Origin of the sequence: Arthrobacter sulfonylureivorans (assembly GCF_022637435.1) — a bacterium.
Classification (GTDB): Bacteria; Actinomycetota; Actinomycetes; order Actinomycetales; family Micrococcaceae; genus Crystallibacter; species Crystallibacter sulfonylureivorans.
This window is the reverse complement of record NZ_CP093326.1, coordinates 2,161,566-2,218,167: the sequence shown is the minus strand read 5'-3', so window position 1 is coordinate 2,218,167 and position 56,602 is coordinate 2,161,566. Positions and strand designations below refer to the sequence as shown.

Sequence of the window (56,602 nt, the reverse complement as noted above, 5' to 3'; positions counted from 1 at the left end):
CTGGACGTAGAACCTTGCCGCTTCCTCGGCTTCGCCGTCGAACCAGAGGCACGGTGTGATCTTCTGCATGATGGGTTACTCCCCTGTGTTGGACGTACCAGATGTGTTAGCCGTACCGCATGCGTCAGGCGTACCAGATGTGTTAGCCGTACCGCATGCGTCAGGCGTACCAGAACCAGCCGACGGGCGTCCATGAATCGGGCACTTCGTGACCGCTGAAGGATCCGCATCGGCTGCAGCTGTAACTGGCGTTTGCCGGCACCCGCCGCCCATCCGGAAGCAGGCGCAACGGCGTGAATTCCTCGACGATGAGATATTGGTCGGTGCCACAGTGCTGGCAATCGGGTGCATTCGGCACGTCCGGACTGGGTTGGGCGGAACGCCCACCGGCGGTCAACGTCATGTCGGCCTCCCCCGGCTCAGCCCGCGGAGCCGGCCATGGCCAAGGCGGCGGCACCGGTGCCTGGCGGATCGATAACCCGTAGCCTGCAGCCCTCCCCCTCATGGGCCACATAACCGGGCAGGTGTTCGCTCGCGCTGCAATCGTGCAGCTCCTCGAGTGCTGCAGCTTCAATCCGAGCGTGCTGCAGGTTGATAATGACGCCGAGGCCGGATGCCAGCGCGCTGGTGCGCCGGACCAGCGAATAGAGCGCCACGATGTTTCGGGTTGTCACATGTCCACGCACTTCAATCTGTGCGGATTCCCGGTCAATGTCCACATGAACGACTACACGCAATTTGGGATCCATAGTAAGTCCCCTCAAGAGTTCCCCATGGCCGCTCCTTGACCGGGCACCATCATAAGAGGAGGTGTGTGACACAGGCAACAAAGCACGTCATAATGTTTCCGAACGGACGAAACGCGGGCTGGATGCCCACAGGCGGTGGCCCGCCCTGCTGGGGTGGCTGCCATGAGTGAGGCCGAATTAGAGGCGCAGTTGATCGACACGATGCAGGACGCGCTGCTCAACAGCGACGATCTGCAGGACTTCCTTGACCAGCTTGCCCAGCATGCCGCCGCGGTCATTGACGACCGCGGAGAGGTTGCCTGCAGCGTGCTGGTGATACGCGGCCCCCGGGACCGCACCGTTTCGCCCGGGCACAGCCCGATGTCACCCGGACACAGCCCGACGTCCTGGGCGGAGTACCAACCAAAGTACGACGACGGCCCGGGACTGAGTGCCTTGCGTTCCGGAGCCGCCGTGCTCGTGCACGACGTCGGGAAGGAGAACCGCTGGAACGACTTGATGGCGGAGGCAGCATCGGCCGGGATCGGCTCCATCCTGGCGGTACCACTCCGTGTGGACGACGGCGGCTTGGGGGCGGTCGTGTCCTACTATCAACGCCGCGACCACGGATTCTCCGAAGCGGTTCTCGCGGCAGCCTCCACCTATGCTCGGATCGCGGCCAAACCCCTTCTGCTCGCGGAACGGATAGACCGGATGGCCCAGCGGACGGCGCATTTGGTAGCGGCCTTGGAGTCCCGCACCACGATCAACCTTGCCGCTGGCATCGTCATGGGCCAGAACTCCTGCAGCCAACTGGAGGCCATGGAGATTCTGCGACGTGCTTCAAACGCCCGCAACGTCAAACTTCGTGACGTAGCACAGGGCATCGTCGAACCGCTGGCCGGCGCCGCCACGCGCTTTGACGACTGACCGGCACCGCGCCGGCTCAGCGCACCAGCACCGCAATTCCGGTGGCCGCCGCGGCCCACAACACGCTGGCGAACGTGCCCAGGATGAACCGTTCAGCAGCCCCGGACTGGCCGAGCTCTGAATACCGGCCCAGTCCTTTCACCGCCAGGACAACAGCCAGTCCTTCCGGCCAGCCAGCCAACAAGGTGGAGGCAATGGCTGTCCGCTCGAGCACTCCGATCCAGGCACCGCCGCGCAGAACCGGAGACTCTTCCGGGTCGCTGTGGTTGTCCGGGTGGGAGGCATTAAACGACAACCGCAGAATGGTGACCGTGGCCGGGCCGCCGCCGATCGCGGCCGCCGCCACGCCCAAGGCATAGGCGACCGGCCCCAGCCCGCCGGGACCCCCCGCAGCCAACAGCGCGGCAACCCCCAGGAGAAGCAGCGAGAGGGCGCTGGCGGCATACAGCCAGCGGTTTCCAGCTCCCTGGAACCGCTCAAAGTACATAGGGCCGGCCACGGCGGCGGCCACGCAAAGCACTACCAGTGCCACGGCGCTCATCGATCAGCTCCTTCCAGCAGTGCTTGTGCAGCCGATTGCCCCCGGCGGCACTCGTGCCAGAGTCCACTATGCAGCCTGCTTGAGACAGCTTGCTGGGTTATCCCCAGCCTGTCGGCGATGTGCTGCTGGGTGAGTCCTTGATCACTGAGCTCCCCGGCTTCGCGGGCCTCCTTGCTGCGCTTGCGTGCCACGGATACCAGCAACTGCAGCACCGCCTCGGCATGTCCGGCTTCCGCTCGCGCACCGGCGACGGCGATGTTTCCCGGCGAGGTCTTGGCCGCGGTCACGGCTTCCCGGGCGCGCTCGAACGCCTCGCCGGAGCCCGCCCTCGTGGATTCCGGCAGCGGTTCATCAACCCGTCCGACGCCGATGCCTACGCTCCAGTTGTTGCTGGCAGCTAGGTCCAGCGCAATGTCCACCGCCACGGAAGCGTCCGATGTCACCGCTTGCATCTCATCCCCGGCGGTCCGTTCAAAGCCACGAAGCAGCGGCCGGGCAGAGTCAGTGTTCAGGACATCAAGCGCTTCCTGGACCAGATCTTCGCGGCTTCGGGACCTGCGCTGATCGACCGTCAGGACAAACATACAACCCTGCTTCCTTGTACTGGATCCTACAAGTATGCAGGGTTGTAACTGTCCGGTGCAAACTTTTGCCGCTATTCCGCCGGCTCGTGGCTGGCAAATCCCAACAGATTGCCTTCGGAGTCGCGGACGAAAGCCATCCATTCATCCGTTCCCGCGGGCCCCAACGAATCGTCGGCGTGCCGGAAGATGGCGCGCGGCTCCTCGACAACCGACGTCCCGTGCCCGCGCAGTTCCTCTACTTGTAACCGGACCGAGTCCACCTGCAGGTACAAGAGAGCCGCAGGCGCACCAACCTCCAGCAACAGCCGGACGCCCTCGAGATCGAAGAACACCAGCCCCGGCGGATCGAAGATGCCGGCCGGCGGATAGCCCAACAGCTCCGTGTAGAAAGCAGTCGCGCGCCCGAGGTCCCGCACGCCCAAGGCGACCTGCGCCAGCTTCATGTCCGCCCTCCGTCCGGCCGGCCCCAGGCTCCACGCGCCGGAGGCCCCTCAGCCGAATGGTACGCCCGCCTCCGCCCGATAGTGTGGAGTGGTGATTGAAACTTCTCCCTGGCTTCGCGCTGGCCTCCCGCTGGTTGCAGGGTCACTGGTCCTGGATCTGGCAGCCATCGTCATTTTTGCGGCAGCGGGCCGAAACACGCATGAACACGGACTGGGCGCCGTCGGCATCCTCACCACCGCCGCCCCTTTCCTGATAGGCGCACTCATCGGCTGGGCCGCTTTACGCGCCTGGCGGCGACCGACCGCCCTCTGGCCCACCGGCGTCGCGGTCTGGCTGGCAGCAGTGGTCTTGGGTCTCGCCCTGCGCGGCCTCGCCGGCGGTGGGCTTGCCCTGTCATTCCAGATCGTGACGCTCTTGGTGCTCGGCGTGCTGTTGCTGGGATGGCGTGCGCTGGCCGCGCTGTTCATCAAACTACGCTTCCGCCGACGGGTGGAATAACCTCGGTGGTAGGAAAGATACCGCTCCAGCAGAAAGGCAGTGCAGTGGCTACAGCATTCGTTCTCATCCGGACCGACGCAACCCGTATTCCGGAGTGCGCCCAGGAAATCTCAGAGCTCGAGGGCATCAGCGAGGTCTACTCGGTCACCGGCGAATGGGATTTGATCGCTGTGGCACGGGTTGCCAAACACGACGAGCTGGCCGACGTCATCGCCGACCGCCTCTCAAAGGTCAAGGGCGTGCAGGCCACCACCACGCACATCGCATTCCGCGCCTATTCAAAACATGACTTGGATGCCGCTTTCTCGCTCGGATTCGAGTAGGGCCCTCCCCACGCAGAAATGCCCCGGACGCCAGTCACGTTCAACTGGCGTCCGGGGCTTTTCGGCTTAAGCGGTTGTCGCAGGCCGCTGAGCCTGCAGGTGTCAGCTCGTGACGTCGATCCAGCGCTGCAAGGCTCCGGCGGCGGCCCCGCTGTCGATGGCCTCGTTGGCGCGCTCCAGACCGCCCGCCAGCCGCTCCAGCAGCGGTGCGTCCGCGGATACGTCGTTGGCCACCAGGGCGGCCGCGGCATTGAGAACGACGGCGTCCCGCACCGGCCCTTTATCGCCTGCCAGCACACGGCGCACCACTTCGGCATTTGCCGCGGCGTCGCCGCCGCGCAGGTCGTCCAGGGTGGCCCGGGGGATGCCGAGGTCCAGGGGATCCAGTTCGTGCTCCGTCACGGCACCATTCCGGACCTCCCATACCGACGAAGGACCCGTGGTGGTCAGTTCGTCCAGCCCGTCCCCGCCACGGAACACCAGCGCGCGGATGCCGCGGGCAGCCAGCACGCCGGCAATCAAGGGCGCGAGCCGGGCGTCGGCGACGCCGATCGCGGCCGCCGTGGGGTTCGCCGGATTGGTCATCGGCCCCATGAAGTTGAATGCCGTGGCCACTCCCAGTTCTCCGCGGACAGCTCCCGCGTAGCGCATCGACGGATGGAAGACCTGGGCAAAGCAGAAAGTGATACCCGCGTCCACGGCTGTTTGCGCCACCCGCTCCACCGGGAGGTCGAGACGGACGCCCAGTGCTTCAATCACGTCGGCTGAACCGGAGGACGACGACGCGGCGCGGTTCCCGTGCTTGACGATCCGCGCGCCGGCCCCTGCGCAGACCAAGGCGGCCATGGACGAGATGTTGACGGTGTTCTGCCGGTCCCCGCCCGTGCCGACGATATCCAGTTTCTCGCCCGGAATCTCGATCGGCCGGGCATTGCCGACCATCGCCTCGACCAATCCCGTCAGCTCATCGACCGTTTCGCCCTTCGCGCGCAACGCGACCAGGAAGCCCGCCATCTGCGCATCGGTGGCCCCACCGGACATGATGGCGTTCATCGCCCACTGCGTTTGAGCGGTCGTAAGGTCCTGCCGCGAGATCAGGGCCGAAATCAATTCCGGCCAGGTGGGTGCGTTCTGAGCGTTCGGTTCCGTCGTCACTTCACTAGGTTATCTACGTTTCGTAGAAACTTCCGGATTGTTAACTTCCGCGCCGTTCCGCGGAATCCCGCGGGTTGGGAACCGAAACGCCGCGCCGGGCGTTCGAATGCATTGGTGAACTGGGCGGATTTATAGACATAATGGCCTTGTGACAACTGCAACCCACGCCCCCAGTACCCCGGCGCATCCAACGCTGAACCGCCCCAACCTGGTTTCTGTCGGAACCGTTGTGTGGCTCTCCAGCGAGCTGATGTTCTTTGCCGGTCTTTTCGCCATGTACTTCACCCTCCGCGCCACTTCCGGCGAGATGTGGGCGATTGAAACCGAAAAGTTGAACGTTCCATTCGCGCTTGCCAACACCATTGTTCTGGTGTCCAGCTCCTTCACCTGCCAGTACGGCGTCTTCGCCGCTGAGCGGCTGCAGGCCCGCCGTACCGGCGGTCTCCTCAATGTCGCCAGGTGGGGCATGGTCGAGTGGTTCCTGTTGACGTTCTTCCTCGGCGCCATTTTCGTCTCCGTCCAGGCCTACGAATACGCGATGCTCGTTTCCGAGGGAGTATCGCTGTCCTCCAACGCCTACGGGTCAGCGTTCTACATCACCACCGGCTTCCACGGCCTTCACGTCACGGGCGGGCTCATCGCTTTCCTGCTGATCATCGGCCGGGCCTATGTCGCCAAGAAGTTCGGTCATTTCGAGGCCACGTCTGCCATCGTCACGTCGTACTACTGGCACTTCGTCGACGTCGTGTGGATCGCTCTCTTCATCATCATCTACTTCCTGAAGTAGACGGCCAGAGCCTGCACGCTGCTGCAGGACCGCCCCGGCCGAACATCTACGCACACGCACCGCAGAGTTAGGAACCATCAAGTGAAGGCACTCTCCCAGAGGCGACGACATCCCCTGGCTGCCGTTGCCCTGTTGCTCTTGGGATTGCTGGTCACCGGCGGCTTGTACGCCGTCGCCGGCAATGTCAACGAGGCCAAGGCCCAGACCACCAACTTTTCCGCGCAGGACATCGAAGAGGGCGAAAAGCTCTTCGTGGCCAACTGCGCAACTTGTCACGGAATTGGTGCGGTCGGGGCCCCGCAGGGTGCACACGGCAATCAGGCCGGCCCGGCATTGATCGGCGTCGGCGCCGCCGCTGTTGACTTCCAGGTGGGCACCGGCCGCATGCCGATGCAGATGTCCGGACCGCAGGCACAGGCCAAGCCGAACCAGTTCTCCGAAGAGCAGACCATGCAGTTGGCTGCGTACGTGGCCTCCCTCGGCGCCGGTCCGGCCATCCCCGAGGAAGACCTCCTCGACGTCGCTAAGGGAGATCCCGCCGCTGGTGGCGAAATCTTCCGCGTCAACTGCGCCATGTGCCACAACGCATCCGCCGCCGGCGGCGCATTGACCCGCGGCAAGTTCGCCCCCGCCCTGGCCGGCGTCAGCGAAGCACACATTTACGAAGCCATGGCCACCGGCCCGCAGAACATGCCGGTGTTCAGCGACGCGAACATCTCCCCCGAAGAGAAGCGCGATGTCATCGCCTTCCTGAAGACGATTGAAGAACAGGGCAGCCCGGGTGGCTTCTCGCTCGGCTCGCTCGGTCCGGTATCCGAAGGCCTGCTGATGTGGACTGCCGGATTGGGAATCGTCATCGCATTCACCATCTGGCTGACCCAGCGGTCTTCCTAACCTTCGCTTACCGGCGGCCCGCAAGGGCCGCCGAAGAAGCGTCAACAATCATATATGTTTTTGAACTATTTAGAGAAGGATGAGAGGGATCATGGGCGACCATAGTCACGGCAGTCCGAGCACCTCGGGCACCGTTGCTACGGCTGGTCAGAGCGACGTGGAGAAGTTTCAGGATCCTGGACTTCCCCCCCACCGCCCGCGCCGTGCCGACAAAGATCCCCGGGCGGAAAAGCGCGCCGAACGCCAGGTTGCGATACTCTTCGTAATCTCCATCATCGGCACCGTACTTTTCTTCGTCGGGTACTTTGGCATCCGTTTGGATGACACCATCGCAACGCTGCGTTTTCAGAACTTCACCTTGGGCATGGGTACGGCCTTCGCGATGCTTGGCATCGGCGTCGGCATTGTCCACTGGGCCAAGACCCTCATGCCTGACCACGAAATTGTGGAAGAGCGCCACGAGGTCCGCACCGAAGAGGACCGCCGTGACGCTGAGCAGATCATTGGCCAGGTCCTCGACGAATCGGGCATCTCCCGCCGTCCGCTGATCCGCAACACGCTGATCGGAGCCGGTGTACTGGCCATCCTGCCTGCCATCGGCATCTTCCGCGACCTGTCCAAGGACCTGAACCCGGAAGTGCTGCGGCACACCATGTGGGATGCCGGCGTCCGCCTCACCCGCGACCCGAGCGGCACCCCGATCAAGGCCTCGGATGTGACCATTGGTTCCGCCTTCCACGTCATTCCCGAGGGACTGAACGAAGCCGAGCACAAGCTCGAAGAGAAGGCCAAGGCCGTTGTCCTCTTGATGCGGCTGAATCCGGACGAGCTGAATGTCTCCCCAGGTCGTGAAGACTGGAACTACAATGGCATCGTTGCTTATTCGAAAATCTGCACCCACGTCGGATGCCCGGTGGCACTGTACGAACAGCACACGCACCACCTGCTCTGCCCTTGCCACCAGTCGACCTTCGACCTGACCCAGGAATGCAAGGTGATCTTCGGCCCCGCCGCACACGCCTTGCCCCAGCTTCCGATCAGCGTCGACGACGAGGGCTACTTGGTCGCTACCAGCGACTTCCATGAACCTGTCGGACCGAGCTACTGGGAGCGTGGCTAAACATGAGCGCTTCAACTGATACCTATGTACCCAAGACACGGGTTGGTCGGATCACCAACTTCGTGGACACCCGCGTCGGCGGCTCGTCCATCGTCAAGGAATTCGGACGGAAGATCTTCCCGGACCACTGGTCCTTCATGTTCGGTGAAGTGGCGCTCTACTCTTTCGTCATCCTGCTGCTTTCCGGAACGTTCCTGACGTTCTTCTTCGATCCGTCGATGGCGGAGACGCACTATGACGGAGTGTACGTTCCGCTCAAGGGCGTCGAGATGTCCGTCGCTTACCAGTCCACTCTGGACATCTCCTTTGAAATCCGCGGCGGACTCTTCATGCGCCAGCTGCACCACTGGTCGGCACTGATGTTCGTTGCTTCGGTGTCCTTCCACATGCTGCGCGTCTTCTTCACCGGCGCGTTCCGTCGGCCGCGCGAGCTGAACTGGGTGGTCGGCTGCGTCTTGCTGATCCTGGCCCTGGCCGCTGGCTTCACCGGTTACTCGCTGCCGGACGATCTGCTCTCCGGCAACGGCCTGCGCATCATCGACGGCGTGATCAAGGGAATCCCCCTCGTCGGCACCTACATCTCCCTGCTGCTCTTCGGCGGCGAGTTCCCGGGTACCGACATTGTGGGACGTCTCTACGTACTCCACATCCTGCTGGTTCCGGCGCTGATCCTGCTGATGATCGCCGTCCACCTGTTCATGGTTGTGGTGCACAAGCACACGCAGTACCCCGGCCCGGGCCGCTCCGAGTCCAACGTTGTCGGCTTCCCGATTGGCCCGGTCTACGCGGCCAAGGCCGGCGGCTTCTTCTTCGTGGTCTTCGGCATCCTGGCCGTCATTGCGGCAAACTTCCAGATCCTGGCGATTTGGGACTACGGCCCCTATGACCCCTCCCCCGTTTCGGCCGGCACCCAGCCTGACTGGTACATCGGCTGGGTGGATGGCGCGCTGCGCCTGATGCCAGGTGTGGGCGAGTTCGTCATCTTTGGCCGGACCATTTCGCTGAACGTGCTGCTGCCGGCCCTTGCCCCGGCGGGCCTGCTGTTCACGCTGATGTTCGCTTGGCCGTGGATCGAACGCTGGGTTACCAAGGATCACCGCGAGCACCACATCCTGGACCGCCCGCGCAACGCACCGTTCCGGACCGGCATTGGTGTTGCAGGTATCGTCTTCTACTCGGTGATGTGGGCAGCTGCCAGCTCGGACCTGATCGCCACGCACTTCCACGTGTCGCTGAACGACGTGACGTACTGGCTGCGCGCGCTCTTCTTCCTCGGCCCGATCCTCGGCTTCATCGTCACGCGCCGGATTTGCCTTGCGCTGCAGCGCAAGGACCGTGAGATCGCGCTGCACGGCCGGGAGACCGGACGCATTGTCCGCCTGCCGCATGGCGAGTTCATCGAGGTCCACGAGCCGCTGAACGACTACAAGCTGTACCGCCTGGTCAACTTCGAATCTCCCGAGGTGCTCCCTGCACAGCCGAACAAGGCCGGCCACATCAAGCGCTCCGAGAAGCTGCGCGGCTCCCTGTCGCGGTTCTTCTTCGAGGATCGTGTGGCACCGGTGACCCGGGCCGAGCTGGAGGCTGCACACAGCCACCATGCCGAGGTTGCGGCTCCCGCCGAAAAGGCCGAAGTCAGCGGCCGCTAAGGAACCGTCTGCACGAGAATGGCCCCGGACTGAGTGTGAACTGCTCCCCGGAAGTTGGACTGAAATATTCAGTTCCGATTCCCGGGGAGCAGTTTTATGCATGCCAGAAGTTCTTTATCGGAGGATCAGCGCAAGGCCGCTGTAGCGTGGTTCGAAAAGGGTGTCGCAGATAGGGCGGCAGCGCGTTTCCTGGGCGTATCTCGTTGGCCCGTCAAGCAGCTCTATCGCCGCTGGAAGATTCACGGTCGAGGAGTGCTGGTGGCCAAACCGACAAAGCAGTCGTACTCGTTCGAGTTCAAGATCGCACTGTGCGAACGGTTCCTTGCGGGCGAAACCTTCCAGGATCTCGCGGCTGAGGCTGGCTTGTCCTCGCCTCGTCTGCTGGAAACGTGGGTACGGGCCTACCGCAAGGAAGGCGCGGATGCGTTGCGCCCGAAGCCTATGGGTAGACCCAGGAAACCCGACGACCCGCCGCCCGCGGAGTTGTCCGAATTGGAACGCTTGAGGCGCGAGAACGAACGGTTGCGGGCGGAAGTGGCCTATCTGGGAAAATTGCGGGCCTTGAGGGCGCAGGAACGACGGTGAAGGTTCAGGCCATCATCGCCCTCAAGGCTGACTTTCCCCTCCCTGTCCTGCTGCAGGTCGCCGGCCTTGCCCGATCGACGTTCTTCTACCATCAGGCCCGCCTCCAGGCTCCCGATCCGAAGGAGGCGCTCAAAGCCGCGGTCACGGAGATCTTCAAGAAGAACCATGGCAGATACGGGCATCGCCGCATCCACACCGAACTGGCCAAACAGGGGTGGACGATCGCAAAGAAGACCGTACTGAAGCTGATGCGCTCCCTGCGGCTGGTTTGCAAAGTACGGCGAAGGAAGCGCTACAACTCCTACCAGGGCGGGCAGGGCGCCGTGGCCCCCAACCTGCTCAACCGGGAGTTCAACGCTGATGCCCCGGACCAGAAGTGGGTGACGGATGTGACCGAATTCAGCGTCGGGGATCGGAAGCTCTACCTCTCACCGGTCATGGACCTCTTCGACCGGCAGATCATCTCCTACACGCTGGGCCGGTCCCCGAACCTGGAGCTCACCAACACCTCACTGCGGATGGCTCTGAAGACGCTCTTAGGCGGGCAGAAGCCGCTCGTTCATTCGGACCAGGGCTTCCAGTACCAGCACCTCTCTTGGCGGCATCTTCTGCAGGGTGCCGGCGCCGTCCAGTCGATGTCCCACAAGGGTAACTGCTACGACAACGCGGTGATGGAGAACTTCTTCGGACACCTCAAGGAAGAACTCTTCCACCACGTCCGGTTCCTCAACACCGAGGCACTGGAAGCAGCACTGCACGAGTACATCCACTGGTATAACAACGAAAGAATCTCAACAAAGCTCAAGGGCCTGAGCCCGGTGCAATACCGTGCTCAGGCCCTCGCCGCCTAGGCTCTTACTTAGCCGGTCCAACTTTCGGGACCCAGTTCAGTCCGGGGCCATTCTTGTGTCTGCAGCGGGATTGGTCTTGACGCCCCAGCCGGCAGCTGCCTGAAATCTGTCCGCTACGGCGATTCCACGAGGCTCTGGGGCACCTAATACCTCTTCACGTTGTACGAGCGCGGGGCGCGGCCGCCAGGCCGTTGCAGCGGCACCCAGAGCTTGTAGCGGTCCGCCCTGTAGTACGAGATCGAGAAGTCCACCATGGTCTTGGACACGTAGGCATGCCGCTGGATCTTCAGCAGCGGCGATCCGATGTCCACATTCAGCAACCGGGCGATCGAAGGCTGCGCCGCGGTGGCCTCGATGGTGTCCTCGCCCCACTCCATGATCAGGCCGTAGCGTTCGCTCAGAACGTTGTACAGCGACGACGGCGGCCCCTCGTCCAGGATGCCCGGCACCCGCTGGGCAGGGATGAAGTTTTCGTCCACACTCATGGGCTCGGCATCGGCCAGCAGTTGGCGGCGGAACCGCACGACCGGCTGGCCCTCCTCGATCTGGAGTTCGCGGGCCACCAGAGGGGTGGCGCCGATCTGTTCGAAACTAAGCACTCTGGCGTCCGGGACCATGCCGCGGCGCTGCATCTCTTCGCTGTACGAGGTGAGCTTGACCTGCAGGTCCAGTTTGGGCTGGCGCACGAACGTCCCCAGGCCCACAATGCGCTCAAGCACCTGCTCGGCAACGAGCGAGTCGATTGCCTGCCGCACGGTCATCCGCGCCACTCCGAAGCGTTCGGTAAGATCCCGCTCCGAAGGAAACGCGCCGCCGGGTTCACAGCGTTCCTGGGCATGTCGGCGCAATATGTCCCGCAGTTGAACGTGCTTCGCGGTACTCGAGGACACGTCGATCTCGCCCTCGATCGCAGCTGAACTCACGGACATGCGGCCTCCTGTTCGGGTGGTGGGGTAGATCCCATTCTATCCCGGTCTAGACCAGCGCCGCGGGGTGTGAGGGACCCACGGGCATGCGAAAGGGCCCGGAACCAAGTGGTTCCGGGCCCTTCGATCTTGCTATGGACTTAGTGGGCGTGGTCCCCACGGCTGTATTCGTAGACCCATCCGATGATGGCTACCGTGGTCAGGCCGATGGAGATGTAGACGATCCACCAGCCGACTGCCAGACCCATGAAGCCGGAGGCGGCGCCAAGGCCCAGGACCAGCGGCCACCAGCTCCAGGGGCTGAACATGCCCTGTTCGCCGGCGCCCTCGTGGATTTCTGCGTCCACCCGGTCCTCCGGACGGGGGCCGACCCGCCGTGCCGTGAACCAGAGGTAGCCGCCGATCATGATGGACAGTCCGGCCGTCAAATACAACGCCAGGTAACCTACGGGTTCATGCCAGTCCCCCATGAAGCCGTAGACAGTGGCAACAAGGGCGAAGAACGGCGCAAGCGCGATGAATAGCCAGGCTTCAATCTTCACAGTTATGCGTCCTTCTGGTCAGCGGGACCGGCCAGCTGGGCCGCCGGCACCGGAGTCGTCGGGGTGTGCCGCGGTGCGAGCTCCGGATGGTGCAGGTCCAGCGCAGGGCGCTCCGACCGGATCCGGGGCAGCGAGGTGAAGTTGTGCCGCGGCGGCGGGCAAGAGGTAGCCCACTCAAGCGAGGCACCGAAGCCCCAGGGGTCGTCGACTTCGACCTTCTTGCCGTTGCGCCAGGTGATGTACACGTTCCAGAAGAACGGGATCATCGAGGCGCCCAGCACGAAGGAAGCAACGGTGGAGAACTGGTTCATTGCGGTGAACCCGTCTTCCGGCATGTAGTCCGCGTAGCGGCGGGGCATGCCCTCGACACCCAGCCAGTGCTGGATCAGGAAGGTGCCGTGGAAGCCGAGGAACAGCATCCAGAAGTGGATCTTGCCCAGGCGCTCGTTGAGCATCTTGCCGGTCCACTTGGGCCACCAGAAGTAGAAGCCCGCGAACATGGCGAACACGACGGTTCCGAAGACCACGTAGTGGAAGTGCGCCACCACGAAGTAGGTGTCGGAGACGTGGAAGTCCAGCGGCGGCGAAGCCAGGATGATGCCGGTCAGGCCACCGAACAGGAAGGTGGCCAGGAAGCCCAGGCTCCAGAGCATCGGGGTTTCGAACGTGATCGATCCCCGCCACATGGTGCCGATCCAGTTGAAGAACTTCACGCCGGTGGGCACCGCGATGAGCATGGTCATGAAGGCGAAGAACGGCAGCAGGACCGATCCGGTGACGTACATGTGGTGTGCCCAGACCGTTACGGACAGGGCTGCGATCGCGATGGTCGCGTAGACCAGGCCCTTGTAGCCGAAGATCGGCTTGCGGCTAAACACCGGGAAGATCTCGGACACGATGCCGAAGAACGGCAGCGCGATGATGTAGACCTCGGGGTGGCCGAAGAACCAGAACAGGTGCTGCCACAGGATGGCGCCGCCGTTTTCCGGGTTGAAGATGTGGGCACCGAAGCGCCGGTCAGCGCCGAGTGCGAACAGAGCGGAGGCCAGCGGCGGGAACGCCATCATGACCAGGATGCCGGTGACCAAGGTGTTCCAGGTGAAGATCGGCATCCGCCACATGGTCAGGCCCGGGGCCCGCATGGTGATGATCGTGGTGATGAAGTTGACCGAGCCAAGAATGGTACCGAAGCCGGAGAGCGCCAGGCCGAAGACCCACAGGTCTCCGCCCACGCCGGGCGAGAACGTTGTGTTGGACAACGGTGCATACGCGAACCAGCCGAAGGATGCTGCGCCCTGCGGGGTGATGAAGCCGGCGACGGCGATCACGCTGCCGAACAGGAAGAACCAGAAGGCCAGCGCGTTCAAACGCGGGAACGCGACATCGGGAGCGCCGATCTGCAGCGGCATGATGACGTTGGCGAAGCCGGCGAACAGCGGTGTGGCGAACATCAGCAGCATCACCGTGCCGTGCATGGTGAACAGCTGGTTGTACTGTTCCTTGGTCTGCAGGATCTGCATACCGGGTTCGAACAGTTCGGCGCGGATGACCAGGGCCATCACACCGCCGAGGCAGAAGAAAATGAACGAGGTGATCAGGTACATGTACCCGATCGTCTTGTGGTCCGTGGAGGTGATCCAGTTGACGACGATGCGCCCCTTGGACCTCGGGACGACGCGCGGAGCTACCGTGGTACCCCGGTCGTCAGCTGTGTATTCGTACGTTGACACTTGTGGCCCTCGCTCCTTTACTTCGACGCTTCAGCGTAGGGGTTGCGGTCGTACTCTTCGCCGATCTGGCCGTCCTTGAGCCGCGACATCTGCGCCTCAAACTCAGCCTCGGAGACCACAGCGACGCGGAAGAGCATTTCGGAGTGGAATTCACCGCAAAGCTCTGCACACTTGCCGTCGTAGATGCCCTCACGGGTCGGGGTAAAGCTCAGGTGGTTGGTCTTGCCGGGGATCATGTCCACCTTCTGAAGGAAGGCGGGAACCCAGAACGAGTGGATGACGTCGCGGGAGTTGATCTGCAGCTCCACGCTCTGGTTCACAGGCAGGTACAGCGTCGGCAGGGTCTCCGGAACGCCGGTCTCACCGGTCAAGTGGGCCTGCACGCCGGCAAAGTACTTGTCCTGCTTGACGTAGTTGAAGTCCCAGGCCCACTGCTTACCGCGCACGTCGACGACGACGTCGGGGTTGTCCGTCCGGGCAGTGATGTTGGTCGTGGTCTTGTCCGTGAAGTAGAAGAAGACCAGGACCATGACGATCGGGACGGCCGTGTAAAAGATTTCGAGCGGCAGGTTATAGCTGAGCTGGCGGGGGTAGCCGGTCTCGCCCTTGCGCCGGCGGTAGGCGATGATGCACCAGAGGAGCAAACCCCAGGTCAGGACACCAACAGCCAACGCGGCGATCCAACCATTAACCCACAAATCGATGATTTCGGGAGTGTGGTTGGTAACGTCCCGCTGTGTGGGCAACCAGCCCAGGCGGACTTCTTCTGAACATCCCGTCAACAACAACGCCCCGACTGTGCCCAGACCCGTGGCCTTGGCAATTCTGGCGCGTCGACTGCCGGTTCGAACCTGCGAACTCACAGACGGCCCTTCCTCTTTGTTTCGTGCAAGTGATGGGGCCATGGCAGAGCAAAGCCCTGGCCCCATATCCAGTTTTACTACTCACTGTAGAGCTTACCCGCCCACATGACTTCCATGTGACAGGATCCCCCGTGCGTCGGCCGTTGCTGCGGCCGGGGAACGCCCCGCCAGCTGTTAGTGGAACGAGTCTCCACAGGCGCAGGAGCCACCGGCGTTCGGATTGTCGATGGTGAATCCCTGCTTGGAGATGGTGTCCTCGAAGTCAATCGAGGCGCCGGAGAGATAAGGAACGCTCATCTTGTCCACGACCACCTCAACGCCGTCGAAATCACGGACTGCGTCACCGTCGAGCATCCGCTCGTCGAAGTACAGCTGGTAGATCAGGCCGGAGCATCCGCCCGGCTGGACCGCAACCCGCAGGCGCAGGTCGGTGCGGCCTTCCTGTTCCAAAAGACTGCGCACCTTCCCGGCTGCCACATCGGTCAGAGCCACTTCGTGGGTGGGCAGTTCTGCCGTTTCGGGTGCCGCGGTCGGGGCGGATGAGTTGGTCGTTGCGCTCATTGCACTTCCTTATCTGTGACGGGCCGTCCGGTGACCTGCTGCTATTACTCAGTGGTGCGTCGGGCTACCGTTCCATCGTACGTCGCGTCGCCCAAAAGGGGATAACTTAGCCGGTCTCCAGCCACCTTCGGACGCTGCCTCAGATGCCCTCTTCGTTCACTCGTGCCAGCAGCAGCGCCTGGGCCAGGACTGCATTGCGGAAGTCCCCCAGATGCAGCGACTCATTGGCCGAATGCGCCCGCGAGTCGGGGTCTTCCACACCGGTGATGAGGATCTGCGCCTGCGGATAGATCTCCGTCAGGTCGGCGATGAACGGGATCGACCCGCCCATGCCTGCCTCCACCGGCTGCGTGCCCCAAGCCTGTTCCAGCGCCCACAGCGCGGACCGGGCCGCGGGGGCGGTGGTGTCGGTGGCGAAAGCCTGGCCCCGCTCCCCCGGTACGAACGTGGCCTGGGCCCCGAACGGCGCGTGGGCGGCCACATGGGCAGTCACCGCCTCCATCGCCCGGTCGGGGTCCTGGCCCGGCGCCAGGCGCAGGCTGATCTTGGCCCTGGCCGCCGGAATCAAGGTGTTGGAGGCCAGCTCCACGCTGGGAGCATCAACGCCGATCACTGACAGGGCCGGCTTGTTCCAGAGCCGGTCGGCGATGCTGCCGGTGCCCGCCAGCTGCACCGAGTCCAGCACCGACGAATCGCGCCGGAAGTCCTCCTCCGGATAGTCGACCGACGCGGCGGGAGCCGAGACAAGCCCGTCGATGGCGACAGCACCGTCGTCGTCGTGGAAGGTGGCGATCAGCCGGGCGAGCAGCGTGGGCGCATCCAGCAGCGGACCGCCGAACATGCCGGAGTGGACGGCGTGTTCCAGCACCCGCAGCTCCACGGTGCCGTCCACCAGGCCGCGCAGGCTGGTGGTCAGGGCCGGAACACCGACCTTCCAGTTGCTGGAGTCGGCAACAATGATGGCATCGGCGCGCAGCAGTTCGCGGTGTGTTTCGAGGAAGGAACGGAAGGTCGGTGATCCGGCCTCTTCCTCCCCCTCAAAGAAGAAGGTGACGCCGACGCCGAAGTCGTCGCCGAGGACCTCCAGCAGCGCCCGCAACGAGGCCAGATGGACCATGATCCCGGCCTTGTCATCGGCTGCGCCGCGGCCGAACAGCCGGCCGTCGATCTCTGTGGCCTTGAACGGCTCGGTCTTCCAGAGCGACGGATCCCCCGGGGGCTGCACATCGTGGTGCGCATACAGCAGGACGGTCGGCTTGCCGGCGGCGGCCGGACGGCGGGCCACAACGGCGGGGCCGCCGTCCGACTCGCCGTTCGGAACGCTGAGGATCTGCACGTCCTCCAGCCCCAGCTCGCGGATCAGGCCGGCGACGGCATCGGCGCTGCGGACCAGATCTTGCTGATCGAAGGCCGCCCAAGCGATTCCCGGGATAGAGACCAGCTGCTCCAGCGAGGAGATGGTGCGCCCCATGCCGGAGTCCACCGCGGCCGCAAGTTGTTCAACGTTTACATTGGTCATAGCCGCCACCCTACCGCCCGGAATCCGGCCGGGCCGGTGCCCGCGCGGCGGCCGCCGTGCCGGTGCTTCAACGCTGGCGGATACGCGCGGGCGTTCCGGTATTCTTGACTGGTGTTCGGACGTAAAAAAGAGGCTCCCACGCCCCAAGAATCCATCGACCAGGCCACCGCGGCGCAGCCTCGGGACGGCAAGGGCGCGCCCACGCCGCGGCGCAAGGACCAGGAGGCTGCGCGCAAGCGCCCGCTGGTACCTAATGACCGGAAAGCAGCGCGCGACGCCAACCGCATTGCGCAGGCGGACCAGCGGCTGAAGATGCGCGAGGCGATGAACACCGGCGATGAGCGCTACCTGCCGTTCCGCGACAAGGGCCCGCAGAAGCGCTTTATCCGAGACTTCGTAGATGCCCGCTGGGTGCTGGGCGAATTCCTGATTGTCTTTGCCCTGATCTTCGTGATCCTCAGCTTTGTCCGTGACCTCAACGTCCAGGCCTTTATCCTGGTGGGCTTCTGGGTGCTGCTGGGGCTGGTGGCCGTCGACGCCATCATCCTGGGCCGGCAGCTCAAAAAGCGCCTGGCCGCCAAGTTCGGCGAGGTGGAGCGCGGTGCTGTCTGGTACGGCGTGATGCGCGGCCTGCAGCTGCGCCGGATGCGCCTGCCGAAGCCGCAGGTCAAGCGCGGCCAATACCCCAGCTAATTCTTCGGGGCGGGCACCGCAGCAAAGGGTCGGGAGCAATGTTGCCCCCGACCCTTTTGCATGCCCGTTGTGGTCGCGGCCCGAGTCATCGGCTCGGGCCGCGCACCGCGGCCCGAGCCGCCGGCTTCAGCTTCGCGGTTTCGGCGCCGCCGGTTCCGATCCGAAGTCTCAGCGCCGCCGCTTCGCCAGCCCGCGGTTGATCCGGGCGACCCAGAACGGCCCCTCGTACAGGAACGCCGTGTAGCCCTGCACCAGCGTGGCGCCGGCATCCAGCCGTTGCTGCACGTCGTCGGCCGTTTCCACGCCGCCCACGGACACCAGCGCCAGATCATTCCCGACGGCGGTGCGCAGCCTGCGCAGCACCTGCAGCGACCGCTGCTTCAGGGGCGCGCCGGAGAGGCCTCCGTCGCCGCACGCGGCGACATTGGTCGGGTCCGATACCAGTCCGTCACGGGAAATCGTCGTGTTAGTCGCGATGATGCCGTCCAGGCCCACCTCCCGCGCCAGCCGCGCGACGTCGTCGATGTCCTCGTCGCTGAGGTCAGGGGCGATCTTGACCAGCAGCGGCACATGCCGGCCGGCCGCCGAATCGGCGGTCTCCCGTACTGCCTGCAGAAGCGGCCGCAGAGTGTCCACGCTCTGCAGCAGCCGCAGGCCCGGCGTGTTCGGCGAGGACACGTTGACCACCAGGTAATCCGCCGACGCGGCCAGCAGCCGGGTGCTCTTCAGGTAGTCCTCGGTGGCGTCGTCCAGTTCCACCACCTTGGTCTTGCCGATGTTGACGCCGATGACCGGGCGCTGCGCACCGTAGTGGGCGGCGAGGCCGCGCCGGGCGGCGGCGATCCGCGGTGCGACGGCCGCCGCGCCGTCGTTGTTGAATCCCATCCGGTTAATCACGGCGCGGTCTTCGATCAGCCGGAACAGACGCGGCTGGGCGTTGCCCGGCTGAGCGCTGCCGGTGATGGTCCCGACCTCCACCGCGCCGAAGCCCAGGTCGGCCAGGGCCTCGATGCCGTGGCCTTCCTTATCGAAGCCGGCGGCCAGGCCGAACGGCGACGGGAAGCTCAGGCCCAGGGCCTGGGTGGCCAGCGACGGATGCGGACGGGTCACGCGCCGCAGCACGGCCCCGCCCCCGCAGCGGTGCGCGGCGCGGATGAGCTGGAAACCGATTCGGTGTGCGCGCTCGGCGTCCATCCAGGAGAACGCGGCGCGGAAGAAGGCTGGGTAGAGGCGCATGGTCCTAGTTTTCCGTGTGCAGGCCGCCGCACCAAACCGTGTTGCCCGGGCGATAGCATGGGGTCAGCGACCCTGGCGAGAGGAAGGACCACCCTGGCGATGGCAGCCGACTGGCAGGAAGACATGCTCGGAGCGGAGTTCGAGTCAACGGTCCTGCAGGTGCCGGCCGTCGATGGCGCAGCGCAGCGGGCCACGCTGATCCGCTATCTGCCTCAGTCCCCGCGGCGCTCCCCCGGCGGCCATGCCGTCCTTTATGTGCACGGTTGGAGCGACTATTTCTTCAACACCGAACTGGCCGGATTCTGGCACCGGCAAGGGGTGGCGTTCTACGCGCTGGACCTGCACCACCACGGCCGGAGCCTGCAGGAGGGCGAGCCCGCGGGCTACGTGACCGATCTGCGCCAGTACGACGACGAGATCTCCCTGGCGCTGGATCTGATCCGCGAGGAAAACGGCTGTGCGGAGACGAACATCACGCTGATGGGACACTCGACCGGCGGCCTGGTGGCGTCCTTGTGGGCGGCCGAACATCCCGGCCGGCTACGCGCGCTGGTGTTGAACAGCCCGTGGCTGGAAATGCACGGCAGCGCCTTGGTCCGCCGCGCCGCGGGCGCCGTGCTGGAACCGCTGTCCCGGCTGAAGCCGGAGGCCGAGATCAAACTTCCGGTGCGGGGCTTCTATTACCGCAGCATTAGCCGGACGGCGGAGGGCGAATGGGATCTGGACCCCAAGCTGCGTCCGCCGGAGTCCTTCCCGGTGCGTGCCGGCTGGCTCAGCGCCATCTGGGACGGGCAGGCGAAGGTCGCGAAGGGCCTCAACCTGGAGGTTCCGGTGCTGGTGATGTCTTCGACGCGGAGCATGAACGGGCCGGTCTGGCACGAGGACATGAAGAACACCGACGTGGTGCTGGACATCCGCACGATGACCGAGCGGGCGGTGCGGCTGGGCCGCAGCGTGACCATCGAGCAGGTGCAGGATGCCCTGCACGATGTGTTCCTCTCCCGGGCCGACGTGCGCCAGGACGCCTATGCGCGGCTGCAGCGCTGGGCGCAGGTTTACATGCTCCAGGGCGGGAAGACCGAACACCCCGCCCGTCCGCCGCAGCCGGCCTAAGCGCCGCCCGCGGCCGCGGCGTCCACCGCTCCCCCGTAGCGGCGGTCGCGGCGCGCGTAGATGTCGATGGCCTCCCACAGTGTGCGCCGGTCCACATCGGGCCACAGCGTATCCATGAACACCATCTCGGCATACGCCGACTGCCAGAGCATGAAGTTGGAGAAGCGCTGCTCCCCCGAGGTGCGCAGGAACAAGTCGACGTCCGGCAGGTCCGGCTCGTCAAGGTAGCGCTGGACGGTCTTTTCCGAGACCGCCGACGCCCGCAGCCTTCCGGCCGCAACGTCGGCGGCGATGGCAGCGGCGGCGTCGGCGATTTCCGCCCGGCCGCCATAGTTCACGCACATGGTCAGCGTGCAGGTGGAGTTCCCCGCCGTCTGGCGCTCGGCCACCTCCAGTTCGTTGACCACCGACTTCCACAGCCGGGGCCGCCGGCCGGACCAGCGGATGCGCACGCCCCAGGCGTCCAGTTGGTCGCGCTGGCGCCGCAGGACGTCCCGGCTGAAGCCCATCAGGAAACGCACCTCGTCCGGTGACCGTTTCCAATTCTCGGTGGAAAAGGCGTACACGCTGACGTGTTTGACCCCGATCTCGATGGCGCCGGCCATCACGTCCAGCAGCGCCGCTTCACCGGCCCTGTGGCCCTCGGTCCGCGGCAGGCCGCGCCGGTTGGCCCAGCGGCCGTTGCCGTCCATCACGATGGCCACGTGATCCGGAACCAGGGCCGGCGGCAGGGCGGGCGGCAGGGCGCCGGACGGGTGCGGCCAAGGCTGCTGTGGTTTCCGGGAAGTTGGGGTCACACTCGCTCCACATGCTTGAGGGATTTCAGGGTTCGTTCCAGATGCCACTGCAGATAACTGGCCACCAGTCCGGCGGCTTCGCGCCGGGGTCCGGTGGCGGAGGCATCTGCTGCCGGCCAGTCGGCCGAGAGCAGGGCGGCCAGCAGCTGCATGGTCTGCGGGGCCGGCGACGCGGATCCCGGTGGCCGGCAATCGTGGCACACCGCACCACCCAGCGGCGCGTTGAAGGCGGTGTGTGGTCCCGGTTCACCGCAGCGGGCGCATTGGTCGAAGCTCGGGGCCCAGCCCGCGGTCGCCAGCGCGCGGAGCAGGTAGGAATCAAGAATCAGCTCGGGCGCGTGAACGCTGCGGCTGAGCGCGGAGAGCGCGCCGATAACCAGCCCGTACTGCGCACCGGCGGATTCGCCGTCGGCGTCGGTGAGTTTTTCCGCCGTCTCGCAAATCGCGGCGGCCGAGGTGTATTTGGTGTAGTCGGCCGCAATGTCCCGGCCGTAGGGGCCCACCATCTGGGCCTGCGTGACAATATCGAGGCTCCGCCCGGACACCAGCTGCAGGTCCGCCACCATGAAAGGTTCCAGCACCGCGCCGAACTTACTGCTGGTGCGGCGTACGCCCTTGGCCACCGCCCGGATCTGGCCGTGCTGCTTGGTGAGCAGGGTGATGATGCGGTCGGCCTCGCCGAGTTTGTGGGTCCGCAGGATGACGCCCTGGTCCCGGTAGGTACGGGAGGCGAAGGATCTGTTGGACACCGTTCCATTCTCCCACTAAAGCGGGCCTCCCCGCCGCGGTACGGCAGGAAGGCCCGCAAGGACGCTTTCGGTCGCCAAGCTAGACCGAGGCGACGCTCTTGGCGGTTTCGTCGCGGATGGCGCGGTTCACCGCGGACACTACGGCCTTCAGCGAGGACATGGTGGTGTTGGTGTCGATGCCCACGCCCCACAGCACCCGCTCGCCCACGGCGCACTCGACGTAGGCGGCCGCCCGGGCGTTGCCGCCCTCGGACAGCGCATGCTCGGTGTAGTCCAGTACCCGTACGTCCACGCCGTCCTGGCGAAAAATCTCCAGCAGCGCTGCGATCGGCCCGTTGCCCTCGGCCGTGCGGCGGCTCTGCACCCCGTCCACGCCCATGCTGGCGGTCAACTGGAAGGTGCCGTCCTCGGCGCTGTCGGTCTTCACCGAGCCCAGGGTGTAGTGGCCCCAGCTGTTTTCCGGGGTCGGCAGGTACTCGTCGTTAAAGACCTCCCACAGCTGCGCCGGGCTGACTTCGCCGCCCACGGTTTCCGTGCGGCGCTGGATCACGCCGGAGAATTCGATCTGCGCGCGGCGCGGCAGGTCCAGCTTGTGCTCGTGCTTCAGCAGGTAGGCCACGCCGCCCTTACCGGACTGCGAGTTGACCCTGATCACCGCTTCGTAGCTGCGGCCCAGGTCCTTGGGATCGACCGGCAGGTACGGCACGGCCCAGACCATTTCGTCCACCGTCTTGCCCTGCTCGGCTGCGTCGGCATCCATCGCCTCGAAGCCCTTCTTGATGGCGTCCTGGTGGGAGCCGGAGAAGGCGGTGAAGACCAGATCTCCGCCGTACGGGGAGCGCTCGGGAACCGGCAGTTGGTTGCAGTATTCAACCGTCCGGCGGACTTCGTCGATGTTGGAGAAGTCGATCATCGGGTCAATGCCTTGGCTGAACATGTTCAGCCCCAGCGTCACCAGATCCACGTTGCCGGTCCGCTCGCCGTTGCCGAACAGGCAGCCCTCGATCCGGTCGGCGCCGGCCAGATAGCCCAGTTCCGCCGCCGCCACGCCGGTTCCGCGGTCGTTATGCGGGTGCAGCGAGAGGATCACGTGCTCACGGTTGGACAGGTTGCGTGACATCCACTCGATGGAGTCGGCGTAGACGTTCGGCGTGGCCATCTCCACCGTGGCCGGCAGGTTCAGGATCACGTTCCGGTCCGCCGAGATTTCGAAGACGTCGGTGACGGCGTTGCAGATGCGGGCGGCGAATTCCAGTTCGGTTCCGGTGTAGGACTCGGGCGAGTACTCGTAGGTGATCTCGGTCCCCTTCAGCCCCTCTTCGTACTTGCGGCAGAGCCGGGCGCCCTGCAGCGCGATGTCCACGATGCCGTCCTGGTCTTCGCGGAACACCACGCGGCGCTGCAGCACGGAGGTGGAGTTGTACAGGTGGACGATGGCGCGGCCGGCGCCGGCAATCGACTCGTAGGTGCGCTCGATCAAGTGTTCGCGGGACTGCGTCAGCACCTGGATGGTCACGTCGTCGGGGATCCGGTCGCCTTCGATCAGCTGGCGGACAAAGTCGAAGTCGGTCTGCGATGCAGAGGGGAATCCGACCTCGATCTCCTTGAAGCCCATGCCCACCAGCAGATCGAACATCTTGTGCTTACGTTCGGGGCTCATCGGGTCGATCAGCGCCTGGTTTCCGTCGCGCAGGTCCACGGCGCACCAGCGCGGGGCCTTGGTCATCACTTTGTCCGGCCAGGTGCGGTCGGGCAGTTCTACGGTGATCTGGTCCTGGAACGGAATGTACTTATGGATGGGCATTCCGGAGGGCTTTTGTGCGTATCGCATTTTGGTGTGTGGCCTTTTCTCATAGTGCTAATTGAAGAATTTTGGCCGGGCAACACAAACTCCGCAGCGAGGGGTCGGCCTGTCAAACAGAAGTTCGCGTGGCCTCGCCGCGGCAGCTAAGAAGGAGCATTCTTGCGCGCACAATTTCACACTAGCACGGTGCGTAGGATGTGAGGGAAACCCTGACACAACTATGAAATGAGGCGCCGCATGAGCCGGTCCGGAATCGTATTGTCCAACGTCGACCCGGGTGTCCGCCCGCAGGACGACCTCTTCCGGCACGTGAACGGGACGTGGCTCGCGGAGACCACCATCCCGGACGACCGGGCGTTGGAAGGCTCCTTCACCGCCCTGCGCGACGCCTCCGAAGAAGCCGTGCATGCCATCATCGAGGACGCCGCCCAGCACCCCGACCCGGCCAGTCCGGCAGGCAAGATCGGCGTGCTCTATGCCGGGTTCATGGACACCGAAACTATCGAAGCCAAGGGCTTCTCCCCGCTGGCCGAGCAATTTGCCGCCATCGGGAAAATCTCCGACCGGGACGGCCTGCGCGAGGTCGTCGGCGCCTTCAGCCGCAGCGGCGCGGCCTATCCGCTGGCCTTCTTTGTCAACAACGACGCCGGCGACCCCACCCGCTACGTGATCTACCTGTACCAGGCGGGGCTGGGCCTGCCCGACGAGGCGTACTACCGGGAAGACGAATTCGCCGCCATCCGGGAGGCCTACCGCGGCTACGCCGGGAAGATGCTCGACCTGGCCGGCTTTGATCCGGCGCAGGCTGACGCGGCGCTGGACCTGGAGCACAAGCTGGCGGCCGGCCATCTGGACAAGGTCTCCTGCCGAGACCCGCAGCAGACCTACAACCTGCGTAGCGCAGAGCAGGTGGCGGCCGTCGCCGGCTGGATGCCGGAGTGGCTGGCGGCGCTGGGGCCGGAAGCGGCCGGCGCTGCCGACATGGTGGTGTGCCAGCCGGACTTCCTGCGCACGCTGGACGGATTGCTGGACAGCGAGCCGCTGGAGGCCTGGCAGGCGTGGCTGCGGCTCCAGCTGCTGACGACGGCGGCGCCCTACCTTCACGATGAAGCGGTCCAGACCCACTTCGGCTTCTACGGCCGCACCCTGAGCGGTACCCCGGAGCTGAAGGATCGGTGGAAGCGCGGGGTGGCCCTGGTCGAAGGCGCCCTCGGCGAAGCCATCGGCAAGGAATACGTGGCCCGGCATTTCCCGCCGACGCACAAAGCACGGATGGAGGAACTGGTCGCCAACCTGCTCGCTGCCTACCGGGAAAGCATCTCCGACCTGCCGTGGATGACACAGGCCACGATCGAAAAGGCGCTGGAGAAGCTGGCAGGCTTCCGAACCAAGATCGGCTACCCGGAGAAGTGGATCGACTATTCCAGCCTCGTGCCGGCGGACGACGTCTGGGGCAACGTGCAGGCCTCCAATGAATTCGAGGTCCGCCGGAACCTGGCCAAACTGGAGGGCCCCATCGACGAGGCCGAGTGGCACATGACCCCGCAGACGGTCAACGCCTACTACATGCCGACCATGAACGAAATCGTCTTCCCGGCCGCCATCCTGCAACCGCCTTTCTTCGACGCCGACGCCGACGCCGCGGCCAACTACGGTGCCATCGGAGCGGTCATCGGCCACGAAATCGGCCACGGCTTCGACGACAAGGGCTCGCAGTATGACGGTACCGGCGCGCTGCGGAACTGGTGGTCGGACGAGGACCGGGCCGCCTTCGAAGGGTTGACCGGCCAACTGGTGGCCCAGTACGCCGCACTCAGCCCCGCCGAGGCTCCCGGCAGCACGGTCAACGGCGAACTCACGCTGGGCGAGAACATCGGCGACCTCGGCGGGCTGGCCATCGCCTACCGCGCCTACCAGTTGAGCCGGCAGGGCAAGGAGGCACCGGTGGTCGACGGGCTGACCGGCAGCGAGCGGTTTTTCTACTCCTGGGCCGAATGCTGGCGGCAGAAGATCCGCTCCGAGGAGGCCGTGCGCCGGCTGGCGATCGACCCGCACTCACCGAACGAGTTCCGCTGCAATCAGGTGGTGCGCAACCTGGATGCCTTCCACGAAACCTTCGGCACCGCCGAAGGCGACGGGCTCTGGCTCAACCCCGAGGAGCGGGTCCGGATCTGGTAGCCGGTTAGAAGGCGCCGGACTGCTGGCAGGTCACCTGATCGGCAGTCTGGCCCTTGAAGCCGCCCGACACGCCGCCGGTCTTCGCCAGCTGCTTACCGCTGGTGAAGTCCTGGCCCACCGAGAGCGCGACGCCGTAGTAGTCGCCGGAGACCAGCACGTTGGCCTGCGGAACGTTGAGTTCCTTGGCCAAGGACTGGGCAACCTCTTCGAAGCCGGCGGAGTAGTAGAGCTGGGTCGTTGTCCGGTCCGCCTCGCCCGCCACCGGGGCGGCCAACAGGTAACCCAGCGCGTGCAGCTGCTTGCTCAGTTCCTCGCCGCGGTCCGCCGCACCGGAGGCATTGACCACCTGGACGGGCTGCACGGCCGGATCGAAGGCGGGCACGTCCTGGCCGGCGGCGGGGTCGTTGCCCGGCGTGGTCGCGCCGGCGTCGGCACCGCCGTCGTCGGTCGCCGGCGTGGAAGCCCCGGCGCCCGCATCGGCGGTGGAGCCATCGCCGGCCTTATCGGTGGACTGGGCGTCGGACGATCCGGCGGTGTTGACCTCGGGGGCGGTCACGTCGCCGTCCTCGCGCAGGATCTTGAACAACTCCTGGGCCGGCTCCTCGTCCAGGACCAGACGGTTTCCGTCCACCGGTGAGGCCTGGGTGGGCAGCGACACGAAGGCGACCTTGCCAAGGTCCACAGCCTTGACCCGGTCCGCCAGGGCCAGCAGCCGGGGAATCTCCGCCAGTCCCTCGTCCACGGTCAGGTTGCTGACCACGGCCTCGGCGATGGAATATAGGCGGGGCACATTGGTGAGGGTTCCCTCGGACTGGATCTTGCGGGCCATGGAGGCCAGGAAGCTCTGTTGCGCCCTGATCCGGCCGCGGTCTCCGCCGTCGCCGAAGGAGTGGCGGGTGCGCAGGAAGGCCAGCGCCTGTTCGCCCTGCACCGAACTCACGCCCGCCGGCAGCTTCAGTTTCGAGTAGCTGTCGTTGATCGGTTCGTTGACGCAGACGTCCACGCCGCCAATGACCGTGGAGAGTTCCTTGACCGCGTTGAAGTCGGCCATCATGAAGTGGTCGATCTCCACGCCCGTCATCTCGTTCACTGCCGCGACGGTGCAGCCCGGTCCGCCGTAGCTGAGGGCGGCGTTGAGCTGCGCGGACTGCTGTTCCGGATAGACCTGCCCGGTCTCCGGATCGGTGCAGCTGGGAATGGTGGTGAGCAGGTCGCGGGGCAGGCTGACCACGGTGACACGCTTGCGGTCCGCCGACATGTTCAGCAGCATCATCACGTCCGATTTGCCCCAGCCCGCGGACGAGTCATTCGAGCCGTATTTGCCGTCGGTGCCGTCCCGCGTGTCCGTTCCCAGGACGAGGATCTGCACGGGATCCCGGCTCAGGTCCACCGGAAGCCCGGGGCCACCGGTGCCCAGGTTCAGCGGCGTGGTGGTGATGCTGTCGCGCAGGCCGACAATTTTGAAGACGACGACGCCGACCCCGGCTGCCAGAGCCAAGGCCAGCACACCGGCCACGATCTTCAACCACAGCAAACGGGGTCCGCGGCCCATGTGGCGCGGGGTGGAGCGGCGCGACGGTCCGCGCCGCTGCGGGCCTGAGCCGGCCGGGGCCTGCGGATTCGAAGCGGCCGGAGCCTGCGGATCATCACTGGAGCTGCCGCGATGAGCCACTGGCTTTCCCCTCTAGACGGTTGAAACGATTGATGCACGTGCGGCCCGCCCGAACGCAGGCCGCTAAGTATTGTACGGCCTGGAGCTGGGGAAAGTTCCCGGTTTGTACCCCGGCCTAGAAGCCCAGGCGCACCAACTGCTTGGGGTCGCGCTGCCAGTCCTTGGCGATCTTCACGTGCAGGTCCAGGTAGACTCTGGTGCCGAGCAGGCCCTCGATCCCCTGCCTGGCCCTGGTGCCGACGTCGCGCAGCCTGGCGCCGCCCTTGCCGATGATGATGGCCTTCTGCGATGGACGTTCCACGAACAGGTTGACCCGGACATCCAGCAACGGATTGTCGGCGCTGCGCCCTTCGCGCGGAACGATCTCTTCGACCACCACGGCCAGGGAATGCGGCAGTTCGTCGCGCACGCCCTCCAGCGCAGCCTCCCGGATGAGTTCGGCCACCATCACTGCCTCCGGCTCATCCGTGAGCTCGCCGTCCGGATACAGCGGCGGCGACAGCGGCATCTGCTGGACCAGGACGTCCGCGACGGTCTGGACCTGATGGCCCTTGGCGGCGGAAACCGGTACGATGGCGGCGAAGCCGTCCGCGCCGAAGACTTCGGTGCCGAGCGCGGCCACCGACAACAGCTGCTCGGCCAGCGCCTGCTTGTCCAACAAATCGGTCTTGGTGACCAGCGCCACCACGGGTTTGCGGTTCAAGCCCGCCAACTGGTTGGCAATGAACCGGTCGCCAGGGCCGATTTTCTCGTTGGCCGGCAGGCAGAAGCCGATCGCGTCCACTTCCGAGAGCGTGTCGGCCACCAGGTCGTTCAGGCGCTGGCCCAGCAGGGTCCGCGGCCGGTGCAGTCCGGGCGTGTCCACCAGCACCAACTGGGCATCCGCTCGGTGCACGATGCCGCGGATCGTGTGCCGGGTGGTCTGCGGCTTGGCGGACGTGATGGCCACCTTCTGCCCGACCAAGGCGTTGGTCAGCGTGGACTTTCCCGCGTTGGGACGGCCAACCAGCGAGACGAACCCCGCGCGATAGTCCTCCGGCCAGCCGCTGGACGGCATCGCCATCGCCTTATCTGGGGTGTTCTCTGTCATCGTTCCCTCTCTGTCCCGGGCAGGCGCGCGGTGTCGGTGGCGGCAGCGCCGTCGTCGTGAGTGGACTGCGCCTGGGCCGGCGTGTCATACCAGGCCAGGACGTGGCTGACGCGGTTGCGCCGCCCCTCCAGCCGTTCGGCGCGCAGATGCAGGCCGCCCAGCAGGACTTCGCTGCCCACGATCGGCACCCGGCCAAGGCTCTTGGCCAGCAGCCCGCCGACGGTGTCCACCTCTTCATCGTCCAGTTCCAGGCCGAACAGTTCACCGACGTCGTCGATGCTGGTGCGGGCACTGACGCGGAACCGCCCCTCCGGCAGCGCCTCGATCTCGGGGCGCTCGGTGTCGTACTCGTCAACGATCTCGCCGACGATCTCTTCAATCAGGTCTTCCAGGGTCACCAGTCCGGCGGTACCGCCGTACTCGTCGATCACGATGGCCACGTGCGTGGACTCGCGCTGCATTTCCTGCAGCAGCTCCCCCACCGCCTTGGACTCCGGCACGTAGCGGACTTCGCGGCAGATCTGGTCCACCAGCATGCCGGCACCGTGGTCGGCGCGGCCATGGATCCTGGCGGCGACGTCCTTCAGGTAGAGGATGCCGCGGACCTGGTCCGCGGTGTCCATGATCACCGGGATGCGCGAGTAGCCGGACTGCAGGAACAGGGTCATGGCTTCCTGCAGCGTGGAGCCGGAGTCGATGCTGAGCATGTCCGTGCGCGGCACCATCACCGCCCTGACCTTGGTGTCGCCCAGTTCGAAGACCGAGTGGATCAGTTCCGCTTCCGTGTCCTCGATCATGTCCGATTCGTTGGCCCGGTCCACCAGTTCGCGGAACTCCTCTTCGGTGAAGAAGGCGGCGTCGGCGCGGGGCGCGTCGGGTGCCACCGCGCTGCCCAGCCGGACCAGCCACTGCGGCACCGGACCCAGCACCGCGCACAGCAGCCGGACCAGCAAGGCAGTGGAGAGGACGACAGCGCTGGCGTGCATCCGGCCCAGTTGCCGCGGCGAGACCCCGACCAGCACGAAGCCGACGCCGGCCATCGTGACGGTAGCCAGCAGCCCGGCCAGCCAGATGTTGCCCAGCAGATCGTGGAACAGCAGCGCAATGGCCACCGCGGCGGCCATCTCGAACCAGACACGCCAGAAACGCAGCGCGTGCATGTGTGCGGCGGGCGAGGCCAGGATCACGCGCAGGCTGCGGCTGCGGCCGGAACGCAGCAATTGTTCGGCGTCGTGGCGCGGCAGATAGGTGAACGCTGCCTCGGCGGCGGTGAGCGCGGCGGCGAACAGCGTGAAAGCCAGCGTCATGCCGGCAAGAATCCAGAGCATCGTCGCGTCTCTACAGCGTGGTTTCGGTGGGGGCAGCCTTGCCCGTGAAGGAGGAAAGCAGCTGGCGCTGGAGGCCGAACATTTCTTCCTTTTCGGCCGGCTCAGCGTGGACGAAGCCGAGCAAATGCAGGATGCCGTGCGTGGTCAGCAGCAGCATCTCATCCAGCAGCCCGTGTCCGGCCTTCTGCGCCTGCTCCTGCGCTACCTGCGGACAGATCACGATGTCGCCGAGCACGCCGGCCGCGCCGGGTTTCATGGCGGTGCCGGGACGCAGCTCATCCATCGGGAAGGACAGCACGTCGGTGGCGCCCGGTTCGTCCATCCATTCGATGTGCAGCCGTTCCATCGCCTCGGTGTCCACCATGATGATGGACAGTTCGGCTTCCGGGTGCACGTAGAGCGAATCCAGCACGAACCGTGCCAGCCGGACCAGCTCTTCTTCGTCGGCCGCCACCGTTGATTCGTTATTGACCTCGATGCTCATGCTCCACCCTCCGGGCCGGCCTCCGCTTCAATCTTCCGCCGGGCGGCCGGTGCGCGGTGCGGCGGGCGGGCACCCGCGCTGCGACGGCTCTCGTCCCAGCGGCTGTACGCCGTCACAATGTCGCTGACCAGACGGTGCCGGACCACGTCCGTGGCATCGAGCTGGGAGAAGCTGACGTCCTCGACACCGACCAGGATTTCGCTGACGATTTTCAGTCCGGAGCTGGTGCCGCCGGGCAGGTCGATCTGCGTGACGTCGCCGGTCACCACCATCTTTGAACCAAAGCCCAGCCGGGTGAGGAACATCTTCATCTGTTCCGGTGTGGTGTTCTGTGCCTCGTCCAGGATGATGAAGGCGTCGTTGAGTGTTCGGCCGCGCATATAAGCCAGCGGTGCCACCTCAATGGTGCCGGCGGCCATCAGGCGCGGAATCGACTCCGGGTCCATCATGTCGTGCAGGGCATCGTAGAGCGGGCGCAGATACGGGTCGATCTTGTCGCTGAGCGTGCCCGGGAGGAAGCCCAGCCGCTCCCCTGCCTCCACGGCGGGGCGGGTCAGAATGATCCGGTTGACCTCTTTGTGCTGCAGGGCCTGGACCGCCTTGGCCATGGCCAGGTAGGTCTTGCCCGTGCCGGCCGGTCCGATACCGAAAACCACAGTGTGGTTGTCGATGGCCTCAACGTAGTTCTTCTGGTTGAGCGTCTTGGGCCTGATGTTGCGGCCGCGCGAGGAAAGGATGTTCAGCGTCAGCACTTCGGCCGGACGCTGCGCCGTCTGCTCGCCGAGCATGCGCAGCAGCTGGGCGACCACCTGCGGCGTGATCCGGGTGTCCTTGACGGCCAGCGCGCGGATCTCCTCCACCAGGTTCAGCGTGAGTTGGACCGCGTCGGCGGGGCCGGAAATGGACAGCTCGTTACCGCGGACATGCAGGTTCACATCGCTGAACTCGGCCTCGATGACCTGCAGCACCTCATCGTGGGCACCGAGCGCCCTGACCATGTGTTCCGGCGAATCGAAATGGACGGAACGGCTGCTTGATCCCAGCGGATCGACATCCAGGCGTGATTGGGACATAGTCCGGCCGATGTGGCCTTTCATCGCTCCTTCGGTGGGCGTTGCTTGCGGTGCTGCTTGGCTGTATCTGCTTGCGGTGCTGATAACGGTGGGCCGGAAGTATTCCCGCCCTGACGGTACAAGGTACATGCTACGGCACGGGGCACCGCGCAGTCCTCTACGGGGGCGAAAACGCCTAGGTATCGATACTGCATCAATCGTGCATCAGTCCGGTTGAGGGCTGGTTAAAGCAGCCATCAGCCCCCCTGCCATATGCCAAGCTAGTGGGGCAGGAAAGCCGGCAGCCACCGATTCCTGCCCCGCTTTTACCCAGTCATTCCGCCCCAGCCAGAAGGGATCCAGGCATCACCAGCAACCAGCTCCGGCAGCCTTCAGGCTCGGTCCCGGCCCGCCGCTTCGGCGCGTGGCTGGCGCTGGTTACCGCGTCCTCGCTGGTGCTGCTCGGCTGCACACCGCAAGGCAGTGCCAGCGGCGGGCAGACCTCCATGCCCGTCCCAACGGCCCCCACTGCGGCCAGCAGTCCGCTGGTTTCCAGCGCACCGGTGGAGACCCTGCGCTCCTCCGAGCTCTCCCCCCTTTATTGGTTGGGCACCAACGCGGACAACGTGTTCCTGTACCGCGAATACCGCCAGGCGGAGAACCTCGGAGACCCCATTACGACGGCGGTGGCGGCCTTGACCCGCCTGCAGCCCCTGGATCCGGACTACTTCAATCCGCTCAGCCCGGCCAGCAAGGTGGGCGCTTCCATTACCAACGGCTCGGTCATCACCCTGGACATCTCCTCCGATGCCTTCGACCGCCGCGTGGATGCCGGCATCGCCGAACGCGCCGTGCAGCAGCTGGTCTATACGGCCACCGCGGCCGCGGCCAACGCAGGGCTCAGCAGCTCCGACAACCCACTCGAAGTGGTCATCCTGGTGGACGGCCACCACGGCTACGAAGCCTTCGGCCATGTGCCGCTGGGCGAACCAATGGCCCGGGACGGCAGCCTGGCGGCCCCGGTCTGGATCATTGATCCGGCGCAGGGCGCATCGTCCGAGGGTCGCGTGGAGGTGTTCGGCCGCGGCGTTGCCTTCGAATCGCAGCTGCGCTGGCAGATCTACCGCATTGCGGACGCCGATGAGGAGACCGCCGAGGGAAAGCTGGTCAAGGCCGGAACGGTCTCCGTTGACGCACCGGCCGGAGAAATCGGCGAGTTTAGGTTCAACCAGAAACTGGACCCGGGCACCTACAAGCTCTACGTGTTCCATGAGGACGTGAGCGGTCGGACCGAAGAACGGCAGAATCCGGACAGCAAGGTCTTCACGGTCAAGTAGGCCGCAACGATCGCGTAGATCGTGTCCGGCCGTGTGCACGTCTAGCGCCAGCGGCCCAATATCTCGCTGAGCAGGGTCAACGCGGCCGGTCCTGCCGTGGAGGAACGCAGGACATGCGGCCCCAGCCGTACCGCAACCGCACCGGCGTCCAGCATGGCGTCCATTTCCGCCTGGCTCATGCCGCCTTCCGGGCCCACGATCATCAGCACCCGCGCCGCCGTGCCGTCGCCGCTGGGGGAAGCAACGCTGCCACGGGAGTCGCCGCCCTCGCGGGAGGCGCCGCCGTCAGGCGAGGCACCGCCGTCGTTGTTTCCCCGCGGTTCTGCGCGGTCGGCACCCAAACCGGCGCGCTGCACGGCGTCGGCCACGCCGCCCTGGGCACCTTCGTGCAGCAGCAGCGACAACCGGCTGGAGCGGATCAAGGCACAGAGCCCGGCGCGTTCAACCAGCGGTTCCACCTCCGGTACGCGCGCCCGCCGCGATTGCTTGGCGGCCGCCCGGACCGCCATCTGCCACTTTGCCGTGCCCTTGGCCGCCTTGTCGGCTTTCCAGCGCACGATGCTGCGTTCGGCCTGCCACGGGACCACCGTGTCGACGCCGAGCTCGGTGGCTGCCTCGATCGCCAGTTCGTCGCGGTTGCCCTTGGCCAATGCCTGCACCAGCACCAACTCCGGGTCCGGTTCCGGCTCCTGCAGGATCCGAAGGGCGCGGACCGTCAGCTCGCCCGATCCGCCGGACACGGCCTCGCCGACCAGTCGGCGGCCCCGGCCATCGGCTAGGTCGACAAGTTCGCCGGGCTCGATCCGCTTGACCGTGACGGCGTGCCGCGCCTCGTCCCCCGTCAGCGTGAAGCTGTCGCCGGGGGCCGCCGCGTCGAGCTCACCCGGGGCGGTGAAGAACAGGTGGCTGGTCACGCCTAGAGGTTACCGAGCCGGTCGCGCAGCCGGGCGAAGACGCCGGTGCCGGAGGATGCCAGCTTGCCCTCGGTGTATTCCTCGCCGCGGGCCTGCGCCAGCCGGCGAAGCAGGTCTTCCTGTTCCGAGTCCAGCTTGCTGGGGGTTTCCACATGCACATGAACCTGCAGGTCGCCGCGCCCGTAGCCGCGCAGGTGCGTCACGCCCAGGCCGCGAAGCGTGAGGGTCTCCCCCGCCTGCGTGCCGGGTTTAATGCTCAGTTCGCGTTCGCCGTCGAAGGTGTCCAGCGTGACGTCGGTGCCCAGCGCGGCCGCGGTCATCGGCACCGCCAGGCTGACGTGCAGGTCGTCTCCCTCGCGGATGAAGTTCTTATCCGGGTTGACGCGGATCTCCACGTAGAGGTCACCCTGCGGTCCGCCCGCCGGGCCGGCCTCGCCCTGGCCGGCCAGCTGGATCCGCGTTCCGGTTCCCACGCCGGCCGGGAGCTTGATGGTCAGCGAACGGCGGCTGCGGATGCGCCCCTCGCCGTTGCACTCGTTGCAGGGGTCGGGAATGATCGTGCCGAAGCCCTGGCAGCTGCCGCAGGCGGCCGTGGTCATGACCTGGCCCAGGATGGACCGCACGGCGCGCTGGACCTGGCCGGAGCCGCCGCAGATGTCGCAGGTGCGCGGGCTGGTGCCGGGGCGGCAGCAGCTGCCGTCGCAGGTGGGGCAGACCACGGCGGTGTCCACCTCGATCTTCTTGTTCACCCCGAAGACTGCGTCCTTGAGGTCGATCCGCACGTTGATCAGGGCGTCCTGGCCGCGGCGGGTGCGCGAGGCCGGACCGCCGCCCGCACCGGCGCCGCCGAAGAAACTCTCGAAGATGTCCTGGAAGGCGAAGCCGGAACCGGAGAAACCGCCGCCGAACCCGGTGTCATTGCCGTTTTCGTTGCCCGTGGTGTCGTAGACGCGCCGCTTCTGCGGGTCCGAGAGCACCTCGTAGGCGTGGCTGACCTGCTTGAACTGCTCGGCTGCCTCCGGGCCGGGGTTCACATCCGGGTGCAGCTTGCGGGCCAGCTTGCGGTAGGCCTTTTTGATTTCCTCGGTCGAGGCGTCCTGGCTGACACCGAGGGCGTCGTAGTGGTTGCTCACCTTGTAATACTTCACTTCCTGGAGATTGATTCACCGCCGACGGCGGCCGGTGCGGACGTTGCGCGGCCTAGGGCTGGCCGGCGAGAATCCGTGACAAATAGCGTGCGACGGCGCGCACTGCCGCCATCGTGGTGGGATAGTCCATCCGGGTGGGGCCGAGAATGCCGACCTTGGCGGTGGCGCCCGGCCCATAGCCGGTGGCGACCACCGAGGTTTCCACCAAGGAGCCGTACGGATTTTCCCGGCCGATGCTGACCGACATGCCGTGGGCATCCTGGTGCATTTCGGAGAGCAACTGCAGCAGGACCACCTGTTCTTCGAGTGCCTCGAGGATGGGGCCGATGCTCAACGGGAAGTCCACCGTGGAACGGGCCAGGTTGGCCGTGCCGGCCATCAGGATCCGCTCTTCGCTGGTGGCCGCGGCCAGCTGGGCAAGCGAGGCGGACAGTTCGTCGACGATTCCCGCGTGCGCGGGCTCCGCCGGCACCGGCGAGGTCCTCAGCCGGTGTGGCACTCCGGCCAGCGGTTTCCCGGACAGAGCGGCCAGGAATGCGGTGCGCAGAGTGGCCAGTGCATCTTCGGCCACGTCCACCGGCAGCAAGGCAACATGTTGCTCCACCTTGCCGTTGTCAGCGATCAGCACCACCAAGACGCGGCGGGGAGCCAGCAAGACGAACTCGATGTGCCGCACCTTGGCAGCACCCAACTGCGGGTACTGGATCACCGCTACCTGGTTGGTGAGCTGGGACAGCAGCCGCACCGTGCGTTCCATCACGTCGTCCAGGTCGTCGGCGCCGTCCAGCAGTTTCTGGATGGCCCGGCGCTCGGGGGCAGAGAGCGGCTTGACGTCAGAGATCCGGTCCACGAACAGGCGGTAGCCCTTGTCCGTGGGAATCCGGCCGGCACTGGTGTGCGGGGCAACGATCAGCCCGTCTTCCTCCAGCGCCGCCATGTCGTTGCGGATCGTGGCCGACGACACGCCTAGGCTGTGCCGGTCGACCAGTGCTTTGGAGCCCACCGGCTCCCGTGAATGCACATAGTCCTCGACAATGGCGCGGAGCACTTCAAGCCTCCGGACCTCGCTCACTGCACTCCTCCTGTCTTCGGCTCAACCTGATGACGGGTTGTTAGCACTCAACACGTCCAAGTGCTAAGTCTAATACGTTGCCCCCGTTGTTAGCATTGTCTTCGCGGCGGTGCCGTAGACGTACTACCTGTTAAGGACTTGAAGCATATGAGCAGCTACGGCTGGGGCCCCCAGGATCTCACCGCGCCCAAGGCCCGGGCCCTGCGCGAAGTCGCCGCCGAGCCGGGGCAGGTGCTGGAGGATGCACAGAGCGGCTGGGTCGGCGCCGTGGTCCGGGTAGAGAAGTCGGGCGGCGTGCATCTGGTCTCGCTGGAGGACCGCCGGGGCAAGGTGCGCTCCTTCCCGCTGGGATTCGGCTTCCTGTTTGAAGGCGAACCGGTGAACGTGGTGCCGCCGGCGCCAGTTGCGAAGGCTCCCGTCCGCCAGCGCACGGCCTCCGGCTCGGTGAAGGTGGAGGGCCAACGCGCCAGGGTGGCGCGCGCCAGTCGGATCTGGGTTGAAGGCAAGCACGATGCCGAACTGGTGGAAAAGGTCTGGGGCGACGACCTGCGGGTGGAGGGCATCGTCGTCGAACCCCTGCATGGCGTGGACGACCTGGCCGCGGCCGTGGCGGACTTCTCCCCCGGCCCGCAACGCAGGCTGGGGATCCTGGTGGACCATTTGGTGCCCCATTCCAAGGAGTGGCGGATTGCCGAGGCCGCCATGGCCGTCCCGGCGGCCGCCGGCAACGTGCTGATTGTGGGCCACCCCTACGTTGACGTCTGGCAGGCCATCAAGCCGTCGGTGATCGGCCGGGCGCAGTGGCCGGTGGTTCCGCGCGGCACCGATTGGAAGACCGGCATCCTCGCCGGTCTTGGCTGGCCGAACCGGACCCAGATCGACCTGGCCGACGGCTGGAAGCGGCTGCTGGGCAGCGTAAACAGCTATGCGGACCTGGAGCCCAGCCTGCTGGGCCGGGTGGAGGAAGTCATCGATTTCCTCACCGTCTGAGCCGGTTCCAGCGCCCGCTGCGGCCCCGGTCTGCACCGGGCCACAGGGTGGAACCGCTAGGCTAGGAACAGCAGTGAGCCATCAGCAGATTTTCCGAAGGTAGGTCCAGTGTCCGAGAACTCTGCTCGCAACCAGCAGCCGGAACGCAAGTCCGCTCCGCGCCCGCAGTACCAGAGCGCGTCGGCTTCCGCCTTGCCGCTGACCCCTTCCGAGGACCGGCAGTGGGCAACCTTGGCGCACTTCGGCGGGATCCTGGGCTGCTTCCCGTCGCTGGTGATCTACCTGATTTTCAAGGACCGGGGACCGTTTACCGCCCAGGAGTCCAAAGAGGCGCTGAACTTCACCGTCCCGCCCACCGTGGTAGCCATTGTGGCCAACCTGCTGATCGTCATTCCGGCCGTCAGCGGCATCTTTGCCGTCGTCGCCGCCGCAATCTGGGTCTTTCTCACGGTCTATTCCGTGATCGCCGGCATCAAATGCAACCGCGGTGTTCCGTACCGCTACGCCTACAACCTGCGCTTGTTCCGCTAAGCCCGCGGCCGCCCGGGCTGCCGCTGCGGCGGCAGAGTCCCGGTCATCCCGCCCTCAATCATCCTTCGCCACGGCAGACATGCCAGGCGTTGGGGCGGCCCTGCCCTGCCATGGCCATTTGCCGGTGATTTCCAACTCCAGCGACCAACTGAGGAACGTTCGAATCAGCACGATCGCGGCCAGCACCGCGACGCTTTCCAGCGTCGGACTGATGGCGACGGTACGGATGATGTCAGCGGCTACCAACAGTTCCAAACCGAGCAGGATCGACCGCCCCAGAAACCGACGGAATTGCTCATAGACTCCGGCCTGTCTCCGCACCAGCCGCGGGACGGCAAGCAGCGCAGCCAAGATGGCACCGGTCACAATGGCCGCAACCCCCGCTGCGTCCATGAGGCGGCCGACTGCCTCTATTACTTCCCCGAACTCCATGGCACCCCCTGACCTTCACGGTCCGTCACGGCACCGGCCCTCCTGCAGCGGCAGTTCGGCGGAATCCCTGCGGAAGGACCCGCGGACTACGAGTGGATCCTTACGTACCTCACCGCCTCGGCGGCATTGCTTCACCGCTGGGCCTCATTGTCCGCCCGGCGGAGGAATCGGCGCAATGGACCAAGGCCAGGCTGCCCGGGCGAGCATGTACCGCTAGCTGCGCCGCCGGCTGACCGCGTCTGCCTCCAACCGCTGGCGGGCGGTGTTCAGTCCGGCCCCCACCGGTACGTGGCCGGTGGCCGCAGCCAGCCCAAAGACCGGCATGTCGCTATACACGCTCTCCCTGCCGCCCGGCATCGTTTGGTAGGTCTCGTGCCACACCCCGACGTCGCCGGTGCCTGCGGATTCGCGCATAAACCGGCGCCAGGGCTCAAGGTGCGGTGCCGACCGGTCGGCCGCGAACCGCTGCAGATGCTCCGGACTCTTCCAGTAGCTGACCATGATGGTGGTGCGACCGAACCATTGCTGGTACCCCAGCAACCCGGCCTCCGGTGTCTTGGCCAGATGAGCCAGCATCCTGGGCATGGCCGCCCCCACCCGTGCCACCGTCCCGAACTTCCACCATCGATTGGCGCGCATCCCGATCAGGAAGACCGTCACCGGCCCACCGTCGGGATCGGCAGTGAATCGTCCCGTGTGCACTTGTTCCGACATGAGCTTCTCCATTCATAACTGTGTTATAAAACGACGTTACGTAACAGTGTTATGCAATACTGGTGCCATGGCAAGACCCTTACTCCATGATGAGACCCTGCGCCGCCGGCTGCTCGACACCGCAGCCTCCCGGATCGCCCACGACGGCGCCGCCTCCGTATCGCTGCGCAGCATCGCCGCTGCGGCAGGGACGTCGACAACGGCAGTGTATTCGCTCTTCGGGGGCAAGGCAGAGCTGTTGACCGCCGTGCTCGACGACGGCTTCGCCTCCTTTGCTGCCTCCCAGCAACAGGCCGCCGCTGGCGGCCTCGAAGCGCTGGGCCGGGCCTACCGAAGGTGGGCGTTGGACCATCCGGCCCTCTACGGCCTCATGTTCGGCGGGTCGCTGGCCGGCCAGGTGCCGTGCCAGCCGACGCCGGGAGCGGCCGAGCCATCGATCGCTCCACTGTTTGCCGCAGTCGCCGCCGCGCTGCCCGGGGCATCGGATGACGAGATCGCCTCGATGGTCGGCGTCGTCTGGGGACAAGTCCACGGGCTGGTGTCACTGGAGCTGACCGGCGCACCGGCGGCAGGCTGGAGCTGGGATGCGGCCTACGATGCGGCCCTCGGCCAGATCGGCCGCTCGCTGGGACGCTAGGGAAGTTCAGTCCTCGAGCAGCCGTCGGACCACGGCATCGGCCAGTAGCCGTCCCTTGAGCGTGAGCCGAATGGTCCCGGCGAAGGCCGCGGCCGGGTCGACGAGGGCATCGGCGATCAGTCCCGCCACGGCCTTCCTGCCGTTCGGCCCCAGATCCTGGGTACGCAGCCCGTCGATAATGCGGGTCTGCAGCATGACATGCTCCAACTGACGGGTACCCGCGTCGAGCGTTTCACGCCCGGCCGCCGGCGAGACTCCGGTGGCCAGGCGCTGCGCATAGGCCGCCGGATGCTTCACGTTCCACCAGCGCACACCGCCCAGATGCGAGTGGGCGCCGGGGCCGGCACCCCACCAGTCATCGCCGCGCCAGTAGGCCAGGTTGTGCCGGCAGCGGTCGTCCGGCGTGCGGGCCCAATTGCTGACCTCGTACCAGCCGAACCCGGCTGCCGCCAACCGCGCGTCGGCGATCTCATACTTGGCGGCGTGGTCGTCGTCGTCGATGCCGGGCACCTCGCCGCGGCGGATCTGCGCCGCGAGTTTGGTGCCGTCCTCCACGATCAGGGCGTAGGCGGAAATGTGGTCCGGCGCGCAGGCGATCGCCGAGTCCAGGCTGGCCTCCCAGTCCGCAATGGACTCCCCCGGTGTGCCGTAGATCAGGTCCAGGCTGACCTTGAGCCCGGCGTCGCGCGCCCACTGCACGGCCTGCGGCACCCGTTCCGGATCATGTGTGCGGTCCAGCACCTTCAGCACGTGCGGCACGGCCGACTGCATGCCGAAGGATACCCGGGTGAAACCTGCGTCGGCCAGGATCTCCAGCGATTCCGGCGTGACGGAGTCCGGATTGGCTTCCGTGGTGACCTCGGCGCCCGGCTCCAGCCCCCACAAGCTTTCGGCCTGGGTCAGCATGGCGGCCAGGTCCGTTGCCGGCAGCAGAGTTGGCGTGCCGCCGCCGAAGAAGACCGTGGCCAGCGGCCGGTCGGGCAGGTTGGAATCGCGCAGCACGCGAGCCGCCAGATCCAGTTCGGTGTTCAGGGTGCCCGAGTATTCATCCTGCGACGCCCCGGAACCTAGCTCCTTGGCCGTGTAGGTGTTGAAATCGCAGTAGCCGCAGCGCACCCGGCAGAACGGAATGTGCACATACAGGCAGAAGGCCCGGCGCGCCGCCCCGTCCGCTGCCTGAGCGGGCAGCAGACCGTCGGCCGGAGCCGGGTCGCCTAATGGCAGGACGCTAGGCACTGAGGCGAGCCTCCGCCGTCGTTGTTTTCAGCACTGCAGAACTACTTCTTTGCCTTGTCCTTGGAATCATCCGACGACAGCGCAGCGATGAAGGCCTCCTGCGGGACCTCCACGCGGCCGACCATCTTCATCCGCTTCTTGCCTTCCTTCTGCTTCTCCAGCAGCTTCCGCTTACGGGAGATGTCGCCGCCGTAGCACTTGGCGAGCACGTCCTTGCGGATCGCGCGGATGTTTTCGCGGGCGATGATCCTGGAGCCGATGGCGGCCTGGATGGGCACCTCAAACTGTTGCCGCGGGATCAGTTCGCGCAGCTTGGAGGTCATCATCACGCCGTAGCTGTAGGCCTTGTCCCGGTGCGTGATGGCGCTGAACGCGTCCACCTGTTCACCCTGCAGCAGGATGTCCACCTTGACCAGGTCGGCGACCTGGTCGCCGTCGGCTTTCCAGTCCAGCGAGGCATAGCCGCGGGTGCGCGACTTCAGATTGTCGAAGAAGTCAAAGACAATCTCGGCCAGCGGCAGCCGGTAGCGCAGCTCCACGCGGTCCTCGGAGAGGTAGTCCATGCCCTTCATGTCCCCGCGGCGGGACTGGCAAAGCTCCATGATGGTGCCGACGAACTCGTTGGGCGCAAGGATGGTGGCGGAAACCATCGGCTCGCGGACCTCGGAAACCTTCCCGTCCGGATATTCGCTCGGGTTGGTGACCGTCAGGACCTTCTTGTCCTCCAGCGTGACCTCGTAGACCACGTTGGGGGCGGTGGAGATCAGGTCAAGGTTGAACTCGGCTTCGAGCCGCTCCCGGGTGATTTCCAGATGCAGCAGGCCCAGGAAGCCGACCCGGAATCCGAATCCGAGGGCCGCGGAGGTCTCCGGTTCGTAGACCAGGGCCGCGTCGTTGAGCTTGAGCTTGTCCAGTGCGTCGCGCAGTACCGGATAGTCCGTGCCGTCAATCGGGTAGAGCCCGGAGAAGACCATGGGCTTAGGGTCGGCGTAGCCGCCGAGGGATTCCGCCGCCGGCTTGAGCAGGTTGGTGACCGTGTCACCCACCTTGGACTGTCGGACGTCTTTCACGCCGGTGATCAGGTAGCCGACCTCTCCGACGCCCAGACCGTTGGACGGCGTCGGCTCGGGCGAGCTGACGCCGATTTCGAGCAGTTCGTGGCTGGCCCTGGTCGACATCATCTGGATGCGTTCACGCGGCGAGAGCTTGCCATCGACCACGCGGACGTAGGTGACCACGCCGCGGTAGGTGTCGTACACCGAGTCGAAGATCATGGCGCGGGCCGGCGCTTCGGGGTCGCCGACCGGCGCGGGCAGGTCGCGCACGATCTTGTCCAGCAGCGCTTCGACGCCGACGCCGGTTTTGCCCGAGACCTTGAGCACGTCCTCGGGATCGCCACCGATCAGGTTGGCCAACTCGGCCGCATACTTCTCCGGCTGTGCTGCCGGCAGGTCGATCTTGTTCAGCACCGGGATGATGGTCAGGTCGTTTTCCATCGCCAGGTAGAGGTTCGCCAACGTCTGGGCCTCGATACCCTGCGCGGCATCCACCAGCAGGACCGCACCTTCACAGGCGGCCAGCGATCGAGACACTTCATAGGTGAAGTCAACGTGGCCCGGGGTGTCAATCATGTTGAGGGCGTAGCTGGCGCCATCCAGCTCCCACGGCATGCGCACGGCCTGGGACTTGATGGTGATGCCGCGTTCGCGTTCGATGTCCATCCGGTCCAGGTACTGGGCCTTCATGTCGCGCGGCTGGACTACGCCGGTGAGCTGGAGCATCCGGTCGGCGAGAGTGGATTTACCGTGGTCGATGTGGGCGATGATGCAGAAGTTCCTGATGATCGCCGGATCGGTGGCGGCGGGCACCGGTGCGGTGCGGGCCATCGGTGACACAGATGGTTCCTTACTCTCGGACAAGCGGACGGGCAATGCGGCCGGTACCACCAGCACGCAGATTTTGCTCAACTATAAGTGTCCCACGCCCGTCAGGTATCCGCGCACCTTGACAGCAGTGATGGCAGTCAGTGATGTGCGGAACCTCGCTTCAGTAGCCTAGAGTCATGGCATTTTCTCCACAGGGTCTCAACCGGCTCCTTAACAACGCTGTCCGGGCCTTCCGGGCCTTGTCCGGTTCCGCCGGCTCGGCTCGGCCGCGCGGCACAGCGGCTGGCAATCGGCCGCAGCCCCGCGGAGCCGACTTCAGCGGCGGCGCCGCGGGCTCCGGCACGGGCTCGCGGTATGCCGGCGACTATCTAGGCGCAGGGACCATCAGCTACTCCCCCGAAGCCGACGGTTCCCCCGATCCGGGTGAAATCGTCTGGACGTGGGTGCCGTACCAGGAAGACTATTCGCAGGGAAAGGACCGCCCGGTCCTGGTGATCGGCAACCACCGCGGCCGCCTGCTGGCACTCATGATGACCTCCCGGGACCGGAACAACACCCGCAGCCGTGACGAGGACTACGTGGACATCGGCTCCGGCCCCTGGGATGTCCGGGGCCGTCCGAGCGAGATCAAACTGGACCGTGTTCTCCAACTTGATCCTGATGCAGTGCGGCGGGAAGGGGCAGTGCTCCCGCGGGCGACCTTCGAGAAGGTCGCCCAGAGCATGCGCCGCCGCGGCTGGAAGTGACGGCTGCCTGACGGCGGCCGGCGTGTCGCCGAAGCGCCGATCGCCCGTCCGGAGTGCTGATCTGCTAACATTTATAGCTGTGTGTCCGCGCAGGTCGACGGGCACCTCGGGCCGGTTGCCATTACGGTGCCCCACGCCGCTCAGTCATGACCGGACCGAATGCCCTCAAAGACCAAAGTTCCTCAACAACAGAGAGTTATTTCGTGGCCAATATCAAGTCCCAGAAGAAGCGCATTCTCACCAACGAGAAGGCACGCCAGCGCAACAACTCGGTCAAGTCCGAGCTCAAGACCGCCATCCGCGCCGTGACCGGTGCCGTCCAGTCCGCCGATCAGGATGCCGCCAACACCGCTCTGGTGACCGCGAGCCGCAAGCTGGACAAGGCCGTCAGCAAGGGTGTGCTGCACAAGAACAACGCCGCCAACCACAAGTCGGCACTGGCCAAGCAGGTCAACGCGCTCTAAGCGCATCCGGCCGACAGGCCGAACCAAACCAAGGCCGGAGGCCGTCACCCGCTCAGGGTGGCGGCCTCCGGCCTTTCCTGTTCTTCATCCCGATCGGGTGATTTTTCCCCAGCTGGCCGCCGCTATTCTGGCCACATGAAACGGGCCGCAACCGTCACCGCCTTGGCAACAGGCGCCCTGCTGCTGGCAGGCTGCTCAGGTCCGTCGGGAGGCGGAAGCACTGCAACCCCGACGGCGTCTGAAACTCCGGCGACTGCCTCCCCGACGGCGACGACGCCCAGCGCGCTGAGCGGGTTCCTGTGTTCTCCGGACGAGAACGGGGTCTGGCGGGGAAAGGCCCGCCTGACGAACGTCGGTACCGCCACCAACACCTACACAGTCCGCTTCTCTGTGATCCGAACCGGGAGTCAAGACGTGCTCGGCATGAAGGAGGAATCCTTCACCGTCGGGCCAGGCGATTCCACGGACGTAGCATTCGCCAGTATCCACACGAGCAATTCCGAGGGTCTCGAATGCGTTGCGCGGGTCACGGCGGAGCCAGTGGCCCCAGGGTCCCCGGAAGTGTCGCCAGAGGCGTCCCCGGAAGGCAGCTGACCCCGCAGCCGCCCGGCAGGTTGGACCGAACGTGACCCATTGCGGGTGATGCCGGCGAAGCGTGGCGGTCTCGATGCGGGCAGCGTGAGGATGTCATGCCGTCCGGGACCTGACGTGGGCCGCCGGCAGCCCTTTTTAGCGCCGGGCGCTGGTGGCGATCATCGTGACGGCACGCTCCACCGCGTATTCCGGATCGCGGCCTTCGCCCTTGACCTGCGCGTCGGTCTCGGCCAGCACCTGGATGCAGCGGGCCAGCGCCTCCGATTCCCACAGCCGCGCGTCCCTGCGGGCCTGGTCGAACTGCCAGGGGGCCATGCCCAGATCCCGCGCGTTGGCCGCGGCACTTTTGACCTTGGCAATCTGGCGCAGCTTCATGGCCAGTACGGCAACGATCGGCACCGGGTCCACCCCGGTGGCCAGCGCATGCCGTAGGGACGCCAGCGCGGCGGCACCGCGGCCGGAAATGGCCGCGTCAGCGACCTTGAAACCGGTTGCCTCCACCCGGCCGCCGTAATACTTTTCCACAGTCTCTTCGGTGACGGCGCTCTCGGCGTCGGAAATCAATTGGGAGCAGGCGGCGGCCAGATCGGGCAGCGACGAGCCGACCGCGGACACCAGTGCCTGGGCCGCGGCAGGTTCGATGGCCCGGCGCGCGGTCTTGAACTCCTGCCTGACGAAGTCCAGCTTGTCTGCGTCCTTTTTCATCGGCTGGCAGTCAACCACCGGGGCCCCCGAGGCCTTGACGGCATCCAGCAGTTTCTTGCCCCGGGTTCCGCCGCCATGGTGCAGGACCAGCCAGACCTCGTCGGCCGGTGACGCCAGATAGGCCAGCGTGTCCGCGAGGAACTCGTCGTTCATTTGGGCCAGCGACGAGGCTTCAATAAGTTTCGCCTCGCCGAAAAGGCTGGGGCTGGCCAGCATGGTGAGCCCCCCGGTGGTGTAGGAGGAGGCATCCAGCTGGGTCACCTCGAGGTCCGGCTGCTTGCCGCGCAGCAGGTTCCGGACACGTTCCTTGGCCCGGTGGGCCAGATACTCTTCCGGACCGCTGACAAGCACGACGGGGGCCGGCTCGACGTCGCGCCAAGAGACGGTCGCGGCGCTTTTCTTGGCGGCCGAAGCGCGGGATCCGGGGGGCGGGTTCACGTCAGGTTCCTCCTTGTTCAGGTCAAGAGTTTCACGATCCGGGGCTTTTACCCAAAGCCGTCCGCAGCCTACCGGCCGGTGAGCACGGAGAGCCTGCCATGGTCGGCATCCAGCAGGACCGTCCCGAGCTGGTCGGTCCGCAACACCTGCACGCCGGCAGCCCGCAGCGCGGACAGGATTTCCGCCGCCGGATGGCCGTAGTCGTTCTCGGCGCCCACGGAAATTAGGGCAGCGGCAGGCTGCAGGTCGGTAATGAGGGCGGTCCCGCCATTGCGGGCACCGTGATGGCTGATTTTCAGGACGTCCACGGTGAACTCCGGGCCCAGGTACCGCGTCAGCCTGGGCAGCTGCTCCTGCTCAAGATCGCCGGTCAGGAGCATCCTCACCTCTCCCCCGGTGTCCACCCGCAACTTGATTTCGACGACGAGGCTGGAATCGTTCTCGGAGAGGCCGGCGCTGTCTTCCGCGGGCCAGTGCACGGTCCAGTCGGCCGCTCCAGACGAACCGGTCAGACCGGCAGAGGCGCGTTCGGCGGCTAACCCGTGGGCTTGGAGCGAGGCGTGCACCGCCTCCGGCAGTGCCTCCTTCGCACTCGAATACAGCACTCGTTCCGTCTGGCGTCCGGCCAATACGCCGTCGATCCCGCCGTAGTGGTCCAGATGCATGTGTGTGAGTACCAGAACGTCGATCCGCTCCACCCCCAGGCCGTCCAGGCACCGCCCCATCATGTCCGTTTCCGGACCGGCGTCCACCACGATGGCGCTTCGCTCGCCGGTCCGGACCGCCACGCCATCGCCCTGCCCCACGTCGCAGGCGGCAACGTCCCACGACTGCCGGGGGCTGCCCGGGACCAGAAGGCTGGCCACCAGGCCGGCCACCGCACCGAGCAGCAGCGCCGGTACCGCTGTCCCGCAGGCCAACCGGAGAATCGGCCCGCGTGCTCCGGACCCGCTGTGTCCGCGGCCCGTCCCGGTCTCGGGCGGCCCAGCCTCTGTGCCCCGATCCGTTCCGGACCTGCTGTCGGCGGCCATCCGGCGGATACCCCAGAGGAGCGCCAGACCGCCAGCAGCCGCTCCGGCAGCGCCGACCGGTCCGCCCGCCCACGGCACGGCCGCCAGCGGCAGCTCCGAAAACCACCGTGCCACGGCGGCAACCCACAGCGTCATCCAACCCGCCGCGTGCAGCACCACCGTGCCCGGGCCCGGGAGCAGCGGCAGCAGGGCGGTGCCAACCATTCCGGTGATGGTGATGAACGGAACCACCGGGCCTGCCGCCACATTCGCCGGTATCGAGTACAGGGCCAGTTCCGGCTGCAACTGGACGATCACCGGAGCACAAAACACCTGCGCCGCCGTCGGCATCGCCACCGCGTGGGCCAGCGGCACGGGCAGGAACCGCTGCAGCCAGCGCGAGCAGGCAGGGCCCAGCAGCACCAGCGACAACGTTGCCAGCACCGAGAGGATGAAGCTGTAGTTGGCGGCCAGCCAAGGATCCATCACCAGCAGCACCAGCACGGCCAAGGCCAGGAAGGACAGTGATGCCCTCCGCCGCCCGCTCAGCACGGCGGCAACCCCGATGGAGCCCATTACCGCCGCACGCAGGACGCTGGGCTCGGGCCGGACGAGCAGCACGAATCCGGCGAGGCTCGCCACCCCGGCAGCAGCCTTGAGCCAACGGGGAAGCCGCACGGCCGAACCGAGCAGGTATACGAACCCCAACACGTAGGACACGTTCGCGCCGCTCACGGTCAACTAATGCGTCAGCCCAGTGCGCCGCATGGCGTCTTCCAAGCCGCTGCCCCGGTGTTCCTTGTCGCCCAGCACCATGCCGGGCAGGAGCCCGCGGGCGTCCGGCGGCAGCGGCGCCAGTGACTGAACGAAGTGCGCGCGGAGACCGGAGACCCACGCATCCAGCGGCGGAGCCGTGCGGTCCGCCGGCTCCGTCGACGCGATCAACAGCGCCTCCACCGCCTGACCGCGGTCGGCTCTGACCAGTTTTCCGGACGCCCGGAGCCGTTCTCCGTAGCGGACGCCGGACCAGTCCGGGCCGCCCAGCACCAGTACGGGAGTATCCGCCTCGAAGCGCATGCCCGCGGAAGTTGCTTCGACGATGGTGGCCGTCAGATGGAAGCGCGGTCCGCTGCCGAATTGCCCCGGTGCCTGCATCTGGGACGCGTCCCCGGTGGCAACCAGGCGGGCGGTGATGGTCTCCTCGGCGGTGATGGCCCCTTCGATCGGTCCGGCCAGCCGCTGCGACAGTTGCACGCCCACCATCAGCGCCAGCAGGCCAGTGCAGCTGCACAGCACCAGCACGACGGCGGTGGCTCCCGTCCCGCCGCTGCCTCGCCTACGCGCCGGGCTTCGTCCTCGTTCGGGTCGATAAGGGAGAGCACGAGCATGCGGGCGCCCTGAAACGGGGTTATGTGCAGGCGACGGCCGGATCTTCGGCAGCAGAGACCGCAGGAGTCTGGTCCGGAGCAGCCTGTTCCGCAGGAGCCGCGGCGGAAGCAGCAGTCGGGCCGAGGCGCCGCAGACTCCACCCAAAAGCAGGGCCGCAGTCGTCAAGGCCACACCGCTGGGGGCGTGTGGCAACACCAGCGCCGCTGCCCAGCAGGCCACCGCGGCGAGTCCGAGGCGAAGGTCTAATCGCCGCGTCTCTCCCTGCGAACCCGCGGTCGGATCCGGCTTGAGGTGCTTCAGCAGCAGCTGCTGCAATTTCCTGAGGCGTCTTCCTGCCGGCTGACTGGCCCGTCCGCCGGTCGCCGCGCCGTGCTCCCGGCCGCCAGGGACACCGCCGTCCTCGTGCCCTGCGGTGACAGGCCGACGGGCCGCATCCGCGTACCGCTGCCATCGCGCGCCGCTCACACCGCCACCAGCTCTACCAGCGCCTCAAGCATGACCGGCCCGATGCCCGGCACCGCGTCCAAGTCAGACGGTTGCCCGAAGGGACCATGCTGCTCGCGGAACTCGACGATCCGGCCGGCCAGCACCGGCCCCACGCGCGGCAACTCCGCCAGTTCCTCGGCAGTGGCCGTGTTGATGTTGATCTTGCCAGCGGCTCCGTCTGCGGCGCCGCCGCCCGTTCGGGGTCCACCGGCACCCCCGCCGGAGCCTTCGGTGCCCGGCACCGGCGGCGGCGCGGCGTCATCCGGTGTGGGCACAAAAACCTGCTGCCCGTCGGTCAAAGGCGCGGCAAGGTTCAGCGCCTCGAGCTGTGCCTCCTTCGTGGCGCCGCCGGCTGCTTCGATCGCCTCGAACACCCGTGCGCCCTCAACCAGCCGGACGATTCCCGGCGAGTTGACGGCTCCCGCGACGTGGACGATGATGCGTGCCCCGGCGTCGTCACCGCCGTCCGCACCTGCACCTGCGCCGTCGCCACCGTCTGTCCCGCCATCACCTTTGCCACTACGAGCGCCGCCCACGGACTTTCCTGGTTCTTCACCGTCGGTACCGCCGGGCTCATCACCGCCGCCTTCACCGGTTGTTGGCCCCGAAGAAGGGCCCGACCGCAAAGGGATGCCTTCCACCACCGGAGAGGCCGAACGGTTCAGGTCTGCGGTCGCCACCGAGACAATCCCGTAGCCCAGGCACAACCCGGCCACCACGAAGGCAGCCCCGAGGGCAATTCGGAAGCGCGGTGATCGCCTCAGCCGCGATGCAGTGCCGTCGCGGGCAGCTGCGGGAAGCCAGCGGTGTCGGCCCATGCGGAAACACTAGGTCCGCGGCGCGGGCACCCCATCCGTTCGTCACGCCTTAGTGGACGGACCATCCGGTGGCGCGGGCTGTGGAGGAAAAGAACGTCCAGCCCACGTGCGGCGTTGGCGGCCCAAAGAGCAGCTGGCGCAACCACCAGGTGCTCAGTGGTATGGCCGAGTTCCCGACCGAGTTCCTGGTACGCGGCGCTCACACGGTTTCAGCGGAGAAAGGGCAAGACCTGGAACGTGACGAAGTTGGTCACTAGGACTCCGAGCGCGCCCGTGGCGCCGATACCGATCGCGACACCCGAGAGCACCTTCCCCGTAGGCTGTCGCGCGCCTCTGGCGCCAAGAACCAGGGCAACGAGATCGAGGACGAGCACGATGCCCCAGGCGATGGTCCAGAACGTGAAAATGTTGTCGTAGTCCAGCCGGGCCGCCGCCCGCTGCGCGGCCAAGGGTGCGACAAATGAGGTGAGCCAGGTGAACACTACGGCGACCAAGGCGATCACGAACGCTACCCGCGCCGATAAGCCGGCGCGCGGCCGGGTCGAAACCGCTTGCCCGAGTGACTCTGATGAGGCGTCAGGGAAGGTCTTCGGAGCGTTCATGCTCCAGAGTCTAACGCCGGCTTAGCGTCCAGCCCGGGAGCCAAGTGATCCGGTCGATTCTGCTTCAAACCCGAAACCTTGAACCGATGCCTGAATGGGTCGCGCTGGAGCTCAAGTATCGACTCGGCGGACAGACTCCAGTGCCGACCTGAGGCGGGGGGCGCGTGGGTGGAAATCGCCCGCGCGTGTCGCGCGCCGCCGCCGTCGTCCTCCGCGCCGAGCCTACCGCAGCCGCCGGTCCTCGGGATGCTGCAGTCGCAGCCACTTGTAGCCGAACCCCTCGAGGGGCAGGGTGCACGTGCCGTCCTCGGCGATTTTCACGTCCGCGTCGCCCAGCAGGTCCAGCAGCAGCACGGCCTGGAGCATTTCCGCGGGCCGGTCAGCCGTGGCCAGATCCAGCTCGACGGTGACTGGATCGGACGAGAGGTTGTGCAGCAGGACCATGCTGGACTCCTCCCAGGTGCAGCGGTGGGCCAGCACGGACTTCTCCGGCTGCTTGAGGATTTCGAAGTGCCCCCAGCCCAGCTCCGGGCACTCGCGGTAACGCTTGATCAGCGTGGCCATGAAGTTCCACAGCGAATCCGAATCCCGCTTGGCCTGGGCGGCGTTGACGAACTGCGGGCCGAAGCCCCCGTCCACTATCGGCGAGATCAGCTGTTCGGACTCCGCGGTGGAGAAGCCCGCGTTCGGACCGTCCGTCCACTGCATGGGAGTGCGCACGGCCAGGCGGCCTTCCGCGTCCAGGTTCTCCCCCATCCCGATCTCCTCGCCGTAGTAAAGCACCGGGGTGCCGGGCAGGGAGAACAGGAGCGAGTACACCATCCTGATCTGGCGTGGATCCCCGCCCAGCATCGGGGGCAACCGGCGCTTGAGGCCGCGGCCGTACAGCTGCATCTGTTGCTCGGGCCCGAAGGCCGCGAAAACCTCTTGCCGCTCCTCGTCCGCGAGTTTGTCCAGCGTCAGCTCGTCGTGGTTGCGCACGAAGGTAGCCCACTGGTTGTCCGGATTGATCGCGGGCCTGCCCTTGAGGGCCTTCGCCAGCGGGCCCGCGTCCTGCCGTGCGAGCGAAAGGTACATGTTCTGCATGGCGATGAAGTCGAACATGACGTTCAGTTCGTCGCCATCGCTGCCGCCGAAGAAGGTCAACTGGTCCTTGTACGGCAGGTTGACCTCGCCCAGCAGGATTCCGCCGCCGCGGCGGCGGCTCAGGTAGCGGCGCAGGTCCCGCAGGAACTCGTGCGGATCCGGCAGTCCGGACGCGTCCTGCCCCATGGTTTCCAGGAAGAACGGCACCGCGTCCACGCGGAAACCGTCAAGCCCCAGCTCCAGCCAGAAGCCCATGGCCTTGGCGATATGGTTCCTGACCTCGGGGTTGGTCACGTTCAGGTCCGGCTGATGCTTGTAGAAGCGGTGCAGATACCACTCCCCCGTCGGCTTGTCCTTGGTCCAGATGGACTGCTCCTGGTCCGGGAAAACAACCTCCTTGGAGGTTTCCGGCGGCGGATCGGACCGCCACACGTAGTAGTCCCGGTAGGGGCTGTCTTTGGACTGGCGCGCCGACTGGAACCATGGATGCTGGTCCGAGGTGTGGTTGACCACCAGGTCCGCGATGACCCGCATGCCGCGGTCCCGGGCCGTGCGGAGGAACTCCACCAGGTCCCCGTGGTCCCCCAGCCGCCGGTCCACGCCGTAGAAGTCCGTGACGTCGTAGCCGTCGTCACGCTCCGGCGTGGGGTAGAAGGGCATCAGCCAGATGCAGGTGACACCCAGTTCGGCAAGATAGTCCACGCGCTGGGCCAGGCCGGCGAAGTCTCCCACGCCGTCGCCGTCGGAATCGAAGTATGTCTCCACGTCCAGGCAGTAGACAACGGCTGTTTTCCACCACAGGTCGGAAGTGTCGGTAATCCTCATAGACTTCTCCTCGCTTGCCGTCCGGACGGTCCAGGCCGGTCCGTCAGCGCAGCTTCGGCAGGACCTCGCCGGCGAACGCATTGATGAAGGGCCGCTGCTCCTGGCCCACGAAGTGCAGGTACAGCTCATCGAAGCCCAGGTCCAGGTACTGCTGCAGCCACTCCACGTGCTGGCCTGTACTGGCCGACACGTTGACCGCGCTGCGCAGCTGATCCTCCCCGACGTGCTCGCTCACGGCGTCAAAGTGGGCGGCCGTGGCCAGATCTGCGGCCACGTGCGGTGCGAACGTGTTGGAGCGCCACTGGTCCAGACCGATTTCGACGGCCGCCTCCTCCGAGGGTGCCCAAGACAGGTGCACCTGCAGCGCGGCCTTCCCGCGGCCGCCATTGTCCCGGTAGGCGGCGAGGACCTTCCGGAGCTGCTCCGGCGCCTGGTTGACGGTGATCAGCCCGTCCGCCCAGTGCGCCGCGCGGCGGGCTGTCTCAACGCTGATGGCGGGGGCGATAAGTTCAGGCTTGGGCTCCGGCACCTCCCAAATCCGTGCGTGCTCCACGGTGACCAGTCCACGGAGGGTGACTTCCTCGCCGTCGTGCAGGCGGCGGATCACCTCCACGGACTCCTCCAGCCGCTGCTGGCGCACGTCCTTGGAGGGCCAGGCGTCGCCCGTGATGTGTTCGTTGGAGTTCTCGCCGCTGCCCGGAGCCATCCAGAACCGCCCCGGAAACATGACCGCCAGAGTGGCCGAGGCGTGCGCGATGATCGCCGGATGGTAGCGCTGGCCGGGAGCGGTGACGACGCCGAAGCGCAATTTGGTGGTGGCCAGCGCTGCCCCCAGCCAGGACCAGGCGAAGCCGGAATGCCCCTGACGGGCCGACCACGGCTCGATGTGGTCCGAACACATGGCGGCGTCGAAGCCGGCTTCCTCCGCCAGTTTCACGTCCTGCAGCAGCTTGGCGGGCGAGATCTGTTCGTGGGATGCATGGAATCCGATGACAGGCACCCCACCATCCTTACCTTGCCCGTCACGGGTTGTCGAGGCATGGGGCGGCCCCCATGATTGGTTCTGCGCACTTCTGCGAGGCGAACTCCGGGCAGGTTGCCAATGCGTACTGGTGCCCTACTCGAAGGGACGGGGATCGAGCGGGACTATCAGCACCGGCCGGTGCTGATGATGGGCCAGATGAACGGCCACGGAGCCGACGAGAACTTCCTCGAGGGCGTGGATGACGCCCGGTTCGCGTGTTCCCACCACGATCATGGATGCGCCGATCGAATCTGCAGCATCAGACAAGGCACGCGCCGGTTCACCAGCCATGGTCCGGAATGTCCAATCAACCCGGCAGTCTGTCAGAGCTTCGGACAGGTAAGCCCGCATCTCTTCGGCGGTCTGTTCCACGTAGCTGAAGTCACCGTCGGAGTCGATAGGTAACAGAATCCGGGACCCATCCGGCAAGGCCTCTTCATAGGTGGAGACGTCTACGTGTACGCATACCAAATCCACCCCAAGGCCGGCCGCCAGGACGGCTGCCCGCTGCACCACGGCCGCCAGTTGCCCCGGTATCACTCCGACTAAGACGGGGCCAGTGACAGGCTGGGGCACGTCTGAACTATCCACCACAGTCCTTCCGGTCTCCGGCTCACGCACGGTTTGGGACTTTCCGCCGACTGCCGGTGCCCCTGAGTGCACCTCGTTAGAACGCCGGAAATCGACGTGTTGGGCCGAGGCGCTCAGTTGCTGCGGGGACAGGAAGCGGAGACAGGCCAAGGCCACCCTACGGTACGTGGGCAGCAAACGGTATGCGGAAGGAGAGATGAAACTCGGGAATCTTGGATCCTCTGACATGGTTCGCCTACCTTTCTGGAAAGGTAGGAACCATCAGCCACACGGCGGTTCGAGCTGCAAGCTCCGGCGGGATCCATCACCGTGTTTAAATTCTATCGCCGTTCCACATGTGATGGTCCTGAGACGGAAGGATTATTTCCTCGTGCGGGTGAGCAGAGGCTGCCAGGGGTGGTCGCCTTTACCGCCTTGGTAGGAAAGGTCTGGCTCCGGGAGAAGCTGAAAAGTTTCGCCGGGTTGGTCTCCAGGTGTCCAGCGCTAAAATTCAGCCCAGGTGCGGCGTCGGCGGCCCGACCACCACGGCGATGACGCCCAGTCCGGTGTGCGCGGCAAGGACCGACGGCACCGGGGTGACCAGCACGTCGTCGCTGAGGTGCTGCTGCAGGGTTTCTGCCATCGCCCGGCTCTCGGATTCGTTACCGAAGTAGTGCACCGAGACCCGTGGTTCGTAGTCGAGTTCCTCGATCCGGCGCACCACCAGTTGCTGCAACCGGGCCTGCGCGCGCGCGGCGGTGCGCACCTTCTCCAGCGGGATGATCGCGCCGTCGCGAATGCCGAGCAGCGGCTTGATGGAAAGCAACGACCCCAGCACGCCGGAGGCAGCGGAAATCCGGCCGCCGCGGCGCAACTGGTCCAGGCTGGGCACATAGAAGTAGACGTCCGAGCAGACCGCGGCGGCCTTGGCGCGCTCGGCCACGGTTTGCCGGTCGAAGCCGCTCTGCGCCGCGATCACCGCGTCGATGACGGCGAACCCCTGGCCCAGGGCGGCGCTGCGTGTGTCCACCACTTCCACCGGGATGCCGACGCCGTCGGCGGCCAGTCCTGCGGCCTCGATGGTGCCGGACAGCTCGGCCGAGAGGTGGATGGAGACAATCGCTTCGAAGCCCAGCTCCTCGAGCTCGCGGTAGGTCCGCTCCAAAAGCCCCGGCGACGGGCGCGAGGTCTTGATGTCCCGCCCCTCGGCGAGGCCGACCGCCAGGGCGGAAGCGACGTCGTCGACCCCTTCCCCGTAGATCTGGCCGGAGATCATCACGGGCATCGGCACCACCCGCAGCCAGTCTGCGGTGTCCGGCTGGTTGACCCAGTCCGCGGGCAGTGACGCTGCCGAATCAGTGACGACGGCGACGCGATGCCGCGGCTGCTGGCCCGGCCGGGCAGCCTGCTGGTGCAGCAGCCGCTTGGACCGCTGCAGCAGTTGCTCGAGCCAATTCATGAGCTACCAGCCTGCCTGATCAGGCCGGAACGATGTTGACCAGCTTCGGTGCGCGCACAATCACCTTGCGCACCTCGCGGCCTTCGAGGGTGCGGATGACCTGCGGCGAGGCCAGCGCGAGCTTCTCCAGTTCGTCCTCGCTGACGTCCGCCGGCACCTCCAGCCGGTCGCGCACCTTGCCGGCAACCTGCACCACGGCCGTGACGGTCTCCTGCACCAGCAGGGACTCGTCCACCGCGGGCCAGGCGGCCTTGACCACCGACGGTTCGTGGCCCAGCTGGGCCCACAGGTCTTCCGCGGTGTAGGGCGCGAACAGGCTCAGGATGATAGCCACCGCCTCGGTGGCTTCGCGCACGGCCGGGTCTGCCGCGCCGGGTCCGGCGTCGATGGCCTTGCGAGTCGCATTAACCAGCTCCATCAGTTTGGCGATGACCACATTGAACTTGCCGGCGTCCAGCAGGTCCGCCGCGTCGGCGACCGTGCGGTGGATGACCGAGCGCAAGGCGCGGTCGCCGCCGTCGTACTCAGTGCCCGGCGCCGAGGCGACGTCCTGGCCCAGCCGCCAGGCACGGGCCAGGAACTTGGCCGAGCCGGACGGAGATACGTCGGCCCAGTCCACGTCGTCTTCGGGCGGCGAGGCAAAGATCATGGTCAGCCGGACCGCGTCCACACCGAACTTGTCCAGCTGTTCGCTCAGGTCCACGCCGTTGCCCAGCGACTTGCTCATCGCCTTGCCACCGTTGAGCACCTGGCCTTGGTTCAACAGCGCACGGAACGGCTCGTCGAAATCGATCAGGCCCATGTCCTTGAGCACCTTGGTGAAGAACCGGCTGTAGAGCAGGTGCAGGATCGCGTGCTCCACGCCGCCCACGTACTGGTCCACCGGCAGCCAGCGCGCCGCGGCTTCCTTTTCGAAAGGGCCCTCGGTGTAGTCGGGAGAAGCGAAACGCAGGTAGTACCAGGACGAGTCAACGAAGGTATCCATGGTGTCCGTGTCGCGCCGGGCCGCCTTGCCACAGTTCGGGCAGTCGGTATTGACCCAGTCCGCGGCTGCGGCCAGCGGTGACGTGCCCTTCGGTGACAGCGCCTCGCCGCGCAGGTCGTCGGGCAGGCGCACCGGCAGCTGGTCGTCGGGAACGGGCACTTCGCCGCACTCGTCGCAATGGACGATCGGGATCGGCGCGCCCCAGAACCGCTGGCGGGACAGCAGCCAGTCGCGCAGCCGGAAGTTCACGGTCTTCTCGCCGGTGCCGGCGGCTTCCACCAGCTCGATGGCGCGGGCGATGGCTTCCGTCTTGGACAGGCCGTCCAGCTCGCCGGAGTTGATCAGCTTGCCTTCGCCGCTGGTGGCAGCACCGGACACGGCCGGGTCCTCTTCACCGGTGTCGACGACGGCGCGCACCGGCAGGTCGAAGGCCTGGGCGAAGTCCAGGTCGCGCTGGTCGTGCGCGGGGACGGCCATGATGGCGCCGGTGCCGTAGTCGGCCAGCACGTAGTCGGCGGCCCAGACCGGCAGCTTTTCGCCATTAAGCGGGTTGACCGCGTAGCGGCCCAGGAAGACGCCGGTCTTCTCGCGTTCGGTGGACTGGCGTTCAATGTCGGAGAGCGCCTTGATCTTTTCGCGGTAGTCCATCAGCGCATCGTGCTGCTCCGGCGTGACCAAGTCGAGTGCCAGGTGGGCGTCGGCGGCCACCACAAAGAAAGTGGCGCCGTGCAGCGTGTCCGGCCGGGTGGTGAAGACGGTGACGTCCTTCGCCGGGCGCCCGGCCGCCTCCTCGACGGTGAAGCGGACGTGCGCGCCTTCGGACCGGCCGATCCAGTTGCGCTGCATGGCCAGCACACGCTCCGGCCAATGGCCCTTGAGCTCGTCCATGTCGTCCAGCAGGCGGTCTGCGTACTCGGTGATCTTGAAGTACCACTGGTTCAGGCTCTTCTTGGTCACCGGCGTGCCGCAGCGCTCACACGCCCCGTTGACCACCTGCTCGTTGGCCAGCACGGTCAGGTCCTTCGGGCACCAGTTGACCGGTGAATTCTTCCGGTAGGCCAGGCCGCGCTCGTAGAAG

57 protein-coding genes and 1 riboswitch (2 of these 58 only partly in view) are annotated in these 56,602 nt (G+C 66.1%); of the genes, 18 read left to right on the top strand and 39 right to left on the bottom strand.

Going from position 1 to position 56,602, the window contains the following annotated elements; genetic code table 11:
* The 3 genes from MNQ99_RS10365 to MNQ99_RS10355 all read right to left on the bottom strand — a co-directional run.
* Positions 1–69, bottom strand: the start of a protein-coding gene (locus MNQ99_RS10365; protein WP_241912900.1) for a VOC family protein. 408 nt of this gene lie to the left of the window's left edge; the window shows 69 of its 477 coding nt (coding positions 1–69); it begins with the start codon at positions 67–69; its stop codon lies beyond the left edge, outside the window.
* Positions 70–160: 91 nt separating this feature from the next.
* Positions 161–403 carry a hypothetical protein gene (locus MNQ99_RS10360; protein ID WP_127512600.1) on the bottom strand — a complete coding sequence of 81 codons (243 nt, stop codon included), beginning with the start codon at positions 401–403 and terminating at the stop codon, positions 161–163.
* Positions 404–419: 16 nt separating this feature from the next.
* Positions 420–749, bottom strand: a complete 330-nt coding sequence (locus MNQ99_RS10355) for a hypothetical protein (RefSeq protein WP_127512601.1) — start codon at positions 747–749, stop codon at positions 420–422.
* A gap of 162 nt (positions 750–911) precedes the next feature.
* Between MNQ99_RS10355 and MNQ99_RS10350 the strand changes: the two genes are divergently transcribed.
* Positions 912–1,658, top strand: coding sequence for a GAF and ANTAR domain-containing protein (locus MNQ99_RS10350; protein WP_241912899.1), 747 nt, complete (start codon positions 912–914; stop codon positions 1,656–1,658).
* A 16-nt stretch (positions 1,659–1,674) separates the two neighbouring features.
* Here the strand turns inward: MNQ99_RS10350 and MNQ99_RS10345 are convergent, their stop codons facing one another.
* The 3 genes from MNQ99_RS10345 to MNQ99_RS10335 form a co-directional block, all read right to left on the bottom strand.
* A complete protein-coding gene (locus tag MNQ99_RS10345; RefSeq protein ID WP_127512603.1) occupies positions 1,675–2,199 on the bottom strand; it encodes a hypothetical protein in 525 nt (174 codons plus the stop codon).
* Complete coding sequence (locus MNQ99_RS10340) at positions 2,196–2,783, bottom strand: hypothetical protein (protein ID WP_241912898.1); 588 nt, start codon at positions 2,781–2,783, stop codon at positions 2,196–2,198. The genes MNQ99_RS10345 and MNQ99_RS10340 overlap by 4 nt, the downstream gene beginning before the upstream one ends.
* Before the next feature lie 71 nt (positions 2,784–2,854).
* On the bottom strand, positions 2,855–3,226 hold the full coding sequence (locus MNQ99_RS10335; RefSeq protein ID WP_241912897.1) for a VOC family protein: 372 nt from the start codon (positions 3,224–3,226) through the stop codon (positions 2,855–2,857).
* A gap of 91 nt (positions 3,227–3,317) precedes the next feature.
* Here MNQ99_RS10335 and MNQ99_RS10330 point away from each other — a divergent pair, with 91 nt between their 5' ends.
* Both MNQ99_RS10330 and MNQ99_RS10325 read left to right on the top strand, forming a co-directional pair.
* The gene (locus tag MNQ99_RS10330) at positions 3,318–3,725 is read left to right on the top strand and encodes a DUF3054 domain-containing protein (protein ID WP_241912896.1); all 408 of its coding nucleotides are present in this window, start codon (positions 3,318–3,320) and stop codon (positions 3,723–3,725) included.
* Positions 3,726–3,769: 44 nt separating this feature from the next.
* On the top strand, positions 3,770–4,048 hold the full coding sequence (locus MNQ99_RS10325; RefSeq protein WP_127512606.1) for an Lrp/AsnC family transcriptional regulator: 279 nt from the start codon (positions 3,770–3,772) through the stop codon (positions 4,046–4,048).
* Between the two features lie 102 nt (positions 4,049–4,150).
* Here the strand turns inward: MNQ99_RS10325 and trpD are convergent, their stop codons facing one another.
* Positions 4,151–5,203, bottom strand: coding sequence for an anthranilate phosphoribosyltransferase (trpD, locus tag MNQ99_RS10320; RefSeq protein ID WP_127512607.1), 1,053 nt, complete (start codon positions 5,201–5,203; stop codon positions 4,151–4,153).
* Positions 5,204–5,351: 148 nt separating this feature from the next.
* On the opposite strand from trpD, the gene ctaE reads away from it, so the two are divergent.
* From ctaE to MNQ99_RS10290, 6 genes are all read left to right on the top strand, one after another.
* On the top strand, positions 5,352–5,990 hold the full coding sequence (gene ctaE / locus MNQ99_RS10315) for an aa3-type cytochrome oxidase subunit III (protein ID WP_127512608.1): 639 nt from the start codon (positions 5,352–5,354) through the stop codon (positions 5,988–5,990).
* Between the two features lie 81 nt (positions 5,991–6,071).
* Entirely contained in the window at positions 6,072–6,884 is an 813-nt protein-coding gene (gene qcrC / locus MNQ99_RS10310) for a cytochrome bc1 complex diheme cytochrome c subunit (RefSeq protein ID WP_127512609.1), read from the top strand.
* Positions 6,885–6,975: 91 nt separating this feature from the next.
* Positions 6,976–8,004, top strand: coding sequence for a cytochrome bc1 complex Rieske iron-sulfur subunit (gene qcrA / locus MNQ99_RS10305; protein WP_241912895.1), 1,029 nt, complete (start codon positions 6,976–6,978; stop codon positions 8,002–8,004).
* Positions 8,005–8,006: 2 nt separating this feature from the next.
* Positions 8,007–9,653 carry a cytochrome bc1 complex cytochrome b subunit gene (gene qcrB, locus MNQ99_RS10300; protein ID WP_241912894.1) on the top strand — a complete coding sequence of 549 codons (1,647 nt, stop codon included), beginning with the start codon at positions 8,007–8,009 and terminating at the stop codon, positions 9,651–9,653.
* A gap of 258 nt (positions 9,654–9,911) precedes the next feature.
* Complete coding sequence (locus MNQ99_RS10295; RefSeq protein ID WP_241912893.1) at positions 9,912–10,238, top strand: helix-turn-helix domain-containing protein; 327 nt, start codon at positions 9,912–9,914, stop codon at positions 10,236–10,238.
* Positions 10,235–11,089, top strand: coding sequence for an IS3 family transposase (locus MNQ99_RS10290; protein WP_241912892.1), 855 nt, complete (start codon positions 10,235–10,237; stop codon positions 11,087–11,089). The genes MNQ99_RS10295 and MNQ99_RS10290 overlap by 4 nt, the downstream gene beginning before the upstream one ends.
* 143 nt (positions 11,090–11,232) lie before the next feature.
* Here the strand turns inward: MNQ99_RS10290 and MNQ99_RS10285 are convergent, their stop codons facing one another.
* The 6 genes from MNQ99_RS10285 to MNQ99_RS10260 all read right to left on the bottom strand — a co-directional run bounded on the left by MNQ99_RS10285 (position 11,233) and on the right by MNQ99_RS10260 (position 17,230).
* The gene (locus MNQ99_RS10285; RefSeq protein WP_127512612.1) at positions 11,233–12,018 is read right to left on the bottom strand and encodes a GntR family transcriptional regulator; all 786 of its coding nucleotides are present in this window, start codon (positions 12,016–12,018) and stop codon (positions 11,233–11,235) included.
* A 137-nt stretch (positions 12,019–12,155) separates the two neighbouring features.
* Positions 12,156–12,557 carry a cytochrome c oxidase subunit 4 gene (locus MNQ99_RS10280; protein ID WP_127512613.1) on the bottom strand — a complete coding sequence of 134 codons (402 nt, stop codon included), beginning with the start codon at positions 12,555–12,557 and terminating at the stop codon, positions 12,156–12,158.
* A gap of 2 nt (positions 12,558–12,559) precedes the next feature.
* Positions 12,560–14,287, bottom strand: a complete 1,728-nt coding sequence (gene ctaD, locus MNQ99_RS10275; RefSeq protein ID WP_127512614.1) for an aa3-type cytochrome oxidase subunit I — start codon at positions 14,285–14,287, stop codon at positions 12,560–12,562.
* A gap of 17 nt (positions 14,288–14,304) precedes the next feature.
* Positions 14,305–15,150, bottom strand: coding sequence for an aa3-type cytochrome oxidase subunit II (ctaC, locus tag MNQ99_RS10270; RefSeq protein WP_241912891.1), 846 nt, complete (start codon positions 15,148–15,150; stop codon positions 14,305–14,307).
* A gap of 174 nt (positions 15,151–15,324) precedes the next feature.
* Positions 15,325–15,711, bottom strand: coding sequence for a HesB/IscA family protein (locus MNQ99_RS10265; RefSeq protein WP_127512616.1), 387 nt, complete (start codon positions 15,709–15,711; stop codon positions 15,325–15,327).
* A 139-nt stretch (positions 15,712–15,850) separates the two neighbouring features.
* On the bottom strand, positions 15,851–17,230 hold the full coding sequence (locus MNQ99_RS10260) for a dipeptidase (RefSeq protein WP_127512617.1): 1,380 nt from the start codon (positions 17,228–17,230) through the stop codon (positions 15,851–15,853).
* 111 nt (positions 17,231–17,341) lie between these two features.
* On the opposite strand from MNQ99_RS10260, the gene MNQ99_RS10255 reads away from it, so the two are divergent.
* Positions 17,342–17,923: a DUF3043 domain-containing protein gene (locus MNQ99_RS10255; RefSeq protein WP_241912890.1), complete on the top strand. Its 582-nt coding sequence runs from the start codon at positions 17,342–17,344 to the stop codon at positions 17,921–17,923.
* 168 nt (positions 17,924–18,091) lie between these two features.
* On the opposite strand, the gene MNQ99_RS10250 is transcribed toward MNQ99_RS10255, so the two are convergent.
* Entirely contained in the window at positions 18,092–19,159 is a 1,068-nt protein-coding gene (locus MNQ99_RS10250; RefSeq protein ID WP_241912889.1) for a quinone-dependent dihydroorotate dehydrogenase, read from the bottom strand.
* A 99-nt stretch (positions 19,160–19,258) separates the two neighbouring features.
* On the opposite strand from MNQ99_RS10250, the gene MNQ99_RS10245 reads away from it, so the two are divergent.
* Positions 19,259–20,272 carry an alpha/beta hydrolase gene (locus tag MNQ99_RS10245; protein WP_241912888.1) on the top strand — a complete coding sequence of 338 codons (1,014 nt, stop codon included), beginning with the start codon at positions 19,259–19,261 and terminating at the stop codon, positions 20,270–20,272.
* Here MNQ99_RS10245 and MNQ99_RS10240 read toward each other — a convergent pair.
* The 3 genes from MNQ99_RS10240 to leuA all read right to left on the bottom strand — a co-directional run bounded on the left by MNQ99_RS10240 (position 20,269) and on the right by leuA (position 23,649).
* Complete coding sequence (locus MNQ99_RS10240) at positions 20,269–21,069, bottom strand: isoprenyl transferase (protein ID WP_241912887.1); 801 nt, start codon at positions 21,067–21,069, stop codon at positions 20,269–20,271. The genes MNQ99_RS10245 and MNQ99_RS10240 overlap by 4 nt on opposite strands.
* On the bottom strand, positions 21,066–21,818 hold the full coding sequence (recO, locus tag MNQ99_RS10235; RefSeq protein ID WP_127512621.1) for a DNA repair protein RecO: 753 nt from the start codon (positions 21,816–21,818) through the stop codon (positions 21,066–21,068). Before recO ends, MNQ99_RS10240 begins: the two co-directional genes overlap by 4 nt.
* 79 nt (positions 21,819–21,897) lie before the next feature.
* Entirely contained in the window at positions 21,898–23,649 is a 1,752-nt protein-coding gene (gene leuA, locus MNQ99_RS10230) for a 2-isopropylmalate synthase (RefSeq protein ID WP_241912886.1), read from the bottom strand.
* 210 nt (positions 23,650–23,859) lie between these two features.
* Between leuA and MNQ99_RS10225 the strand changes: the two genes are divergently transcribed.
* Positions 23,860–25,800, top strand: a complete 1,941-nt coding sequence (locus MNQ99_RS10225; RefSeq protein WP_241912885.1) for a M13 family metallopeptidase — start codon at positions 23,860–23,862, stop codon at positions 25,798–25,800.
* 4 nt (positions 25,801–25,804) lie between these two features.
* Here MNQ99_RS10225 and MNQ99_RS10220 read toward each other — a convergent pair whose 3' ends face one another.
* The 5 genes from MNQ99_RS10220 to MNQ99_RS10200 form a co-directional block, all read right to left on the bottom strand.
* Entirely contained in the window at positions 25,805–27,352 is a 1,548-nt protein-coding gene (locus MNQ99_RS10220) for an LCP family protein (RefSeq protein WP_241912884.1), read from the bottom strand.
* Positions 27,353–27,587: 235 nt separating this feature from the next.
* Positions 27,588–28,562, bottom strand: a complete 975-nt coding sequence (gene era, locus MNQ99_RS10215) for a GTPase Era (protein ID WP_422387445.1) — start codon at positions 28,560–28,562, stop codon at positions 27,588–27,590.
* On the bottom strand, positions 28,559–29,890 hold the full coding sequence (locus tag MNQ99_RS10210; protein WP_241912883.1) for a hemolysin family protein: 1,332 nt from the start codon (positions 29,888–29,890) through the stop codon (positions 28,559–28,561). Before MNQ99_RS10210 ends, era begins: the two co-directional genes overlap by 4 nt.
* 10 nt (positions 29,891–29,900) lie before the next feature.
* On the bottom strand, positions 29,901–30,374 hold the full coding sequence (gene ybeY / locus MNQ99_RS10205; RefSeq protein WP_241912882.1) for an rRNA maturation RNase YbeY: 474 nt from the start codon (positions 30,372–30,374) through the stop codon (positions 29,901–29,903).
* Positions 30,371–31,447 carry a PhoH family protein gene (locus MNQ99_RS10200; RefSeq protein ID WP_241915330.1) on the bottom strand — a complete coding sequence of 359 codons (1,077 nt, stop codon included), beginning with the start codon at positions 31,445–31,447 and terminating at the stop codon, positions 30,371–30,373. The genes ybeY and MNQ99_RS10200 overlap by 4 nt, the downstream gene beginning before the upstream one ends.
* A gap of 485 nt (positions 31,448–31,932) precedes the next feature.
* Between MNQ99_RS10200 and MNQ99_RS10195 the strand changes: the two genes are divergently transcribed.
* Positions 31,933–32,763 carry a GerMN domain-containing protein gene (locus tag MNQ99_RS10195; protein ID WP_241912881.1) on the top strand — a complete coding sequence of 277 codons (831 nt, stop codon included), beginning with the start codon at positions 31,933–31,935 and terminating at the stop codon, positions 32,761–32,763.
* Positions 32,764–32,804: 41 nt separating this feature from the next.
* Here MNQ99_RS10195 and MNQ99_RS10190 read toward each other — a convergent pair whose 3' ends face one another.
* From MNQ99_RS10190 to hrcA, 3 genes are all read right to left on the bottom strand, one after another.
* Entirely contained in the window at positions 32,805–33,677 is an 873-nt protein-coding gene (locus tag MNQ99_RS10190) for a 16S rRNA (uracil(1498)-N(3))-methyltransferase (RefSeq protein WP_241912880.1), read from the bottom strand.
* 2 nt (positions 33,678–33,679) lie between these two features.
* Positions 33,680–34,810, bottom strand: coding sequence for a molecular chaperone DnaJ (gene dnaJ / locus MNQ99_RS10185; RefSeq protein ID WP_127512764.1), 1,131 nt, complete (start codon positions 34,808–34,810; stop codon positions 33,680–33,682).
* Between the two features lie 67 nt (positions 34,811–34,877).
* Positions 34,878–35,897, bottom strand: a complete 1,020-nt coding sequence (gene hrcA / locus MNQ99_RS10180; RefSeq protein WP_127512629.1) for a heat-inducible transcriptional repressor HrcA — start codon at positions 35,895–35,897, stop codon at positions 34,878–34,880.
* Between the two features lie 147 nt (positions 35,898–36,044).
* Here hrcA and MNQ99_RS10175 point away from each other — a divergent pair, with 147 nt between their 5' ends.
* On the top strand, positions 36,045–36,887 hold the full coding sequence (locus MNQ99_RS10175; protein WP_241912879.1) for a DUF3097 family protein: 843 nt from the start codon (positions 36,045–36,047) through the stop codon (positions 36,885–36,887).
* A 108-nt stretch (positions 36,888–36,995) separates the two neighbouring features.
* The gene (locus tag MNQ99_RS10170; protein WP_241912878.1) at positions 36,996–37,418 is read left to right on the top strand and encodes a DUF4870 domain-containing protein; all 423 of its coding nucleotides are present in this window, start codon (positions 36,996–36,998) and stop codon (positions 37,416–37,418) included.
* Between the two features lie 54 nt (positions 37,419–37,472).
* Here the strand turns inward: MNQ99_RS10170 and MNQ99_RS10165 are convergent, their stop codons facing one another.
* Both MNQ99_RS10165 and MNQ99_RS10160 read right to left on the bottom strand, forming a co-directional pair.
* On the bottom strand, positions 37,473–37,850 hold the full coding sequence (locus tag MNQ99_RS10165) for a DUF1622 domain-containing protein (protein WP_241912877.1): 378 nt from the start codon (positions 37,848–37,850) through the stop codon (positions 37,473–37,475).
* A 213-nt stretch (positions 37,851–38,063) separates the two neighbouring features.
* A complete protein-coding gene (locus MNQ99_RS10160) occupies positions 38,064–38,564 on the bottom strand; it encodes a DUF4188 domain-containing protein (protein ID WP_241912876.1) in 501 nt (166 codons plus the stop codon).
* 67 nt (positions 38,565–38,631) lie between these two features.
* On the opposite strand from MNQ99_RS10160, the gene MNQ99_RS10155 reads away from it, so the two are divergent.
* Positions 38,632–39,201: a TetR/AcrR family transcriptional regulator gene (locus tag MNQ99_RS10155; protein WP_127512634.1), complete on the top strand. Its 570-nt coding sequence runs from the start codon at positions 38,632–38,634 to the stop codon at positions 39,199–39,201.
* Positions 39,202–39,207: 6 nt separating this feature from the next.
* Here MNQ99_RS10155 and hemW read toward each other — a convergent pair whose 3' ends face one another.
* Both hemW and lepA read right to left on the bottom strand, forming a co-directional pair.
* Positions 39,208–40,437, bottom strand: coding sequence for a radical SAM family heme chaperone HemW (hemW, locus tag MNQ99_RS10150; RefSeq protein WP_127512635.1), 1,230 nt, complete (start codon positions 40,435–40,437; stop codon positions 39,208–39,210).
* 41 nt (positions 40,438–40,478) lie between these two features.
* The gene (gene lepA / locus MNQ99_RS10145) at positions 40,479–42,332 is read right to left on the bottom strand and encodes a translation elongation factor 4 (protein WP_241912875.1); all 1,854 of its coding nucleotides are present in this window, start codon (positions 42,330–42,332) and stop codon (positions 40,479–40,481) included.
* Positions 42,333–42,499: 167 nt separating this feature from the next.
* Between lepA and MNQ99_RS10140 the strand changes: the two genes are divergently transcribed.
* Both MNQ99_RS10140 and rpsT read left to right on the top strand, forming a co-directional pair.
* Entirely contained in the window at positions 42,500–43,069 is a 570-nt protein-coding gene (locus tag MNQ99_RS10140; protein ID WP_241912874.1) for a type II toxin-antitoxin system PemK/MazF family toxin, read from the top strand.
* 203 nt (positions 43,070–43,272) lie between these two features.
* A complete protein-coding gene (gene rpsT / locus MNQ99_RS10135) occupies positions 43,273–43,533 on the top strand; it encodes a 30S ribosomal protein S20 (RefSeq protein WP_127512637.1) in 261 nt (86 codons plus the stop codon).
* 729 nt (positions 43,534–44,262) lie between these two features.
* On the opposite strand, the gene holA is transcribed toward rpsT, so the two are convergent.
* From holA to leuS, 10 genes are all read right to left on the bottom strand, one after another.
* Positions 44,263–45,270 carry a DNA polymerase III subunit delta gene (holA, locus tag MNQ99_RS10130; protein ID WP_127512638.1) on the bottom strand — a complete coding sequence of 336 codons (1,008 nt, stop codon included), beginning with the start codon at positions 45,268–45,270 and terminating at the stop codon, positions 44,263–44,265.
* 68 nt (positions 45,271–45,338) lie between these two features.
* Positions 45,339–47,015 (bottom strand): ComEC/Rec2 family competence protein, encoded by a 1,677-nt coding sequence (locus MNQ99_RS10125; RefSeq protein WP_277883536.1) that lies wholly within the window; start codon positions 47,013–47,015, stop codon positions 45,339–45,341.
* 6 nt (positions 47,016–47,021) lie between these two features.
* The gene (locus MNQ99_RS10120) at positions 47,022–47,582 is read right to left on the bottom strand and encodes a hypothetical protein (protein ID WP_241912872.1); all 561 of its coding nucleotides are present in this window, start codon (positions 47,580–47,582) and stop codon (positions 47,022–47,024) included.
* 548 nt (positions 47,583–48,130) lie between these two features.
* Complete coding sequence (locus MNQ99_RS10115) at positions 48,131–48,973, bottom strand: ComEA family DNA-binding protein (protein WP_241912871.1); 843 nt, start codon at positions 48,971–48,973, stop codon at positions 48,131–48,133.
* Between the two features lie 209 nt (positions 48,974–49,182).
* Entirely contained in the window at positions 49,183–49,575 is a 393-nt protein-coding gene (locus MNQ99_RS10110) for a hypothetical protein (protein ID WP_241912870.1), read from the bottom strand.
* A 222-nt stretch (positions 49,576–49,797) separates the two neighbouring features.
* The gene (locus MNQ99_RS10105) at positions 49,798–51,486 is read right to left on the bottom strand and encodes an alpha-amylase family protein (protein WP_241912869.1); all 1,689 of its coding nucleotides are present in this window, start codon (positions 51,484–51,486) and stop codon (positions 49,798–49,800) included.
* A 43-nt stretch (positions 51,487–51,529) separates the two neighbouring features.
* The gene (locus MNQ99_RS10100) at positions 51,530–52,486 is read right to left on the bottom strand and encodes a TIGR03885 family FMN-dependent LLM class oxidoreductase (protein WP_241912868.1); all 957 of its coding nucleotides are present in this window, start codon (positions 52,484–52,486) and stop codon (positions 51,530–51,532) included.
* A 117-nt stretch (positions 52,487–52,603) separates the two neighbouring features.
* Positions 52,604–53,086: a universal stress protein gene (locus MNQ99_RS10095; RefSeq protein WP_241912867.1), complete on the bottom strand. Its 483-nt coding sequence runs from the start codon at positions 53,084–53,086 to the stop codon at positions 52,604–52,606.
* Between the two features lie 260 nt (positions 53,087–53,346).
* Positions 53,347–53,419: riboswitch (Fluoride riboswitch) on the bottom strand.
* 172 nt (positions 53,420–53,591) lie between these two features.
* Entirely contained in the window at positions 53,592–54,539 is a 948-nt protein-coding gene (locus MNQ99_RS10090) for a DegV family protein (RefSeq protein WP_127512645.1), read from the bottom strand.
* 19 nt (positions 54,540–54,558) lie between these two features.
* On the bottom strand, positions 54,559–56,602 hold the 3' portion of the coding sequence (gene leuS, locus MNQ99_RS10085; RefSeq protein WP_277883535.1) for a leucine--tRNA ligase. It continues 446 nt past the right edge of the window; only the last 2,044 of its 2,490 coding nucleotides appear in the window; its start codon lies beyond the right edge, outside the window — the gene reads right to left on this strand; its stop codon occupies positions 54,559–54,561.

Bases quoted from the DNA above. Each gene is read 5' to 3' on its own strand.
- MNQ99_RS10360 (WP_127512600.1), bottom strand. From the start codon at position 403: ATGACGTTGACCGCCGGTGGGCGTTCCGCCCAACCCAGTCCGGACGTG.
- MNQ99_RS10355 (WP_127512601.1), bottom strand. From the start codon at position 749: ATGGATCCCAAATTGCGTGTAGTCGTTCATGTGGACATTGACCGGGAA.
- MNQ99_RS10350 (WP_241912899.1), top strand. From the start codon at position 912: ATGAGTGAGGCCGAATTAGAGGCGCAGTTGATCGACACGATGCAGGAC.
- MNQ99_RS10345 (WP_127512603.1), bottom strand. From the start codon at position 2,199: ATGAGCGCCGTGGCACTGGTAGTGCTTTGCGTGGCCGCCGCCGTGGCC.
- MNQ99_RS10340 (WP_241912898.1), bottom strand. From the start codon at position 2,783: ATGTTTGTCCTGACGGTCGATCAGCGCAGGTCCCGAAGCCGCGAAGAT.
- MNQ99_RS10335 (WP_241912897.1), bottom strand. From the start codon at position 3,226: ATGAAGCTGGCGCAGGTCGCCTTGGGCGTGCGGGACCTCGGGCGCGCG.
- qcrA (WP_241912895.1), top strand. From the start codon at position 6,976: ATGGGCGACCATAGTCACGGCAGTCCGAGCACCTCGGGCACCGTTGCT.
- qcrB (WP_241912894.1), top strand. From the start codon at position 8,007: ATGAGCGCTTCAACTGATACCTATGTACCCAAGACACGGGTTGGTCGG.
- MNQ99_RS10285 (WP_127512612.1), bottom strand. From the start codon at position 12,018: ATGTCCGTGAGTTCAGCTGCGATCGAGGGCGAGATCGACGTGTCCTCG.
- MNQ99_RS10265 (WP_127512616.1), bottom strand. From the start codon at position 15,711: ATGAGCGCAACGACCAACTCATCCGCCCCGACCGCGGCACCCGAAACG.
- MNQ99_RS10260 (WP_127512617.1), bottom strand. From the start codon at position 17,230: ATGACCAATGTAAACGTTGAACAACTTGCGGCCGCGGTGGACTCCGGC.
- MNQ99_RS10250 (WP_241912889.1), bottom strand. From the start codon at position 19,159: ATGCGCCTCTACCCAGCCTTCTTCCGCGCCGCGTTCTCCTGGATGGAC.
- MNQ99_RS10245 (WP_241912888.1), top strand. From the start codon at position 19,259: ATGGCAGCCGACTGGCAGGAAGACATGCTCGGAGCGGAGTTCGAGTCA.
- leuA (WP_241912886.1), bottom strand. From the start codon at position 23,649: ATGCGATACGCACAAAAGCCCTCCGGAATGCCCATCCATAAGTACATT.
- MNQ99_RS10225 (WP_241912885.1), top strand. From the start codon at position 23,860: ATGAGCCGGTCCGGAATCGTATTGTCCAACGTCGACCCGGGTGTCCGC.
- MNQ99_RS10220 (WP_241912884.1), bottom strand. From the start codon at position 27,352: ATGGGCCGCGGACCCCGTTTGCTGTGGTTGAAGATCGTGGCCGGTGTG.
- era (WP_422387445.1), bottom strand. From the start codon at position 28,562: ATGACAGAGAACACCCCAGATAAGGCGATGGCGATGCCGTCCAGCGGC.
- MNQ99_RS10210 (WP_241912883.1), bottom strand. From the start codon at position 29,890: ATGCTCTGGATTCTTGCCGGCATGACGCTGGCTTTCACGCTGTTCGCC.
- ybeY (WP_241912882.1), bottom strand. From the start codon at position 30,374: ATGAGCATCGAGGTCAATAACGAATCAACGGTGGCGGCCGACGAAGAA.
- MNQ99_RS10200 (WP_241915330.1), bottom strand. From the start codon at position 31,447: ATGTCCCAATCACGCCTGGATGTCGATCCGCTGGGATCAAGCAGCCGT.
- MNQ99_RS10195 (WP_241912881.1), top strand. From the start codon at position 31,933: ATGCCCGTCCCAACGGCCCCCACTGCGGCCAGCAGTCCGCTGGTTTCC.
- MNQ99_RS10175 (WP_241912879.1), top strand. From the start codon at position 36,045: ATGAGCAGCTACGGCTGGGGCCCCCAGGATCTCACCGCGCCCAAGGCC.
- MNQ99_RS10165 (WP_241912877.1), bottom strand. From the start codon at position 37,850: ATGGAGTTCGGGGAAGTAATAGAGGCAGTCGGCCGCCTCATGGACGCA.
- MNQ99_RS10160 (WP_241912876.1), bottom strand. From the start codon at position 38,564: ATGTCGGAACAAGTGCACACGGGACGATTCACTGCCGATCCCGACGGT.
- MNQ99_RS10155 (WP_127512634.1), top strand. From the start codon at position 38,632: ATGGCAAGACCCTTACTCCATGATGAGACCCTGCGCCGCCGGCTGCTC.
- MNQ99_RS10140 (WP_241912874.1), top strand. From the start codon at position 42,500: ATGGCATTTTCTCCACAGGGTCTCAACCGGCTCCTTAACAACGCTGTC.
- MNQ99_RS10115 (WP_241912871.1), bottom strand. From the start codon at position 48,973: ATGGGCCGACACCGCTGGCTTCCCGCAGCTGCCCGCGACGGCACTGCA.
- MNQ99_RS10110 (WP_241912870.1), bottom strand. From the start codon at position 49,575: ATGAACGCTCCGAAGACCTTCCCTGACGCCTCATCAGAGTCACTCGGG.
- MNQ99_RS10105 (WP_241912869.1), bottom strand. From the start codon at position 51,486: ATGAGGATTACCGACACTTCCGACCTGTGGTGGAAAACAGCCGTTGTC.
- MNQ99_RS10090 (WP_127512645.1), bottom strand. From the start codon at position 54,539: ATGAATTGGCTCGAGCAACTGCTGCAGCGGTCCAAGCGGCTGCTGCAC.